This is a genomic window from Streptomyces sp. NPDC055966 (assembly GCF_042269865.1).
Classification (GTDB): domain Bacteria; phylum Actinomycetota; class Actinomycetes; order Streptomycetales; family Streptomycetaceae; genus Streptomyces.
This window is the reverse complement of record NZ_JBHJYK010000021.1, coordinates 111,559-167,882: the sequence shown is the minus strand read 5'-3', so window position 1 is coordinate 167,882 and position 56,324 is coordinate 111,559. Positions and strand designations below refer to the sequence as shown.

The following is a 56,324-nucleotide window of genomic DNA, read 5'->3' as shown; positions in this document are numbered from 1 at the left end:
TGACCGGCCTGGACACCGAGGAGAACCAGGCGCGGCGGCTGCTGGGCGACCTGGAGAGCTGGATGGCCACCCAGGACGACTACGCGCCCGGCGATCCCCTCGCCGCCCGTCCCGAGGTGCTCGCCCACCGCTGGGTGCGGGACGTGTTCCGGCCGACCGTGCGGGCCGTGCCGCCGGACCTGCGCGGCTCGATGGACCCGGCCCAGATCTACCACGAGCTCCTGGAACACCGCTGGTACCTGTCGGAGCGCGCACAGCACGACATCGGCCTCGGCACGGCCGTCGCGGACTACATCGAGAACGTCCTGCCCGGGGCGCGGGCGGCCCTGGGGCCCACCGGCCCCGAGTAGCTCAGTCGTGCGGGACGACGGCGACCGGGCACCCGGCGTGGTGCAGCACCCCGTGCGCGACCGACCCGATCCGGGCGCCCACGGCCGTACGCTGCGCGCGCCGGCCGACGACCATCAGCTGGGCCCGGCCGGCCGCCTCCAGCAGCACCTGGCCCGCGCTCCCCATCTCGACCTGCTCGGCCACCGGCACCCCGGGGAACCGCTCCCGCCAGGGCTTCAGCGCCTCGCTCAGGGCCTCCTTCTCGTACGGTTCGAGGCCGCCGGCGTCGTCCAGCAGCTTGAGCGAGCCGGGGCTGTAGGCGAAGACCGGCGGCAGCGTCCACGCCCGCACGGCCCGGACGGTCGCACGGCGCGCCGCCGCCGTCTCGAACGCGAACCGCAGCGCGGCCGCGCTGTCGTCGCCGTCGCCCTGCTGCCCGACCACGACGTCCCGCCCGGCGGCCTCGGCGGCCGGCTCGTCCCCGGCGCGCACGAGCACGACCGGCCTGCTCGCCTCGGCGATCACCTGCTGGCCGACGGAGCCGAGCAGGAACCCGACGACCGGGCCGTGCCCCCGCGAGCCCAGCACCAGCATCTCGGCCTCCGACGCCGCCCGGGCCAGCGCGTGCACGGGGTCGCCCTCGACGACGTCGACGGCCGGGTCGAGACCCCGATGCCGTTCGGCGGCGCCCCGCACGGCCCGTGTCACGCCGTCCGACACCCACCCGTGCTGGGCGCTCCGGTCGGCCGTGGCGAGCTGCTCGGTGTAGCGCCACGCGTGCACCACCCGCAGCGGCAGCCCCCTTCGTACCGCCTCGCGGGCGGCCCAGTCCAGTGCGGCCAGGCTCTCCTCGGAACCGTCCACCCCTGCCGTGATCGGGCGTGTCATGCGTGGGCCTCCTCGTCGTCGCGGCGCGTCCGCGGGGACGATCATCTCGCGGCCGCGCCACGGGCGCAGAAACACGGGTGCCGTCCCGGTGGCGCTCGGGCGCCGGAGTCGTACGTCGTGTCGGAAGAGGACTGCGAGCCGCCGTAGCTGTTGGAGACGGCAGTGGCGCCCGGGCTGACGGCTTCGTTCACGGCCGTGCCGAGGTCGTCCATCGAGGCGGAGTTGGCTTCGGCGAGCGTGATGTTGCAGTTGGGGCAGATGGCGGAGGGGCAGCGGCGCCACCGCAAGGACATGCTCGCCCGTCACACCGAGCGTCTCCCGGGTGGTCGCCAGGATCCCCAGCTCAGGGGCGGCCGACAGCAGCTGCTGCGCCAGCTGCGCGCAAGACCCCACCAGATGCTCGCAGTTGTCCAGAACCAGCAGCACCCGCCGCCCGGACAGGTACGCGGCGAGCAACTCCCCCAGCGGCCGGGTACCCACGTCCGCCACTGCCAGCGTGCCCGCGGCCACGTCGGCCACCGCCGACGGCTCGTGCACCGACGCCAGGTCCACCAGCCACACCCCGCCCGGGAACGCCTTCGCCGAGGCCGCGGCCACCTCCAGCGCCAGCCGCGTCTTACCCATTTCGCCCGCACCGGTCAGCGTCACCAACCGCGCCGCCCCCAGCAGACGGCGGACCTCGGCAACCTCCTCCCGCCGACCCACGAAGCTGGTGAACGTGGCGGGCAAATTTCCGACGATCATGCTGGTGACGTCTTCTCCTGGGTTACGAAGACGACGCGCTGGTGGGTCCGGTTACGGCGTGGTGTCGAGGGCTGTGTCGCGCCCGTGTTTGTCGTGGCGCGGCAGGCAAGGATGTGTTCGCCGACCGACGAGGGAGTCCAGGTGAGCGTGAAGCGCTGCCAGGCGTGCCCCGTGCGGGATGTCACCTCGGCCGACGTCCATCTCTGTCCGCCGTCGACGCTGACGTCGACGCGCGTCACGGGCTCGTGTGCCCAGGCCCAGCCCCAGATCTCTACGGGCCTGCCGACGTGGACGTCTGCGTCGACGGGAATGGCGGTGGAAACCGTCGCGATCAGGGCCCCGACGACTGCACTGACCAGCGTCATCCATGACATGGGCCGGACGGTAGGTCGGCCCACTGCGACACGACACAGTGGAGAACCAGGTTTTCTGGAGTGCGAAGAAATTCGAACACATGATTGGATTCGGTCGTGAGACCGATTCCTGACGACCTTGCCCTCATTCAGAAAGAGTGGCACGCCGCCTATCAGCAGCTTGCGACATGCCCGCGCACTGCGCTCCGACGGCGCCTGATGCATCTGTCCTCGGAAGCGCCGTTCCATCCGGACTGGCAGGGGCGGCGGTCGGCCGGTTGGACGGCGCTCCACGGTGCACGCCATGCCCAAACCGCCTCCTACGTAATCAACAAGCTCAAGGCATGGCCAGGCATCGCCACCCGCTACGGCAAGACCCCGGGCAGCTACCTCGCCGGCCTCCACTTACGCACATCGATGATCTGAATCAAAGAACTTTGCTTTCACCACTCATTGATCACGCCCCAGTGCCCACCCTGGTAAGGGCCTACAGCCAGCGGTCATACCAGGCGCGGATACGCCGGAGGGCATCGAGTTGATGGACGCGCTCATGAAGCCCGTGGCCCTCTCGGGGGTAGACGACGAACTCGTGCTCGGCGCCGAAGTGGCGCAGTGCGCGATGGAAGTGGACCGCCTGGCCGAGTGGGACGTTGGTGTCCTGCTCGCCGTGCAGGATCAGGATCGGGGTGCGGATCCGGGACACGTAGGAGATCGGGCTGTTCCGGTCGTGGATGTGCGGTTCCGGCCCGTTCCAGCCGGTGCTGCCGCCGAGCGCCGCGTCCATGAATCCCCACTCGCCGGTCCCGGCCTGCATGCCCCAGTCGCTGATGCCGGCGCCCATCATGGCGGCCTTGAATCGCTCGGTTTGGCCGATGGCCCAGGCCGCCATGAAACCGCCGTGGCTCCAGCCGGAAATGCCCAGGCGTTCGGGATCGGCGACTTCCTCGGCGACCAGCAGGTCGATCCCGGTGAGGATGTCGGTCCACTCGTCGCCGCCCACCGCGCCCGCCACCACGGCGGCGAATTCATGGCCGTGGCCCGACCCGCCCCGGGGATTGGGCAGGAAGACCGCGTATCCGGCGGTCGCCAGCCACTGGCCGCAGTCGACCGCATTGAGTGTGAACTCGTCGGCATGGCGGAAGTAAGGGCCGCCGTGGACCATGGTGACGAGCGGGAACGGACCCTCGTCCCGAGTCCGGCCTGCAGGCAGGATCAGCAGGCCGTCCAGCTGGAGTCCGTCGGACGCCCGGTAGCTGAGCCGTTCCTGGACACCCCAGCGGATCCTGCGCAGTTCGGGACTGGTGTCGCTGAGCCGGAGCAGTGGCCCGCCCGTGGGCCCCGCGTGGACGTTCTTGGGCTCGCGCGCGGTGCTCATCAGCACAGCGAGGCTCTCTCCCGAGTGACTCGCAGTGAGCCCGGCGAGCGTGCCGGGCGCGCAGGACAATCGGTGGAAGCGTAGCGACTGCGGATCGAGCCGGTACAGCGCGGTATCCAGCCCGTCGGCGAACAGCGCCAGCGGCGGCCCGTCAGCAACCTGCACCAGCTCAGTGGGGCAGGCGGACACGCCGACCGTGAGATTGCGCTGTTCGACGGTCGGGCCGGACGCCGGCGGGACCGTGTCGATCACCGCGAGCGCGCCTACCAAGTGCCCAGGTGTCACCGCCAGGTGGGCCAGATGCCATGCATCGTCGTGATTCCACCAGACCGGGGACTGGGCCTCGACTCCGACTGGGCCCAGGTCCTGGACGGCTCCCGTCTCCGGGGCGACCAGTTGCAGCCTTGCCGTCGTGACGCCGGGGTCGAGCTCGGGGGTGGCCCAGCTCAGCACGGCCAGCGGGCCGCCGTCCGGACGCTGGGTCACCTCCACGACATGGCGGTCTCCGAGGCCGTCCACGGTGCGGACCACGCCGGTCGCCAGGTCAAGCAGGCGCAGCCGGGTGACCGGGAGGTGCCGGCCCCAGACCTTCGCGTCGTCGCCCTCGGCCTCCCGGCGTTCGTCCTCCACGGTGGGCTCGTCCTCGGTGAGCAGCGCGACGGTGCGGCCGTCGGCGAGCGGGTAGTAGTCGCAGATGCCCCCGCGCCACCTGGCCAGGGACTCAGCCTTGGCGGTGTCCTCGCTGCCGTCCAGAAGGATCCGCTGGAGTTGACCGGTGTCCCGCTCCTCGCGGTCGGAGGTGAAGAACAGAAATGCCGAGTCCGGCGCCCACTTCGGGGTGGCGTCGCGGGCCGTGCCGTCGGTCAGCCTGCGCGGGGCTGCGCTGCCGTCGGCGGCGGCGACCCAGACAGAGCTGTGCGGACGTCCGTCCGTTCCGCTGTTCGCGACCACGCCGTAGGCGACCAGGCGACCGTCCGGCGAGATGGCCGGCGCCACGGGGGCGGCCATGTCCACCACCAGTTCCGCGGTGAGCAGGTCGGTCGGCTCGGGAATCGGTCGCGGTGCAGGGTGCGGCATGCGGACTGCCTTTCACTCGCCAGTACGACAAACGGACATCTTGTCGGACTGGCGAGCCTGTGTCAGTCGGGTTTCGGCACCCGCCTGTCCACCCTCACCCTCCGAGCCCCTGGCGGTCCTCCACGACACCGCCCCGGAGTCCTCGGTGTATCGAGCGCGCCTTGTGCGCTCGCGCGGCATCGCCGACGACAACCTGCCGGCCACCGTTCTCGTAGGTGGACCGCACCCGGACGGTGAGGGTTCGTTCGCCCGTGTGGCCCCTGTTCGTGCCGAGACAGCTCAGACCGTCGGACTGGCCCTCGCCCAACTGCGAGCCCCGGGCGAGTTCACCCTCGCCTCCGGTCCTGCATCTGTCGTCCACACCGTGGAGGACCCCGGCATCCTGGCTCTGTCCTTTAAGGGGTCCTTGCACTATGGGCGTCCGATGCAGTCCCCGTGGTCTGGGGCCGTGCATCGCAAGGCGCAGAGAGCCCTCGGTGGGGGTGCCCCCGCTCGGGCGAAATCAGCAGCCGTGCGAGCAGGTCAGCAAGTACTGCCGTCGAGACGCTCTCGGCCTTGACCTTGGCGCGGTCGATGGACAGTCGCCCGTTCTTCGCCGAGACGGACCTGTACTACTGTCGCAAAAGGGGCCACGACGTCGCCCGCTGCGGTGGACGAGGACATCGAGCTGGGTGCCGTAGGGCGTAAAGGGGGCGGGCACCCCTTGCGGACCAGCCCCGATCCGGCGAAATCCCAGGTTACGGCCGCTCATCCTTGGCTCAGGACGACTGCCTGGCCGCCCGCGGGGGCCATCGCGACGCGCAGCGTGGTCGACGAGGTCACGGTCCGTGTGCTCACTGCGACGGGGGTCTGGTACGGGCTGCTGCCCGGCGTTCCGTCGGCGTAGATCGTGGCGGTGTAGGTGCCGCTACCGAGGAAGGACAGCGGGATCGAGAGGGTCCGGGCGGTCTCGTTGGTCATCGCCCCCAGGTACCACGTGGTGCCGCTGCGCCGGGCGACGGCGATGTACTCGCCGATCGAACCGGCGAGGGTCCGGCTCTGGTCCCAGACGGTGGGGATGGCGTCGAACCAGGGCAGCCCGGGCCAGTTGGAGGGGGTGGAGTACTTCGAGGGGGCGTCGTACCAGTACAGGAAGTTCAGGGGCTGGTAGTACACGGCGGCCATCGCCATCTGGTGAGCGTTCGTCGTCCGGTCGCGGGACTGGCCGTAGCAGATGGTGTAGTCCATCGGGCCGCCGATGTTGCGGGCGAAGGGCAGGGTGACGTTGTGGGTGGCGGTCGGGAAGTGCTCGTTGCCCCGCACGCCCTCCATGCTGATCCAGTTGGGGCAGGTCCGCTCGTAGCCGAACGGCCGCACGTCGTCGTGCATGTCGATCAGCAGCTTGTGCGTCGCCGCCGTCCTGGCCCAGGCGAGGATCTGGTTCGTCATCACCTGGGTGCCGTCGTTGATGAAGCCCAGCTTGACGCCCGCCACGCCCCAGCTCCGGTACAGGGCGAACAGGCTGTCCGAGCTGCTCATGGCCATGGGGTTGACGTAGAGGATGACGCCGATTCCCTTGCCGGCGGCGTAGGAGATGACCTTGGGCATGTCGATGGCGGGGATCGGCTGCGTGGCGTCGGTCGAGGTGTGCTCGGGGCCGTACCACCCCGAGTCGTACTCGATGTACTGCAGGCCGCGGGCGACGGCGAAGTCGACGCCCGCCAGCCCGTCCGCGGTGGTCAGATTGCACCGGAAGACCTTGCCCGGCTTGATCCACGACGTGTCGGCGAGGGCACCGGCCGGGGCCAGGTTGAGCACCAGCTCCGCGTTGTCGACCAGTTCGGCGTGGGTGGAGCCGATCACCACGGCGCGCCAGGACGTGGCGAACGGTGTGGTGACGGTGGAGGTCGTCTGGACCGCTCCGGAGCCGCGGGCCGTGTGCCGCATCAGGTACGCCGCGAGGGTGTTGGGCTGTCCGGAGACCGAACTGAGCATCGTGCGGGGGTAGTCGGTGCGGGCCGACTCGCAGACGCAGGCGATGAGCCCGCTGCTGTAGGTCGCGGTGAGGGGGAGGTCGGTCAGGGGACCGGTGTCCGTGGAGGAGGTTCCGGTGGACGGGATGGAGCCGGGCGCGACCGGGTTGTAGTCGTCCTCGTCCCGCGCGCTGTAGACGAGTGTGCCGTCCGGGAAGACGAACGTCGTCAGTTCACCGGCGATGGTGGCGGTGCCCGAGTCCAGCAGGACGTAACGGAACGCGACGCCGGTCGCGTAGGCCCGGATCTGGACACCGAAGTTGATGGAGGTGCGGTTGTCCCGGAGGTTCCAGCGCATCTCCTGGTAGGCGTCGGAGACGGTCGCGTTGCGCCCGTACAACGGGTTCCAGGTGGTGTCGACGTGCCAGTGCTGATAGTTCGTCAGAACAGCGTCGGTGCCGAGGGCGGTTCCGTCGCTCAGCCGCAGCCCCATGGCCGAACTGGCCACGAATGCCGCGCCGTTACGCCGGGCCGACCACTGGAGCGAGCCGCCCGCCAGCGACATGGTGATGCTGGTGGTGCCGTCGAGCGACGTTGCGGTGACCGAGGCGTCTGCGGCCTCGGCCGGATACGCGCTGCCGATGCCCAGCGCGGCCGTTGCGGCGGTGACAGCCGCGCCCTTGAGCACCCTGCGGCGGGAAGGTCCCTGACGCCCTGGCATGTTCACAGTCGACCCACCTCGCTGGGACAGGTTTCCAACAATCTCAACCAACAAGTAACAGATTCTGACCGTCGCCAGGTTTCTACGCCTCCCGAGACCCAAAGGTCAACCCCTCGCATCCGCCCCCTTACATGTCCGAAATCCCGGACGTTCTTGGCGACTTGCGACCCCTGCGAGCCCCATTAGATGCCCCCAGAGCCGGCCACGAATTCAACAAACTCGAACGCGATCCTTGACGCCACGAACGTGCCACGACTCTCATTGGTCCCCGCGACATCAACGGATCGTCAAACCTCGACCGAGAGGGACGCACATGTTCCAGGGAGTTCCCCGGCCGCCCGCCGGCCGACGGTGGCGCGGGGCCGCAGCGTTCCTGACCCTCCTGGGAGGCCTTGCGGCGCTGCTGCTTCCGGCGACCGAGGCGCACGCGGCCACGGTGTCGTTCACCACGGGTGCCGCACGCACCGACCAGAACGGCAACACCCTGCAACTGCACGGCCTCGGCATCATCAAGGTGGGAGACACCTGGTACGGCTTCGGCGAGGACAAGACCGGCGAGACCTCGTCGGACACGTCCTTCCAGGACATCGCCTGCTACACCTCCACCAACCTCGCCAGCTGGGCCTACCAGGGCCAGGCGCTGAGCAGACAGAGCAGCGGCGACCTCGGCCCCAGCCGCATCGTGGAGCGGCCCAAGGTCATCTACAACAAGTCGACCAGCACATACGTGATGTACATGCACATCGACAGCAGGAACTACTCCGAGGCCAAGGTCGGCGTGGCGACCAGCAGCACCCCGTGCGGCCCCTACACCTACCGGGGAAGCTTCCGGCCGCTGGGCCAACTCAGCCGCGACCTCGGCCTGTTTCAGGACACCGACGGCACCGGCTACCTGCTGAGCGAGGACCGCAACAACGGCCTGCGCGTCGACAAACTGTCCGCCGACTACCTGTCCGTGGACAGCGCGGTGGCGGTGCTCGGCAGCAGCGGCAGCAGCGGCAGCGTCGAGGCCCCCGCCATGATCAAGAAGGACGGCACCTACTACGTCTTCGGCTCCCGCCTGACGGGCTGGAGCCTCAACGACAACATCTACGCCACCGCCACGTCACTGGGCGGCCCCTGGTCGTCCTTCCGGAACTTGGCCGCGCCCGGCACCCGCACCTACGGCAGCCAGACGGCGAACGTCATCACCGTCCAGGGCTCCTCCGGCACCACCTACATCTACGCCGGCGACCGCTGGAACACCTCCGACCTCGGCGCGTCGAAACTGATCTGGCTGCCCCTGACCGTCAGGGGCACCACGGTGAACCTCGGCCAGTACCCCACCTGGTCACTCGACACCTCAGCGGGAACCTGGACGGCCGACAGCGGGATCCCCGCTGAGGGCGTCCACACCCTGAAGAACGTCAACAGCTCCCTGTTGATGGACGTGCCGAGCGGCTCCACGGCGAACGGCGCCAGGATCATCCAGTGGCCGTCCAACGGCGGCACGAACCAGCAGTGGACGCTCACGCGGGTGGCGGACAACATCTACACGCTCAAGAGCGTGGAGAGCGGCCTGTGCCTGGACGTACCGAACCAATCGACCGACACCGGCGTCCAGTTGAAACAGTGGACCTGTAACGGCGGGACAAACCAGCAGTGGTTCCTCGACCTGGTCGGCAGCTACACCGACAGCACCTACATGCTCGCCGGCGTGGGCAGCGACCTGGAAATCAGTGTTGCGAACGCCTCGACCACCAGCCGGGCGGCCGTGGAGCAAGAAGCGGGCACAGGCGCGACGAGCCAGCGGTGGAGTCTTTCCTGACGGGGCGCCGGGACCGCTGACGCGGATCAACCACCATGTCGGTTGCGTGTACCTGACCCACAACGCTTCCACGCGGCGGAGGAGTTCTTCACCCGTCACACGGCGGCCAGATCATGACCGTCGAGCAGCACCTGCGCTACTCCGCCGCCCACCGTCTACCCCACTTGGAAGACCTTTGCCGGACCATCACCTGCGGCGTAGGAACCGGCGGACGGCGCGCGACTCCCTGCCGCTGATCGAACAGGCTCAGCTGGACCGCTGGGGCATCGGCGCCGGCGTTGAACTGGACCGCCGTGTCACGCGTGAGCTGGGACTTGAGCCCTGCCAACCGCGGCCGAAGAGATTCAGCCTCACCAGGGCAGCGGCCGGCCTGCGTATGACTCTGGAGATCAGAGGAGTCTGGTAATGGTCGTTGGTCGAGCGGTGTGCATCGTGGCCGGGCGGGACGACATCCTCCTCCAGGACCCGTCCCTGGAGACCGAACTCGCCAGGATCGTCGAACAGGGGCAGCAGCGCGGGGAGACCAGGGCGGGCGTCGACTGCGGCCAGGCGGGACAACTGCTGGCCACCTGCTACTTCACGGCCGTCCTGCGCTGGATCCGAGAGGAACCAGCCCCCTTCGACCTCCGCCAGCGGCTCGCCGACGCGCTCGACATCATCCTGCTGGGCCTCCTTGACGACGAAGCGACCTGACGCGGCACATCACCCCCCCAGCCGCACGCGCAGACGCAGGGCGCGTCACTTCGCCGCCCGGACGTGAACCACGCCGCCCCGGCGCCCCGAGCGGCCGCCAGTGCCGCGGCGGCCGCATGAGCGGAAATCGTCGACGACGACATCTGGAGGAAGACCTCGTAGCGGTGGGCTCCTGCTGTTCTTCGCGGTTCTGGAAGTGTCCCTGATCCTCGGCGGCAAGCTCTCCAGCGCCTGGGCGACCGGAGTGACCGTCCTCCACCTGGCGGTCCTGCTGACCTGTGTTCGAGGCCTCGTACATCGTGGGCGTCCTGGCCGGGGCTTCATCGCCCCCCGGCGACCGCCGCGCTGTCCCGCAGGAACCCCGCGAAGGCCTCGGCGGCCGGGGTCAGGGCGTGGTCGCTCATGCGTACCAGGAGGATGCGGCGCACCGGGGCCGGGGGCAGGAGCGGCAGGACGTGGACGCCGGGTCGGATGCCCTCCAGGGCCAGGGTGGGGGCGAGGGCGACGCCGATGCCGGCGGCGACCATGGCCTGGGCTTCTTGGTAGTCGTGGGCCTCGTAGGCGATGTGGGGCTCGAAGCCGACGGCGCGGCAGCCACGGACGAGGGCTTCGGCCACCGGATGCTGTTCGGCGCGGGTGATCCAGGAATCGTGTGCGAAGTCGGCCAGTGAGGCGGCGTCGCGGCCGACGAGTGGATGGTGGTCGCTGACGAGAAGGGCCGGCGGGTCATCGAGAAGGGGGGTGACCACGATGTCCTCCCGGTCGATCCGGCTCCAGTCGTAGTCCCACATCAGCGACATCTCGATCTCCCGGTTCTCCAGCATCGTCCAGAGCCCGGCGATGCGGGCGCTGCGGACGGTCAGCCGTACGTCGGGGTGGGCGTCCCGGAAGGCGATCACCGCCTGCGGGAGGAGCGAGGCGCCGACGGTAGGGAAAGTGCCGATGCGCAGCGTGCCCGCACGCAGGCCGGCGAAGTCGGCGAGTTCGTTCTCCGCGGCCTGCAGTTCGCGTGCGATCCGTTGCCCTCGCTCGGCCAGCGCCCGTCCGGCGTCGGTGAGGGTGACGCCTCGGGCGTGGCGTTCCAGCAGGGGCTGGCCTGCCTCCGTTTCCAGGCGGCTGATCTGCTGCGATACCGCTGACGGTGTGTAGTTGAGGGCGCGGGCTGTCGCGGTCACCGAGCCGCGCCGGGCGACCTCCGTGAACAGCAGGATGCGCCGGACGTCGAGCATGCCGCCACCTCCAGCGTTCACTTCACCTTAATAGCCATGCAGATTTCCGAGATTGTACTTCACGCTGCCGTAACCCACCGTGGAGGACACCACGCACGGCGAGACCGTCGGTGGACTTCCCCTTTCATGGCTGTGAGGAGTCGGTTGTGCTGCGTCTGCAGGGCGAGATGATCCGCGGAGGAACCAGCAAGTGCTGGATCTTCGACCACCGCGACGTGGCCGCCACGGGCGTGGACGTCGATGCCCTCCTGCTCGCCGCCTTCAACGCCGCCGACCCCCGCCAGATCGACGGCGTGGGCGGCGCCTCCTCCACCACCTCCAAGGCCGCCGTCGTACAGGCGTCGACCCAGCCCGGTGTGGATGTCGAGTACGCCTTCGCACAGGTCGGCATCGGCGACGAGCGGGTGGAGTGGGCCAGCAACTGCGGCAACTGCGCCACCGCCGTGGCCCTGTACGCCGTCCACCACGACCTCGTGCCGATCACGTCGGACACCACCACCGTCCGCATGCTCAACGTCAACACCGGGGCACGTCTCACCGGCACGATCCCCACCCCCGCGGGCGTGGCTCCGGAGGAGGGCACGGCCGTGGTCCCGGGTACCTCGGCACGGGGCGTGCCGGTCCTGCTCGGGTTTCAGGACCCGGCGGGCTCGACGACCGGCCACGCTCTGCCGACCGGCCGGGCCCTGGACGAGCTGACCGGCCCGGACGGCCCCGTCGAGGCATCCCTGGTGGACGCCGGCGCGCCGACCGCGCTCTTCGAGGCCAAGGCGTTCGGCCTCGACGGCACGGAATCCCTCACCGCGTTCGCCACCGCGGTGCCCGCGCTGACGCTGCTGCGGCGCCAGGCAGCGCTGGCCATGGGCCTGGCTCGCGACGGCGATCCGGTCAGCCATGCGGTGCCGAAGGTGGGCATCGTCGCCCGGCCTGCCCCCTATCGCACCACACAGGGCATGCTCATCAACCAGGACGAGTACGACCTGGCCGTGCGCATGGTCTCCATGCATGCCCCGCACCCGGCGATCGGCCTGACCTCCGCCGTGGCCCTGGCCACGGCCGCCGCCACCCCTGGCACCCTCGCCCACCGCGTCGCCCGGCAGACCGCCGACGGAACGCTGCGTCTGGGCACCCCCGCCGGCGTGGTCACCACCCAAGCCGTCCCCGCACCGGACGGCGCGTCCCCCACGGTGCTGCTGCACCGCGCCGCCCGGCGTATCGCCCGAGCCGAACTCCTCGTTCCCGTCCTGGAAGGACGCCCCGCATGAGCCGCAACGACGCCGCCCCGGGTACCGTCACCGCACCACCGGGCCGCATCCGCCGGATGCTGTCCCACCTCTACGTCCAGTGCCTGATCGCCGTCCTCCTCGGCGCCGCCGTGGGCGGGTTGTGGCCGTCCTTCGGCGCTGACCTCAAGCCGCTCGGCGACGGCTTCATCGCGCTGGTGAAGATGTTCATCGCACCGATCATCTTCTGCACGGTCGTCCACGGCATCGCCTCCATGGGCAACGCCCGCGCAGTCGGCCGCGTGAGCCTGAAGGCCCTGGTCTACTTCGAGGTGCTGACCACCGTGGCCATGGTGATCGGCCTGGTCGTCGTCAACGTCGTCAAGCCGGGCAGCGGTCTGCACATCGACCTCTCGACCCTGTCCGCCAAGGCCCTGCCGCCGGAAGCGACCACGGCCCACGAGGGCTTCGCCGCCTTCCTCCTCGCCACCATCCCGGCCACCCTGGTCAGCGCCCTGACCGGCAACGAGATCCTGCCCGTGCTGCTGGTGTCGGTGCTGTTCGGCTTCGGCCTGCACGCCAGCGGAGAGGCCGGCCTGAGCATCGCCCGGGGCGTCGAGAAGTTCTCCACGGTCCTGTTCACGCTCATCCGCTGGATCATGCGGCTCGCCCCCATCGGCGCGTTCGGCTCCATGGCCTTCACCATCGGCCACTACGGCCTGGGCACCCTGCGCCACCTGGCCCTGCTGGTCGGCTCGTTCTGGCTGACCGCCCTCCTCTTCGTCCTGGTCGTCCTCGGGACCGTGATGCGCCTGAACGGACTGCGGCTGCTGCCCTTCCTGCGCTACATCAAGGAAGAACTGCTGATCGTCCTGGGCACCTCCTCCACCGAGCCCGTCCTGCCGCGCATGATGGCCAAGCTCCAGCACGCCGGCGCCTCGAAACCCGTCGTCGGCATCACACTGCCCGCCGGGTACTCCTTCAACCTCGACGGCACCGCCATCTACCTGACCATGGGCTCGGTCTTCCTCGCCCAGGCCCTCGGCATCCACCTCAGCCTCACCCAGCAGCTGGCCATGCTCGCCGTCATGCTGCTCACCTCCAAGGGCGCCGCAGGCGTCACCGGCTCCGGCTTCATCGCCCTGGCCGCCACCCTCAGCGCCGTCCCCCACGTCCCCGTCGCCGCCCTCGCGCTGATCTTCGGCGTCGACCGGTTCATGTCCGAAGCCCGCGCCCTGACCAGCCTGGTCGGCAACGGCGTCGCCACCCTGGCCGTCGCCCGCTGGGAGGGCGAACTCGACGAGGACCGCGCCAAGGCCGTCCTGCGCGGCGACATTCCATACGCCCCTGCCCCCGCTCCTTCTGCGGAGACAGCCGAGCCCGGCCCGACGCCCGCACCAACCCGCGACCCCGTCCCCGCCGCAATCTGACGACGCACGGGAGGGCAGGTCCGGAGCACACGCTCAGGACCTGCCCTCCCACGTCTCAACAGGACGTCGCACTCGCCGTCCGGCCTGATCAGGAACGTCCGGCCCTCCGGTACGCCCAGTCCTCCAACCGCTGATCAAGTCCGGCGAACGCCGCGCAGAAGGTACATCAGGTGGCCAGGTATGCGGAACCGGACCTTCATGGAACTGCCGCCGAATCCTCCGTCGTGGCCCTGGCCCGTGAGCCCGCCGGTGAGCGTCTGGCCGCCTGGCACCAGCAGGAAGCCGCCTTCACCGCGGAACTCGTGGTGAGCGAACTGGTCAGCGACGCCAGCAGCACAGCCCCGCGTCTGCGACGCGCCCGCCTCTCCGACGAAGGCGGCCGGGGCCTCCTCATCGTCGCTCAGCTCTCCCAGCGGTGGGGTCGTCGGGCTGCGGACCTCTCGGCCAGGCGCCGGCGCCCACGCCGTAGACCGCTCGTCTACGCGCCGGCGCACCGCACCCGATCGCGATCACCGTGGATCAGGCAGGTCAGCGCTGCAGGGTGAGGAGACCCGGCCGCCAGGGCAGTCGGTCGTAGGGGCCGCTCGCCGTAGGGGTCTTGCCCTGGTAGAGGAGCTGCAGGTGGCAGGGGTCGATGGTCATGGTCTGGTCGGGGTTGTTGCGGACCAGGTCGCCGGGCCGCTGGTCACAGCGCAGGACCGCCAGCACGATCCCCCGCGATCTTTCCCGTGGGCCGGGCCCGCCGCCGCGAGCCGATCTTCTTCAGATGGCTGCGTATCAGGTCGGCGAGATGGTTCAGGGTGGCGCTCGACAGCGGCAGGCGGGCGGTGCAGACAAGACCGGACAGTCAGCGGAACAGGCGGAAGAACCCGCGCACCTGCTTGACCAGCGACTCCGGCTGCTCCAGCGCGGCGAAGTGGCCACCATGCGGCAGCTCCTCGAACCAGCGCAGGTCGGTGAACCGCAGCTCGGCCTCCCGCCTCGACGGGCGGGTTATGTCGCGCGGGTAGACCGACAGCCCGGATGGCGCGGTCACCTTGTCCCGGAAGTTGGCGAAGCTCTCCCAGTACAGGCGCGCCGACGAAGTGGCCGACGCGGTGAACCAATAGACCGAGATCTCGTCGAGGATCGTCTGCCGCGACAACGCGTCCTCGGGATGGCCGTCGTTGTCCGTCCACGCCCAGAACTTCTCGGCGATCCAGGCGGCCTGTCCCGCCGGGGAGTCGGTGAGGCCGTAGCCGAGCGTCTGCGGCCGGGTCGCCTGGATCGCCGAGTACCCCCGGCCGGTGCGCTGCATCTCCCTCTCGGCCTCGAGATTCGCCAGCTCCGCGGGCGTCGGGTCGTCGAACGTGCCCGCCGCCACGGATCCCAGGTTCAGGTGCACGCCGGCGACCCGCTCGGGCGCCACCTCGCCCAGCACCGCGGACACCGCCGAACCCCAGTCACCGCCCTGCGCGCCGTATCGTTCGTAACCCAGCGAGACCATCAACGTGTCCCAGGCGCGCGCGGTGCGAGTGATGCCCCACCCGGTTGTCGACGGCTTGTCGCTCCAGCCGTACCCGGGCAACGACGGCGCGACCACGTGGAACGCGTCCGCAGGGTCACCGCCGTGCGCGCGCGGGTCGCTCAGCGGGCCGAGGACCTCCAGGAACTCGAGCACCGAACCCGGCCACCCGTGCGTGAGCACGAGCGGGAACGCGTCCGGCTCCGGCGAGCGGACGTGCAGGAAGTGGATGCCCAGCCCGTCGATCGTGTCGCGGTACTGCGGGAACACGTTCAGCCGCTCGGCGAACCCGAAGTCGTAGTCCTCGGCCCAGCTGCGGCAAAGCTCTTGCGCATACGCCAGCGGCAAACCCTGTGACCAGTCGTCCACCGGCTCGCGCTCGGGCCACCGTGTCCGTCGCAATCGTTCACGCAGGTCCTCGATCTCTGCTTCGGTGATGCTGACCTCGAATGGCTCGGCGGACATGGCAAGGCTCCTTACTGGTCAGGGAGTTATCGGATCAGATGCAGGTGGACCGTCATCGCGGGCGCCCACGCGTGGCGTCGGGTTCGGGGCGGCGGTCGGCGGTAGGGCGCCGGGTCAGGCTGAGGACGAGTCCGGCCAGGGGGAGTGCCGCGAGGCGTTCATGAAGTTGAGCAGGCTATGTGCGGTGTCGCGGTCGTCCGCGGCGACCAGGTCCGGTGCGAGGCTCACCAGTACGGCTTGGGCGCCGGCGAACCCGCACACGGTCAACGCCGTGCCGACGACGATCGGGACCGGCCCGGTGAAGATCGCGACCACGAGCACGCCGACGACGGTGAGTGCCGCAAGCCGGGCCGACACCTGCCAGCCGGTGAACCGGTCGGTCAAGGTGCCGACCAGCCGCCCGGCCAGCACCGAGCAGGCGGCGCGGCCGTACAAGAGACGCTTATCGTCAGCTGAGCTCGCGCGTTGGCGTCAGGATCGAAGGGTGCGCAGGCCGGTGCGGATTTCGCTGACCAGGATCTCGGGCTGTTCCAAGGCCGCGAAGTGCCCGCCCTTGTCGGCCTCGCCGTAGTGGATCAGATTGCTGTAGGTGTCTTCGATCCAGCTACGTGGCAGGCGTGGGATGTCCCTCGGGAAGACGGTCACCGCGACCGGCAGCGTCACCTTCGGGCCGGCGAAAGTGAGCGATCTGTTCTCCCAGTAGATGCGGCCGGACGACGCTGCACTGTTGGTGAACCAGTAGAGGGATATCGCGTCAAGCATGTCGTCGATGCTGAGAGCGTCCTCGGCGAGCCCGTGGTTGTCGGTCTTGGACTGGAACTTCTCGTAGATCCAGGCTGCCTGGCCGGCGGGAGAGTCCGCCAGGGCGAATCCGACCGTCTCCGGCTTCGTGCCCTGAAGGTGGTTCGACCCACCGAGATCGCCGGTATAGAGGGCGAGGGTCTCCACGGCGTAGCGCTGTTCGGGCGACAAGGTGTCGGGTATCCGAGCGGGGAAGGCGTACTGGGTGTTCAGATGAATTCCGAGAAGCCCCTCAGGTTGCATGGCCCCGAGGGCGGTGGTGACGACGGCACCCCAATCGCCGCCTTGCGCGGCCCATCTCGTGTAGCCGAGACGTTTCATCAGCTCCGCCCATGCGCTGGCGATGCGCGAGACGGTCCACCCGGTCTCCGTGGGCTTCTGGGAGAACCCGAACCCGGGGAGCGACGGGACGACGACGTCGAATGAGTCGGCGGCGTCTCCCCCGAACGAAACCGGATCGGTCAGCGGGCCGATCAGCTTCAGGAACTCGACGATCGAGCCTGGCCATCCATGCGTGAGTATCAGCGGCATCGCGTGGGGATTCTTGGACCTGACGTGGATGAAGTGGATGTCCAGCCCATCAATCTCGGTCAGGAACTGGGGGAAGCGATTGAGCTCGGACTCGAAGCGCCGCCAGTCGTAGCCGCGCTCCCAGTAGTCGACCAGAGACCTGGCGTTCTCTACACGAACCCCTTGCGACCAGTCGCCCACCGTTTCCGGATCCGGCCACCGGGTTCTGGCCAGTCGCTGCTTGAGGTCGTCAATCTCCGATTCCGGGATCGACACGGTGAACGGGCGGACGAGGGTCGACGCAGGTGGCGTCGGTGCGGTCATGGCCTTCTTCTCTTCTCCTGAGCTTTGAAGCGCAGCACAACTCTCGCTGCACACTGCTGTACAGTCAATCTCACTGTACACCGGTGTGCAATACTGGTGCCGTGCCCACCGAGTCCTCCCGTGCGCGCTCGATGAACGAGACACGCGAACGCATCCTCGACGTCGCCCTCGATCTGCTGGGAGAGAACCCCGACGCCGGAATGGGCGAGATCGCCTCCACCGCCGGCGTCGTCCGTCGCACGGTCTATGACCATTTCCCCTCGCGCCTCGACCTGGTCCGGACACTCACGGAACGGGCCGTCGCCGAGATGACAGCCGTGCTCGCCGATGTCAACGCCTCCGGCGCGGAAGCGGACGCGGCGTGGGTCGAATTCATCGCCCGCCTCTGGCCGGTGGCGCACCGGTACCGAGTGCTGCTGGCGCTGCGCCGAGGCGAGTACGGCGAGGCGATCCACGCCCTGCTCGGGCCAGTCGACGAACTCCTCGCCGACCTCGTGAAACGGGGCCAGGACACCGAGGTGTTCGCACAGCACCTGCCGGCGGGCATTCTGAGCCAGGTCGCCTACGGCGTCGTGTTCGCCATCGCGGACAGCGACCTGCCGAACGGGACCCTCGGCGCCCGAGCAGCGACGATCACGAGCCTGCTGATGCTGGGAGTTCCCGAGACGCGCGCCATCGCTCTCGTAGGCGACCAGCCCTGACCTCATGAAAGATTTCGCCGACCGCACCGACCCCGGATGAACGAGGCCGCGTGGCGCGCCCTCGACCTGACGCGCGCCCCGCCCGGCGCAAGGTCTTCGGCCTCGCCACCGCAGATGTCCGCCTCGCTTGACCTCTTGCGCGTCAGTCCGGCAGCCAGTGCAGCTCGTGCGCCAGAGATTTGGCGACGGTACGGATGCGGCGGTGCAGTGGTGACGGCACGCGCGGGAGGACCAGGTGGATCGTCAAGGTGGGTGCGCCCTGCAGCGGTCGCCACGTGAGACCGGCCGGTGATGTCGTGGCCGCGGCTTCACCGGCCGGGGCGAGGGTGAGCCCGTCGCGTAGGTCGCGCTGTGACATGTCGAAGGAGACTGCGGGCGTGTGGAATCGGGGGTTTGGCCGGATGTCACGGAACAGTGCGGACAGCTGATCGTGGATCACGGGGTTGGCCGTACGGTCGGGAAGTCGCAGCGGATACGCGGCCGCATCGGCGATCTCGATCTCCGGGTGTTCGGCCAGCGGATGATGCTGTGCCAATTGGACCCCAACGCGCTGACGCCGCAGCAGGAACCGGCGCACGCCACGACCCGGCTGTTCACCGCGGGTGATCCCCGCGTCGATGCGGCCGTCAGCGACCGCGGGGGAGATCTCCGGTGTCGCCATCGGGACCGCGCCTACCTCAAGTCCCGGGCTGCTGCGAATGAGCCTGTCCACCAGGGCCGGTGCCGTCTCGGCCCCCGTGCTGAGGCTGTATCCGATGCGCAGCGTGCCCAGTTCACCGGCCCCTGCATTCCGGGCGGTGTCCCATGCCCGGTCCAGCGCCGCCAGCGCGGGCGGCGCGGACTCCGCCAAAGCCGCACCGGCCGTGGTCAATACGACGCTTCGCGTGTTGCGAACCAGCAGGCTCGTACCGAGTTCCGCCTCCAATCGGCGCATCCGGGCACTGAGTGCGGGCTGGGCGATACCGATCCGTGCGGCGGCGCGGGTGAAGTTCAACTCCTGCGCCAGCACCAGGAAGTACCGCAGGCTCACCGTGTCCGGCGCCACATGCCCTCCCTGCCGATTGATAACAATCCGTTCTGAGCCTATCCCGTACCGGTCTTTCCCTCGACCGCACATCAAGCCCTAGCCTGCGCATATGGCGATCCAACTGACCGCGGGTCCGGACATCGCACGCACGCACACCGCCGATTTCGAGTCCGCCATCACCGCTCTCGCGAAGGCCGCGGCCACCGAGCCCGGTGTACTCGACCACGGATTCCGGCGCGACCCGACGCACCCGGGCCGCTGCCTGATCCGCGAACGCCACGCGGATCAGGCAGCGGTCGACACCCACCTGGCCCTCCCTGACGTCGCAGCCTTCATCGGCATCCCGCGCTGACTGGCCACCGACTCCCGCGCACGCCTCGAAACCTCCTCCGTCCTCACCCGAATCCCGATGTCCCGCACCCAGCTACAGGAGGCAGTCATGCATAAGTTGGTAGTCCTGTATTCCAAGCCCGCAGACCCAGACCACTTCCGCGACTACTACGTGACCAACCACCTTCCACTGGTCGTGAATTGGCCCGGCCTGCTTGCGTGGCGCTACAGCTTCGACGTGGCGGCGCCCCAGGGAGAAGCGCCGTATTTCGCGGTCTTCGAAGGCGACTTCGCCGACGCCGCCGCCATGGCCGCGGCGCGGGCGTCGGAGCACGGCCGGCGGGTGACCGCCGATGTCGCCAACTACGCCACCGGCGGTGCGGTCGTCATCCACTATCCGGTACAGGACGGCACCGGCTGAGGCAGAACGGTACGCTCCGGGACGCCCTCGGTCGGCCGCCTCGGCCAGGTCCGGCCATCGGCGGAACGCCGTTCGCGGTTGCCGGTTCGTCCAGGGTCAAGGGGGGCCGATGTCCTGGCCGGATGTCACGGTGGTTGATGCGTGCGTGCGGCGCGACGGCCGGGGCGGCAGCCCCACGTCCGTCACCGACGACGACCCGGCGGCGACGGACGCGGACCGGCGTGCGGTCGCTGCTGCGGCCGGCACCTCGCACGCGGCGTTCCTCGGCCCGGGGCGGACGCCGGACGGTGGCCGGCCGGTCCGGTTCTTCACCGCCACCGCCGAACTGTCCGGCTGCGGCCACGGCACCGTTGCCGCGCAGGCCATCCGGTTGACCCGCACCGCGCTGGGCGAGCTGAACGACCGCCAGCACACCGGCGGGCGCACGTTCGACACCGTCGCGATCCGCCGCCCCGCCGGCATCGAGGTGTGGTTCGACCAGGGCCTCGTCGCGCTGCGCCACCCGGCACCGGACGAGCGCGCCGCGATCGTCGCCGCGCTCGGGCTCACCGCGGACGACCTGCATCCGACCGACGCGCCACGGATCGCCGCGCCCGGCGCACCACGCATGCTGGTACCGGTCCACGACCGGTCGGCCCTGCTCCGAGTCCGCCCACACCTCGGCAGGCTGGCAGAGGTGCGCCGGCGGTACGGGCTCCTCGGCTGTTTCGTGTACGTACCGCCGGTGGGCGACCGGCCGGGTGCGGCGCGGATGTTCGCGCCGGCGATCGGTGTCGACGAGGATGTCGCCAACGCCAACAGCACCGGCTGCCTGGCCGCCCACCTGCTCGACACGACAGGGGCACAGACGGTCGCGATCGAGGTGGAGCAGGGTGACACCCTCGGTCGACCGGCCAGCGTGCTCGCTTCGGCCCGACGCGGGCCGGCGGGCATCACGACCCGGGCCGGCGGGTTGGCGGTGGTCCGAGACGGACACCGAGGCGACGACTAGACCGCCCTCTTCTGCGATCCGCGCATGGGACTGGGGCTGTCCGCCGCGGTCAAGCGTTGGCAGCCGGTGGCGGCCGTCAGCGGGACGCTGTGTCGAAGGCGCGGCTCGTCATCTCCAAGGGCGCGAAGAAGGGTCAGCACCTCTCGCCCGCCACCGTCCTGCCCATGCTGCGCGAACATGATGAACAAGTCGCCGATGTCATCCATCTGCTGGACGACCGCACCTGCCTGGTCGTCGCCACCAGCCACCCGCTCGCCGCCCGGCACTCCGCCGGTTTTGAGGAGCTGGCCGAGGAGAACTGGATCGTCCGGGGCGATCACCCGGCCGCCGAGCTGCTCACCCGTAGCTGCCGTGCCGCCGGCTTCGAGCCGAAGATCGCCTACCGGGCACACGACTACCAGGAGGCCCAGGCCATGGCGGCGGTCGGCCTGGGCATCACGCTCGCCCCCAGGTTCGCCCTGGCCAGCCTGCGGGATGACGTCACCACCATCGACCTGGGCCCCGCGGCCCCGGTTCGCCGCATCCTGCTCACCCGGCTGCGCGACAATCCACCGACACCGTCAGCCAAGGCCATCGCGGAACTGTTCATCGAGACCGCCGGGACCCTGTGTTCATAGACAGGCGTTCCGCGGTGTGACGACCGGTCTCGGCTCGGGCCGGGGCCGATGACCTGCGCCACGCACCCCGCGACCACCCCATCGGGGGGCCTGTCGAGCCCGGCGTCTCGCAGGCCCCGGACGTCGGCGCGGGCCCACCTCGGCCCTCAGGGGGAAGGGAAGGCCGGTGTGCGATGGTGACCCGCTCGCAGAGGACACGCGTCAGCCGATGGCTGCTGCCGCGTGCGTCACAGCGATGAGGGCCAGTACGGCGGCCGGGACGGCCCGGACCGGCGGGTCGCCGTGGCGCAGGTGGACCACCGCCGCGGCGGCCATCAGCAGCGCAAGGCCTGTCGCGGCGGCCACGCCCAGCGGCGTCCAGGTCAGCCCCAGCAGCAGACCGGCGACGCCGACCACCTCCGTCGCGCCGACAACGCGATAGAGGCCGGTCGACATGCCGAGGTGGGCCGCTGCTTGCCGCATGACCGGTGCCGCTGCGATCTTGGCCAGGCCCAGCGGGAGGAATACCAGGGACAGGACGATGGCGAGCACGGCGGTCATGCGGTGGTCCTGCCTTCGCGGCGCTCGGCGCCCAGACGCGCGTAGTAGTCGATGAGGTCGGGGCTGTCCACGGTGGCGGGGTTGACGACCTGCTCGACGGGGGCGCCCTGGAGCAGGCGTTTGACCGGGACCTCCAGCTTTTTGCCGGTGCGGGTGTGCGGGATGCCCGGCGCTTCGAGGATTTCGTCGGGGACGTGGCGTGGTGAGGCACCCGTACGAACGGCGTCGCGGATCTTCTCGCGCAGGTCGTCGTCCAGGGTCGTCCCGGGGGCCGGGACCACGAACAGCGGCATCCAGTAGCCGCCGTCGGGTTCCTCCGCGCCGATGACGAGGGCCTCGGTGATCTCGGGGAGGCGTTCGACGACGTCGTGGATGTCGGCGCTGCCGAGGCGTACGCCGTTGCGGTTCAGCGTGCTGTCCGAGCGGCCGTGGACGATCACCGAGCCGTGCCCGGTGAGCGTGATCCAGTCGCCGTGCCGCCAGACGCCGGGGTAGGAGGAGAAGTAGGCGTCGTGGTAGCGGGTGCCGTCGGGGTCGTTCCAGAAGTACAGCGGCATCGACGGCATGGGCTGGGTGATCACCAGCTCGCCGACCTGGTCGGTGACCCGGGTGCCCTCGGTGTCGTACGCGGCCAGCGCCACGCCCAGGTGCGGTGCGGACAACTCTCCCGACCAGACGGGCGTATTGGGCGCGCTGCCCGCGAAGCCGGACACCACGTCGGTGCCGCCGCTGATGGAGGCCAGCAGGGCGTGGTCGCCGACGTGGTCGCGGACCCAGGGGTAGGCGGAGGCCGGCAGGGCGGAGCCGGTGCAGCCGACCACGCGGATCGACGACAGGTCGTGCGCGGACGGGTCGATGCCGTACTTGGCCATGCCCAGGAGGTACTGCGGGCTGGTGCCGAAGACGGTCACCCGGTGGCGCGCGGCCAACTCCCACAGGACGTCGAGCTTGGCGAAGGGCGCCGGGCTGCCGTCGTAGGTACAGGTCGTGGCACCGGTCAGCAGGGTGGAGGCGACCAGGTTCCACATCATCCAGTGCGTGGTGGTGTACCACAGCAGGCAGTCACCGGGGCCGAGGTCGGAGTGCAGCGCCAGGGTCTTCAGGTGCTCCAGCAGGACGCCGCCGTGGCCGTGGACGATGCCCTTGGGCAGGCCGGTGGTGCCGGAGGAGAACACGACCCACAAAGGGTGGTCGAACGGCACCGGAGCGAAGGTGAGTTCCTCGGTCCGGGTGCAGGCGTCCTCCCATGGAATGATCAGTGCGTGGTGGTTCTCCGAGGGCCGCTGCAGGCCCACATGGTCCACCAGCAGCGTCGCTTTCAACGTTGGCAGGCCGCGGGCGAGTTCCAGTGCGGCGTCGCGACGGTCGTGGGTGGTGCCGTTGAAGAGGTAGCCGTCGGCGGCGATGAGGACGGTGGGTTCGAGCTGGGCGAACCGGTCGGCGGCGGCCTTGGGCGCATAGTCCTGCCCGCACACCGACCACACCGCCCCGAGGCTCGCCGCGGCGAGGAACGCGACGATCGCGTGCGGGGTGTTGGGCAGGTAGCCGACCACCCGGTCGCCCTGTCCCACCCCGAGGTCGCGCAGGGTCGCGGCCACCGAGGCGACCTGGGAGCGCAGCTGCTTCCCGGTGACTTCGTAGCCGGCGCCGGTCTCGTCGAGGGCGATGATCGCCACGCCGTCGTCGGTGATGTTGCGCAGGGCGTGGTGGGCGTAGTTGAGGGTGGCGCCGGGAAACCATCGGGCGCCGGGCATCCGTTCCTCGGCCAGGACCTGCTCGTACGGGGTGTCCGCGTCGATGTCGAAGTACTCCCACACCGCACCCCAGAAGCCTTCGAGGTCGGTGACCGACCAGCGGTGCAGGGCGGCGTAGTCGGAACCGTCCAGCCCGGCGTGACGGGCGAAGTCCGCGATGCGGCTGGCGGCCGTGTCCTCCGGATCGGGGGTGAAGAAGGGGGCCGGGTACGGCGTGTTCATCGCGTCGTGCTCCTCAGCAGGCTTTTCCGTGGGGAAGGGTGGGGGCTGCGCGTGGTGTGCAGCAGGGACGCCCAGGCGGCGGTGTCCGTGAAGTCCCGCCGACCGGCCGGGACGACGTCCATGACGACGCGATCCGGGCGCAGCAGTACGGCGTCCGCCCGGCCGGCGTGCAGCCAGGCGGCGAGCGTGCCGTCGTCGCGCAGGTCGGCTACGGGGATCGCTCTGACGCCGAGCCCGTGGGCGAGCGCGGTCAGCGAGGGCCACGGGTCGGTGGCGGTCAGGACGGTGAAGTCGTCCCCGAGCACCTCGTCCAGGCGGGTGGGCCGACCGTCGGCCCTCACCCAGGGCTGCGGGCAGTGGGTGCCCGCAAGACCCCGGCGGGCACGACGCCGTACCAAAGGCCCTGCGGTCAGGGACGGGCTGAGGTCACGGCCGGCCAGTTCGGTCAGGCCGGGGATGCGGCACGCGGCGGCCAGAAGATTGCGGCGCAGTGCGGCGGCGCCGTCCTGGCCGCCGGTCATGGCCCAGCCCATGGCGACCGCGAGCCGGATCACATGCCGTGCGTGCGGCTTGCGCTCGCTTTCGTAGGTCTCCAACATCCGCTCATTTGCGCCCTGTTGGAGAACGCGAGCGAGCTTCCAGGTGAGGTTGTACGCGTCCCGCAGGCCGGAGCACAGCCCCTGTCCGATGAAGGGCGGGGTGAGGTGGGCGGCGTCGCCCAGGAGGAAGACGCGTCCGCCGCTCCACCGGTCGGCGACGCGTGCCCGGAAGGTGTACTGCGTCTTGCGGACTACTTCGAAGTCCCCGTCGTACGAGGGCGGCAGCCACGGGGCGACCAGCTCGCGGACCGGCTCGTCCCCGTCCCGCAGGCGGAACTCCCAGCGGTAACGGTCCTCGCCGACGCGCATGAACGTCGCGGGCCGGTCCGGGTCGCAGACCTGGTCGACGCCCTCCCAGCAGCGGACGTCGGCGTTCGTCCGGACGTCGACGACCGTCCAGTGTTCCTCGAAACGCAGGTCCTCCCAGACGGCTCCGATGGCGTCGCGGGTAAGGCTGTTGGCGCCGTCGCAGCCGAGGACCGCCTGTGCCCACAGGTGATGCTCACCGTCGTCGTCGCGGTAGGTCACGCGCACGGGGCCCGCGGGGTCCGGGCCGACGCCGGTGACCTCCACGCCGCCTCGCAGTTCGCACTCCGGGCGTCGGACCAGGGCGTCGCGCAGCAGGACTTCCAGCTCGGGCTGGTCGAACATACTGGTCTGCGGGTAGCCGTGATGGCCGTGTCGGGAGCGTCGGAACTCGGCCATCACCCGGTGCTGGGCGTCCAGCAGCCGCAGCCCCTTGGCGGGACGGGAGATGGCGGCGAACTCCTTCTCCACGCCCGCGGCCTGGAGGATCCTGCACACCTCGTCGTCGGTGGCGACCGCGCGCGGGAGCGGGTAGACGTCCCGGTGCCGTTCCAGGACGACGCTGCGGACCCCGCGCCGGGCGAGGAGAAGGGCGGCGGTCACGCCCACCGGTCCGGCGCCGATGATCACGACGGGTGCATGCTGTGCGGAGTGCGGGGGTGGGGGCTGGTCGGCGGTCATGTGCGGCTCACCTCGGGTCCCTACTTGGCGTCCGTGACGGGCGTACGCTGCTCGCCGAGGTCGATCCGGCCGTCCGGGGTCGAGATCGTCGCCGTGATCACGTCACCCGAGCGGAGGTAGTGCGGGTTGCGGGCCTGGCTCTTGAAGAACGCCTTCCACTTCGCCGCGGGCGGCAGCAGCGAGCCGATCTTCTCCACCGCCTTGGGCGGAGCCTTCAGCGCCGTGCCACCGGGAGTGCCGGTCAGCAGCAGGTCCCCGGGGTCGAGGGCCTGGAAGCGGGCCAGCAGGGTCAGCGCGCGTGCTGGTCGGACGATCATGTCGGCGAGGGTGCGGTCCTGGCGCAGCTCGCCGTTGACGGACAACGTCAGCCGCAGGTCGAGGAGATGGGCGAAGTCCTCCGGCTCCAGCAGGGCCAGGTAGGGGCCGGTCGGCGTGAAGGTCGGGTAGGACTTGCTCTCGTAGAACTGCGTCTTGGTCAGCTGGACGTCGCGGGCGCTGACGTCGTTGGTGATCACGAGCCCGGCGACGTACGGCGGCAGGTCCCGCTCCTCGACCACGGTACCGACAGGCAGCGGCGCCCCCATGACGAGGCCCAGCTCGACCTCGTAGTCGAGGAACTTCACGTGGGAGGGCCGGACCACGGCCTGAGCGGGTCCGCTGACCGAGCCGGACGCCTTGCGGAAGAAGGCCGGCGGGATGTCGCCGGTGAAGCCCGAATCACGGGCGTGACTGCGGTAGTTGACCATCTGGGCGACCACCCGGCAGGGGGTGGTGACCGGCGAGAGGGCGGCCAGGTCGGCGACGGGCGTGCCCGCGTCGTCCGAGCGGCCCGCCTCATGCACGGCGGCTCGGTCGGCGATCAGTTCCGCGGTGGTCGCGGCCTTGGTGTCGACGAGGACGGCGCGGTGGCCGCGCACGGCCCACCAGCCGTCGGCGGTGCGCAGGACGTTGGTGCTCATGTCAGTGCCTTTGTGAGAGGTCGGAGGTTTCAGGAGTTCGCGGCCTTGAGCAGGCCGAACAGGCGTGCGCGGTCCATCTCGTTGTCGCCGCGCAGGGCCTCGATCACGTCGCGGATCCGCTGTGGTGAGGGGCTGGCTCCGAGGAAGTCGCGGGTGGCCGGCGGGCCCCACTGGGCCAGTCCGCTCGTGGACATGGGCGCCCAGCCGGGTTCGACGTCGCAGGTGAACAGGTCGCCGTCGGCGAAGTGCTCCAGCATGAAGTGGTCCGGGTCGCGCCAGTAGTCGAAGAGCTGGCTGCCCTGGATGTGCCGTCCGATCCCCCAGCTGCGCTTATAGCCACGCTCGTTGAGGTACTCACCACCGGCCGCGATCGAGTCCAGGTCGGTCACCTGGTAGGCCGAGTGGACATAGCCGGTGCCCGGCCCCAAGTGCATGGCCAGCGTGTGGTGGTCGGCCGGCACGCTGCCCAGATCGCAGCGGATGAACGCCATCGTCGGGCCACGGTCGCGCTGCCCGTCCAGGAAGAGGAAGTCGGACACGATCATCCCGAGGGTGTCCAGATACCAGTCCAGGGCGCGGGCGAACACCCGGGTCTCCAGGACCACGTGACCCAGGCGCTGGATCCGCGACGGCTCGCGCGGCGGACGCTGGGTGGCGTTCGTACGGCGGTGATCCGTGCCGAAGTTGAGCAGCAGCGGTCGCTGCTCGGGCAGCGCCGGCAACTCCACGCCGCAGTGCACGACCCGCACCGGGAAGCCGGACGGGTCGAGCAGGTCGACGACCTTGCCGCCGCCGGGCACATCGGCGTCCCGCACGGATGATCCGGTGGCGCGCGCCAGCCGGTCGAGGTCGGCTCGCTCGGCGGCACGGAACGCCGGGCCGATGAACCGGGACGTCCGACCCCGTCGGATCACCATGCAGGGCGAGCCGGCGAAGGTGCCGCGCAGCCACAGCTCCCGCTCGGTGTGTGCGGCGATCTGGAAGCCGAAGTCGCGGGCGAAGACCTCGGCCTGGTCCAGGTCGGGCTTCTCGAACTCCAGCCAGGCCAGGTCGGCGACCTTGATCACGGGATTTCGGGACCGGCCCGGATGCTCCCCGCGCAGGGCGCCCTGCTCGCTGTGGAGGTCCTGGTGGGCCGTCTTGACGTCGGCCCCCTTGACGCGGGTTTCAGACATGGTGCCCTCCGAGCAACATCGCCGTAATGAGAAAATCATCAACTGTGACAGTTCTGTCGTCAAGCTGTTCACGCCAGGAAATGATGGATTCATCAGGTCTGCGGTCGCCGTTGTGTAACCGTTAGACTTTGCGCATGTCTACGTCAGCCCCGCCCAGCAACCGGTTCGAGCGGCGTCGTGCGGAGACCCGTGGGGCTCTCGTGCGAGCGGCCCGGCAGATACTCGCCGAGAGCGGTGACACCAGCGCGAGCATCCAGGCGATCGCCGAGCGCGCGGACGTGGGCTTCGGCTCCTTCTACAACCACTTCGACTCCAAGGCGGAGTTGTTCGAGACGGCGGTGGTCGACGCCCTGGAGGAGTTCGGGCAGGCCTTCGACGAGCACCTGACGGGGATCGACGACCCGGCGGAGCTGCTCGCGGCCGGCTTCCGGCTCAGTGCCCGCATGGCCGACTCCCACCCGGAGCTGATGCAGGTCCTGCGCCGCCGTGGCCTCGGGCACATCCACTCGGACAACGGTCTGGCCCGACGTGCCCTGCGTGATCTCCAGGTCGGCATCGCCTCCGGCCGCTTCACCACTCTCGACCCCGTGGTCGCCCTGTCCGCGCTGGGCGGAACCCTGCTGTCCCTGGTGGAGCTGCGCTTCGCCCGCCCCGACGTGGACGGCGACGAGGCGGCGGTCAACCTCGCCGAGATGGTGCTGCGCATGCTGGGCCTGTCGGCGGACGACGCTCACGAGGTGGCCCGGCGTCCGCTGCCCGACCTCGACTGACCGCCCTGCCTCTAGGCACTCGACGACGAGTCCGGGCGGAACGTGACCGAGCGGCCGGTGAAGCGGGCGTCGATCCCGTCCTCGGTGGTGGTCACCGACCGCAGACGCAGCCCCTCGGGGATGTTCCGCAGCGGAATGGGCTGGTCCAGGGCCTTGTCGAGCAGTGATTTCAGCGGGGGGAGCAGTTCACCCTGCTCTGCGCGTACGTCCGAGAAGGCGATGCGGTTGCCACTGGCCGCCGAGACAGCCGCGCTCACGGTCACGTCCCCGGCGAGCGGCAGACTCGCGGTCGCATCGACCCGGCCCGCCTCGTCCCCCTGCGAGATCCGCACGCCGAGGGCGCTCGACAGGTCGTCGTACGACAGGAAGGCGGTCGCCTCGACGCTGCGCGCATGGGCCTCCTCGGCGCTCCCCGAGGTCTTGAGACCATCCAGGCCGACGGTCAGCTTCGTCACCGGCAGCGGCCGGGTCGCTCCCCGGGTCGGTATGTCGTTCGCGGTGATGTCGACGTGATGCAGGCTGCCCCGGGCCAGCTGTGTCAGCACGGGAAAGCCGCTGACGTGCACCGAAGGCCGGTCGAGTGTGCCCATACCCTCCTGGAACGCCTTGGCCGTACGGCTCTCCGCGTTGGCCGCGGCGGCGCGGTCGACCACGACGGCACTGACCAGCAGCGCCACCAGGGACGCGGCGATGACGATCCCGCGCCGCCTCCGGGGAGGAGGCGGGCTCGCGTAGACGGCGGCGTCGCCGTAGTGGGACTCACCGTAGTAGGACTCGTTGACGAACTCGCCCTCGGGCTGCGACTGGTACATGGTGTCCTGTCCCTCTCCGTGAGGTGCTGGGGAACTTCTTGGGATATGTGGTCGGGGCCTATGGGTGGACTCAGGCGCCGGCGCGATCCGGCCGGCCGAGGCTTCGGACAAAGGTGACGGCGAGGTCGCCGTCCACGCCCATCGCGATCAGGGCGGCAGCCGCGGTGCGCGTGCCGTCGTCGCTCCAGGTGTCGGCGTTCACGCATTCCAGGAGCCCGAGCAGATGGCCCTCCAGTGCCCGGCTCAGCGGGCCGGCCGGGACGCTGGTCTGGAAGACCCCCTGCCGCTGCCCCCGGGCGATGATCGCCGCCGCCGTCTCGCGCGCGGGAGCCAGGACCTCGGTGACCCGCTCGGCCCCGAGGTCCTGGGGGGCCAGGCGGAGCAGCATGCGGTACCGGTCACCGACGGGCCACACGGCGAGCACGAAGCGTGCCAGCGCCGTGACAGCGTCCGGCTCGCGAACACCCCGGGTCGCCAGCGCCTGCCACAGCGCCTGCGCAGCATCCTCCACCAGACCCTCCACGAGCGCGGCCCGGCCGTTGAAGTGGCCGTAGACCGTACGACGCACCACCCCCGCGGCCACGGCGATGTCACCGAGGCTGCTGTCGGGATCACGGCCGAGTTCCTGCCTGGCCGCTTCGAGGATGCGGGCCCGGGTGAGGAGGGCACGGCTTCGTCCCGGGGTGTCTGTGACGGGTGCGCTGGTCATGCAGGGTCCTCCGGTCGACGGTGGGAGGGCAGCTCGATATTTGCACATCGACGAGCAACAAACTAGTCTGCACATCGATGGGCAATTAACTGCCACGGTGCCTCGCAGGCGACAAGGCCGCACCGCTCACCCCGATCCGCGAATCCCCGAAGCCTCCGCTTCCCCTCCTGCCGAGGAGCTTTCGATGCCGCTCTTTGCCAACACACCCGCCGAGAAGATGACCGGGCCCTATCCCCGGCGCTGGTGGGCCCTGCTGGTGCTCTGCCTGAGCCTGCTGATCGTCGTCATGGCGAACACCTCGCTGATCGTGGCGGCGCCGGACATGACGAAAGACCTGGGCCTGTCCAGCAGCGACCTGCAGTGGGTCATCGACGGCTACACCGTCCCCTACGCCGCGCTGATGCTGGTGCTGGGTGCGATAGGCGACAAGTACAGCCGCCGCGGTGCCCTGGTCCTGGGCCTGCTGATCTTCGCGGGCGGCTCGGTGATGGGCAGCCAGGTCCACCACACCGACCTGGTCATCACTGCACGCGCCATCATGGGCGTCGGCGCCGCCGTCGTCATGCCAGCCACCCTGTCCCTGCTCGTCGCCATCTTCCCGAAGGCCGAGCGCGCCAAGGCCATCACCGCCTGGTCCGCCACCTCCGGCCTCGCGATCGCCGCGGGCCCGCTCGCCGCCGGCTGGCTGCTGCAGCACCACGCCTGGGGCTCCACCTTCCTGATGAACGTCCCCATCGCCGCCCTCGGCGTCGTGGGCGCGCTGCTCCTCGTGCCGCCGTCCAGGGCCGAGGGCATGGGCCGCATCGACTACGTGGGCGGTCTGCTGTCGATCGTCTCCATCGGCTCCCTGGTCTACGCGACCATCGAGGGCCCGCACTTCGGCTGGGGCGCCGGCCCGATCACCGCGGCTGTCGTCGCCGGCGTGGGCCTGCTGGCCTTCGTCGCCTGGGAGTTGCGCCACCCGAACCCGATGCTGAACGTGCGCAAGTTCACCGAGCGCCCGTTCTCCGGATCGATGATGGCGGTGCTGTTCTTCTTCTTCGGCACCTTCGGCTCGATCTACTACTCCACCCAGTTCCTGCAGTTCGTCCTCGGCTACGACGCCCTGGGGACCGGCGTACGACTGCTGCCGCTGGCCGGAGCCGTGTTCGTCGGCGCCGCGGTGACCGCGAAGCTGACGCCGAAGCTGGGTGTGAAGGCGGTCGTGGGCGTCGGCATGGTGCTCGGGACGGCGGGCGTCATCCTGCTCACTCGCATCGCGTCGGGGTCGACGTACACCGACTTCCTGCCGTCCCTGCTGGTGCTGGGCTTCGCGATCGGCCTGAGCCTGTCCCCGGCCACCGACACCATCATGGGCTCCTTCCCGGAGGACGAGCTGGGCGTCGGCGGCGGGGCGAACGACACCGCACTGGAACTCGGCTGCTCCCTCGGCATCGCGATCCTCGGCTCGCTCCTCGCCACGACCTACAAGCACAAGCTGACCGACCTGGTCGGCGGCCACCTCCCGGCCGCCGCGCTGGACACCGCCAAGGACTCGGTCGGCGGCGGCCTCGCCGTCGCCGAACAGGTCGCCAGGAACCCCCAGGGCGGACCCCAGCAGGCCCAGACCTTGGTCGCGGCGGTGCACGAGTCCTTCGCCCACGCCATCGCCCACACCAGCCTCGTCGGCGGCATCATCATGGCCGTCGGAGCCGTGATCGTCATCGCGGTCCTCCCCGGCCGGGGGCACACCGGCACGCACCGTCAGCAGGACACGCCGGTGCCGGCGCAGGAGACCGAGTCCGTGGGCGCCGCCTGAGCCCCACGAGGTAGCGGGCCGGACACCTGTTCCGGCCCCCACCACCCCAGGACGGACCGTGCCTGAGCGGCGCACGGTCCCGGACGGTGCCGGGAGGGGACGCCCGGCACCGTCCCTTTTTTGCTGTCCGCGCCGGGGAGCCGACCACCGCTCGCGCCCGTGCTGCGCAGCAGCCCGGAGGACGACAGCCAAGAGCCCTCGACCGCACTCGTCGGTCGAGGGCTCGGTGTTGTCCTGCGCCAATGAGGTCCTGCTGACCACCGGTCGTCGAGGCCGGCGTGGTGGCCACGCCGGCGGTCTGTGTCCCGCCACCCGACGACTGGCCGCTCATGTCGTGGCTGATGAGAACCACGGTGCTGGCCGCCTCCATCACGGGCGTCGGTCTCCCGCCCCAGCGCCTGCTCCGGCGAGAGATGTTGGGCCGTCCCGATCACGACCGACGTCTGCGTCATGCCGACGTCCCGTGCGTCCCGTGCGATCCCGAAGCCCATGCCCTCGACCGGACCGCTTGATGTCCCGGTGCACGATGCCCTGCCGGTGGGAGTGGGTAAACGCCCGCAGGCCGCCGGCCGTCACTTCCAGGGCACGGTCCCCACGGTGAACGGCGGCCCGAAGTACAGGGCGCCGCGCACTTCACGCCGGGGTCTGTCCTGACCACTGCCTCAACGGGGCGCACCGGGGCTCAGTCGTCGGCAACATGCTCCGCCGCTGCCGTGGCAGCGGCGTCGTCGACCACGGTGAGCGCCCGCTCCTCCGGGACACCGGCTGCGATGAGCGTGGCGACGGCCACCCGGGTGCCGTCGTCCTCGAACGCCCCCGTGTTGACCTCTTCCAGCAGGGCGACCGTCATCGCCTCCAGACCGGCGCTGAGCACGGCGGGCGGCAGATGAGGGTGGAAGACGCCGTCGCGCTGGCCCTGCTCCAGGATGCCGGTGACCCTGACACGGGCGGGCTTGAGGATCTCGTCGACACGTTCCACGCCAAGATCCCGACGGGCCAGCGACAGGAGCATCCGGTAGCGGTCACCCACGGGCCACATCGACAGGGTGAAGTGCGCGAGCGCCCGGTCCGCCGGCTCCGCCACCGGCGCTTCGACCGCCACGGCCGTCTGCAGAGCCTCGGCGGCCTCCTCGGCCAGCGCCGCGAGAAGCGCCGCCCGCCCGGGAAAGTGCCCGAACAGAGTGCGCCGGACGACACCAGAGGCGCGAGCCAGCTCCTCCAGGGTGATGTCGGGGTTGCGTCCGAGTTCCTGACGTGCGGTGGCCAGGATGCGCGCCCGGTTGGACCGCGCGTTGCGTCGCTGTGGCACGCGGCCGACGGACTGGGACACGGAACAACCTCGCTGCAGGCGGGCGGAAGAACAGGCGCCTTCATTCTGACACGCGAGCTTCGGCCCGATCCGTGGCCGCATCCACGGATCGGGCAGTCCTGATCAGGCGGGGAGCTCCTTGATGTCGGACGGCTCCTGCGGCTCGATCCCGTTGAAGCGGTGGCGGAAGTCGCTGGAGGCGGGGTAGGCGGCCCGGCGCGAGCGCATGATGGAACCCAGCGGGCGGTGGGCCTCCAGGGCGTGCCAGGGGCTGAACGAGAGGACGTCGTCAGCGTAGCGGCGGCGGGCGTCGCTGTAGGCGTCCTGGGCGGGCAGATGCAGCACGGCCACGGTCCGGTGCGGTGACAGTTCCTCGGGCCACAGGACCGAGGCGTCCTCCACCGGCATCCGGTCGATGTCCGTGCACAGCTGGGCACGGATGTCGTACTCGGCGCTGTCGTGCGCGAAGAAGTCGATGACGAGGTCGCGCAGAGCCGACTCGCCGGCCTTCTTGTCGACGTGGCTGCCGGTGAGGGCCCTGACGTTCGCCGAGCGGGGCGCGGCGGACATCTTCGCCACGTGATCGCCGTAGCGCAGCGCGGCCATGGAGTGGAAGGTCTCGCCGAGGATGTGGCCGTTGGCGGCGGCCAGGGTCTCGACGGCGGGCGGAAGCGGACGTCCGACGCGCGTGAGGGCCTTGGCGGCCACCCGGGCGGCCGCGCCGGTGAGCTGGAGCTGCTGGTCGCTCTGGCGGGGCTGTTTCTCCAGCAGGTCCTGGAGTTTGGCGTACTCGGCGATGTTGCCGAAGGGCAGGGTGGGGTGGTTGACGAGGAGGAAGTCCTGGGTGGTGAAGCCGTCGTCGAGGGCACGGGGCCCGGGGGCGCCGATCACCTTCATCGCGAGGCCACGCTGGACGGGCACCTGGTCGGAGCGCAGGTCGCCGGGGGCCGAGGAGAAGCGGACGATCACCGGGTAAGCAGCCGGTTCGGCGAAGAGGCCCTGGGCGAGGTGGGCGGGCAGGTCGGGCTGGATGTGCAGCTCACCGGCGAGGACGCCGTGGCTCTTGGCGTGAGCGTCGCGCAGGCCGTGGCGGTGTTTGTCGGCGACCTGCTGATTGGCCTTGCCCATGGCCGCGACGACCTGGCGGACGAGTTCGTCCTCGTTCGGAAAGGGCTGTTCGAGGTCGGGGCTGTGTCGGACGTACGAGGTCATGGGGAGGGCCTCCGCGCGAGGTGGGGGTTCAGTTGCTACCGAGCCAGCGGATGGCCGACAGGCTGGGCATGAAGAAGTACTCGCCGCCGAGCAGGGTGTTGAAGGACTGGATGTTCTGCACCCGGCGCGGCGGGGTCCCGGGCACGGTGAAGTAGGCGCCCTTGTCCTGGAGCGAGATCATGGGATCCTTCTCCTTGCCCAGGCCCATGAAGTTGCCGGAGCCGACCCATTCGCTCTGCAGGAACTCGACGTTGTCGATGGCCCGGGCGCCAAGGGCGATGAAGTCCAGGCCGCGCGGTGTGCCGTCGTCCTTGAGGCGGTCCGGGGGGAGCGGGGTGCCGTAAGAGGTGCCGCGCCGGATGATCCGGCGGATGTTGACGTCGGTGAGGACCGTGAGCTCGGTGTCGCGCGGGTTCATCCGGCGGATGTGGGAGCCGAGCGGGGTGCGCAGTCCGCGCGGGTCGGCGGAGTAGTCGAAGTCGTTGATCCGGTTCGGGTCCTCGCCGATCGCGGGCGTGTCGCGTTCCGGGGTCAGGGCGAGGGGCGCGCCACTGCGCCAGCGGCCGACGAGTTTGGCGGCCAGCAGCTCGCGTTCGGCCTCGGTGGAGGCGTTGTCGCGCAGCCACTTGTTGAAGGCGGCGACGTGGGAGTGGTACTTGCGGAAGACGACGTACGTGCCGTTGCGGCCCAGGACATCCGGAGCCGGCACGGGCAGCGGCACACCGGTCTCGCTCGGGTAGCCGAGGACGAACTCACCGGCCTTGATGGGCCGTCCGTCGCCGGGCAGAGGTTCGGCGCCGCTGCCCTCGACCACCGGCTGGCTGAAGCCGTCCCGGTAGCCGAAGACGTTGAACCCGTCGGCCGCGAAGTCCTGGTGCGACAGCAGCCGCACACCCGGGACCTCGCCCAATTCCTTTTCGTAGGCGGCGACTTCGGCCCGCCAGTCGTCCTCGCTCGCGGCGTAGACCGTGACGGCGACATGCACGCGCGGGGTGCCGAAGGGGAACTCCCAACGGTCCGGCGCGTTCACGCCCGTGTCCCGCAGCCGCTCGGCGCGGGCCGCCATCCCCGCACGGAAGTTGGCCGGAAAGGAGGCCAATGAGGTCTCCGGCAGACCCAGCGCGACCAGTCCCTGGTAGCTGAGGGCGAGGGCCAGCCAGGACGGCCGCGGTTCGTCCCAGCGAGCCGCCGAGGTCACCCGAGGGGCCAGCCGGCGCAGCAGTTCCCTGCCCGCGGCCGGTTCGGTGATCTCCAGGATCGCGTGGGTGCCGAAGTAGGGCTCGGGCCGGGCCCGCAGCAGGGTCGCCTGGATGTCGTCGAGGTCAAGGGTGGGAGGGCGGCGCAGCCGCCGGAACAGCGGGGAAGGCATGGTGCGCCTGCCTTCAGTTGAGGTCCGAAAGGAAACGCTGCACGGCGGCCTCCTGCCGCTTGAGCCGGTGGCCTTCAGCGACCGTGAGGTTGGGGTGGGCGACGAACCACGCCTCGGCCGGGATCTGGTACTTGACGATGAAGTCCTTCACGTCCGGCGAGGTGATGCCGGGCCAGCCCTCGACGTTGCTGAACAGGTAGTCCATGAACTCGGGGATCTTGGTGGCGAAGTCGTCGATGTAGGGGTCCCACTCGCCGTCGAAGGCGGTCGCGAACAGCAGCTTCGTGTCGTTGTCGAGGAACACGAACCGCATGTTGTGAAGGGTGCCGACCTGACCGGCGCCCGCCAGGTTCCCGCCGACCAGGCCGAAGAATTTCCGCAGCCGCGCGGCGCCGTTCGGCTTCAGCGGCAGGATCGTCGTCAGCTCGGACACCTCGCCGCTCTTGGCGCCGATCCGGCCGGCGGTGGTGACGGCGTGTTCGGCCATCTCCTCCTTGTCGGCGAGGATCTCGGCGGCCTTGAGCTTGAGGGCGATCTTGGCGTCCGAGAGCGCAGCGTCCACCTTCTCGCGGACGGCCTCGGGGAACTGCTGGAACTTCGCATGCAGGACGTGTTCGCTCATGGCGTCTCCCCTTGGGGTCATGCGGCAATACTCTAGATACCGCTACAAAAAGGCCTTCGCGAGATGGTGTGCAAGCGGGGAGGGATCCACCTTCTGACCATCTCCGCATTAGTGATTATATCATCAGTTCACTGCTCCCGGCTTGTCAGTGGGTTTGCCCGCGGTGCCGGCACGAGGCACACCTGAACACGGACGGGCTGTGCAAGCCGTGCCTCATGGCGATCCGAGTTGAGGAAGACGCCGAGTGGGCCCTGGGCCTGAAGGAGGCGCGACCTCGGCCGGTCCAGCTCACGGTAGGCGGCACATACGGCGACCGGTCGGCGTCGGCCGGCCGCTGCCCCGGCCCACCAAGAACGGACTGAGTGTGGGGGTCGAGTACTGGAGGCGCAGGTACACGGTCAGGTCCCACTCTTCACCATGCCCCGCGTGCTGGGCGACGCCACGGTCAGTGCAATCGTCGGCCGTCCCGTCGCCGGATGGGAGAAGGCCCAGCCGGTGATCGAGGCGATGGAGGCCGAGCACGGGTTGATCGCGGGCTGGCGCTACAAGGTCGCCGAGATGGTCCGCTTGGCCCTGGCTGTGCGTGCGGCCGAGGGTGCTGAACGGCTGCCCGAGGCTATGCTGCGGGACCTTCCCACCAACGGGGACGCTGTTCGCCTGATCCTGCTGCTGGCCGGGCCTCCTTCTCCGCGTCGTTGATGCCGCTGATCAGGCTGTGCCGGTCGCCGTAGTTGCGCGGGTCGAAGGTGCGGTCCAGGCTGGTCACGTGGATGAGGTAGCCGCCCGCCTCCGCCGCGTCGATCAGGGCCACGCCCCGACCGGTCTCGCGGGCGAGTCGGCTGACCCCCCACAGCACGAGGACGTCGCCCGGGTCGCCGAACGCGCCGGACGTCAGGTCGGCCAGCAGCTTCTCGAAGTCGTCGCGGGTCTTGGTCGCGTACGTGCTGGCACTGCCGGTGTCCTTGTACGGCTCGCCCCACGTCCACGGGCCGTGGTCGGCCTCGGCCGCGATGTTGTCCCGGTGCTGGTCGGTGATGCTGCGAGCGGTCTTCCCCTTGCCCTTGGACACCCGCAGGTACTCCCGCGCCGTCCGTGTCCCGATTACCGTCGCCATGCCCCTCCCCCATCCCTTACGGTCGCGCTATGTCTCCTGCCCAATCAACCGTAGGTGTAATTCTGACCGTGGACGACGACCCGGGCGTGTCCCGTGCCGTCGCCCGCGATCTGCGGCGGCGCTACGGCGAGTCGTACCGGATCGTACGGGCGGAATCCGGCCAGTCCGCGCTGGAGGCGCTGCGTGAGCTGAAGCTGCGCGGCGACCTGGTGGCGGTGATCCTGGCCGACTACCGCATGCCGCAGATGAACGGCATCGAGTTCCTGGAGCTGGCGCTCGACGTGTATCCGGGGGCGCGGCGGGTGCTGCTGACCGCGTACGCGGACACCAACGCGGCGATCGACGCGATCAACGTGGTCGACCTCGACCACTATCTGCTCAAGCCGTGGGATCCGCCGGAGGAGAAGCTCTATCCGGTGCTCGACGATCTGCTGCAGGCCTGGCGGTGCAGCGACTACCGGCCCGTGCCCAGCACCAAGGTGGTCGGGCACCGCTGGTCGGCCCGGTCGTCCGACGTGCGCGAGTTCCTGGCCCGCAACCAGGTGCCGTACCGCTGGTACTCGGTGGACGAGCCGGAGGGGCACCGGCTGCTGGCCGCGGCCGGTCAGGACGGGCAGCGGCTGCCGCTGGTGATCACCCCGGACGGCACCGTCCTCGTCGAGCCGGAGGCCCCCGAGCTGGCGGCGAAGGTGGGCCTGGCGACGACGCCCACGGCCGACTTCTACGACCTCGTCGTGATCGGCGGCGGGCCCGCCGGGCTCGGCGCCGCCGTGTACGGCGCCTCCGAGGGGCTTCGGACCGTGCTGGTGGAGCGCTCGGCGACCGGCGGACAGGCCGGGCAGAGCTCCCGGATCGAGAACTACCTGGGCTTCCCCGACGGGGTCTCCGGCGCCCAGCTCGCCGAGCGCGCGCGGCGGCAGGCGGCCCGGTTCGGCGCCGAGATCCTGACCGCGCGGGAGGTGACCGGGCTGGAGGTCAACGGCGCCGCCCGCATCGTCCGGTTCGCCGACGGCACGGCGATCGCGGCGCACAGCGTGATCCTCGCGACCGGGGTGCAGTACCGGCAGCTGGACGCCGCCGGCTGCACCGACCTGACCGGCTGCGGGGTCTTCTACGGCTCGGCGCTGACCGAGGCGGCGGCCTGCCAGGGGCAGGACATCTACATCGTCGGCGGCGCCAACTCGGCGGGCCAGGCGGCGATGTACCTGTCCCGGCGCGCGAAGTCGGTGACGCTGCTGGTGCGCGGCCCGGATCTGTCGGCGTCGATGTCGTACTACCTGATCCAGCAGATCAACGAGGCGCCGAACATCTCGGTGCGCCCGCACACGGTCGTGGACGCGGCGCACGGCACGGACCACCTGGAGCAGGTGACGCTGCGGGACACGGTGACCGGGGAGAGCGAACGGGTCGACGCCCAGTGGTTGTTCGTGTTCATCGGTGCCGCCCCGCTGACGGACTGGCTGGGCGACTCCGTGCTGCGCGACGAGCGCGGGTTCATCCTGGCCGGGCCCGACCTGAGCCCCGACGGGCGTCCGCCGGCCGGCTGGGAGCTGGACCGGCCGCCGTACCATCTGGAGACCAGCGTGCCCGGTGTCTTCGTGGCGGGTGACGCGCGCGCCGAGTCCGCGAAGCGCGTGGCGTCCGCCGTCGGCGAGGGAGCCATGGCCGTGATGCTCGTCCATCGCTATCTCGAACAGTCATGAACGGTCTGAAGCAGCCATGAGCGGTCTGGAGAGGTCATGAGCGGTCGGATCATGCCGTGCAGTCCGAAGGAGATCAGCTCGCTGTTCCTCTTCGAGAAGCTGAGCCCCGAGCAGCTCGGGCGGCTGTGCAGCGACGGGCGGGTGGAGCTGTTCGAACCCGGCCCGGTGTACACCGAGGGCGACGCCGCCACCTGCTTCTTCGTGATGATCGAGGGCACGGTGGTGCTGTCCCGCCGGGTCGGCGGCGACGACGTGGAGGTCACCCGCACCTCCCAGTCCGGGGTGTACGCGGGCGCGATGCAGGCCTACATCGGCGACCGGGTGCAGCAGGTCTACAACAACTCGATGCGGGTGACGGTGCCGACCCGCTTCTTCGTGCTGCCGGCGGACGTCTTCGCGGAGGTCATGAACGACTGGTTCCCGATGGCCGTGCATCTGCTGGAGGGGCTGTTCTTCGGGTCGAAGAGCGCCCAGGCGGCGATCGGGCAGCGGGAGCGGCTGCTGGCGCTCGGCTCGCTGTCGGCGGGGCTCACGCACGAGCTGAACAACCCCGCGGCGGCGGCCGTGCGGGCCACGGCCACGCTGCGCGAGCGGGTCGCGAAGATGCGGCACAAGCTGGCTGTGATCGCCGAAGGCCCCTTCTCCCGCGAGGCGTTGGCGAGCCTCATCGAGGTCCAGGAGCGCACCGCCGAGCGGGTCGCCAAGGCCCCGGTGCTCAGCCCGATGGAGGCCGCCGACCGCGAGGACCTGCTGACCGACTGGCTGGACGACCACGGCATCGACAACGGCTGGCAGCTGGCGCCGGCCTTCGTGCAGGCCGGGCTCGACGTCGACTGGCTGGAGCAGGTCGCGGCGGCCGTGGACACGGAGATCCTGCCCGGGGCGGTCGGCTGGCTCAACTACACCATCGAGACCGAGCTGTTGATGAACGAGATCGAGGACTCCACCACCCGGATCTCGCATCTCGTGGACGCCGCCAAGCAGTACTCCCAGCTGGACCGGGCACCGTACCGGGTGGTCGACGTGCACGAACTCCTCGACAGCACCCTGCTGATGCTCTCCGGCAAGATCGGCGCGGGCATCGAGGTCGTCAAGGAGTACGACCGTACGCTGCCACCGGTGCCCGCCTATCCGGCGGAGCTCAACCAGGTGTGGACCAACCTGATCGACAACGCGGTCTCCGCCGTCAACAGCGCGGGCGGCACGGGCACGTTGACCGTGCGCACGGCGCTCGACCACGAGCGGCTGCTGGTGGAGTTCCGGGACACCGGGCCGGGCGTGCCGCCGGAGAACAAGGACCGGATCTTCGACCCGTTCTTCACCACGAAACCGGTCGGCGAGGGCACCGGGCTGGGTCTGGACATCTCCTGGCGGATCGTCGTCAACAAGCACCACGGCACGCTGCGCGTCGAGTCGGTGCCCGGCGACACCCGGTTCCAGGTGCTGCTGCCGCTGACCGCCGAGACACCTGACAAGGAGGACACGGTATGAGCGCGACCGACGGAACCGAGGCGATCGACCCGGCCGTCCCGCCCAGCGGCGCCGGGTGCGTGGAGTGCGAGAAGGCCGGCGGCTGGTGGTTCCATCTGCGCCGGTGCGCGCAGTGCGGGCACATCGGCTGCTGCGACGACTCCCCCGAGAAGCACGCCACCGCCCACTACCACGCCACGGGTCACCCGGTGATCCAGAGCTTCGAGCCGGGCGAGGAGTGGTTCTGGGACTACACCAAGGACGAGTTGTACGTCTCGGGCCCCGAACTCGCCCCGCCGGCCAGCCACCCCGCCGACCAGCCGGTACCCGGCCCGGCGGGACGGGTACCGGCGAACTGGGCCGAGACGCTGCGCTGAACCGCCGGCGGGCCCGGCGGGTTCAGCGGGCGCAGTTCAGGCGGCCCAGGTCGACGGCGTCGGCCATGGCCTGCATCCCCTTGTCGTTGGGGTGGAGATGGTCGCCGCCGTCGAAGAACGGCAGGATCCGTTCCGGGTCGTAGGGGCTGCGCAGCACCCGGTCGAAGTCGGTGAGGGCGTCGACGTCACGGGTGGTGCGCAGGTACCGGTTGACCTCCTGGCGTACGGTCTCGGCGGCCGGGTCCCATTCGGGCCAGCCCTTGAACGGGCCGACGGTGGCGGCGACGACGCACTTCCCGGCCGCGTGCGCCCGCCGGGCGATCTCCCGGTAGCCGGCGACGAGCCGGGCCGCGGTGACACCGGTGTGCGCCTTGAGGTCGTTCACGCCCTCGAAGAGGAACACGGTGCGCACGCCCGGCAGGGACAGCACGTCCCGGTCCAGTCGGTGCAGGGCGCTCTGGCCGGCTCCGTCCGTGAGGACCTGGTTGCCGGAGATCCCCTCGTTCGCGACACCCTTGAGGTCGGTGCGGGCGGTGTTCAGGCGCCGGGCGAGGTAGTCGGGCCAGCGGCGGTTCAGGTCGGTGGTGGAATGCCAGCCGTCGGTGATGGAGTCGCCGAGCGCGGCGACGGCCCGTACGGCGGCGCGGGACGGCCGTACGGACACGGCGTCGAGGTACCACCAGGAGCCGGTCGCCCGTGTCCAGTTGGCGCCGCTCTCCTCGGCGGTGTGGTTGCCCGGCCCTGTGTACGAGGTCTGCATCGCCATCCCGTGGCCGGTCGCGGGGCCGGCCGCGGCCGGGGTGTGCAGGCTGACGGCGAGGTCCGTGCCGGGCGGCAGCGTGCCGGGCAGCGGATCGCTCCAGGCGACGGCGCCCGGCGCCACGGTGACCGTGCGGGCGCCGCCGAAGGTCAGCCGCCGGTTGCTGCCGCGGCGCAGGGCGGCGCCGTGGTCGCGCCGGCCGGCCCAGACGCTGTCCAGGGTCAGCGGGCGGTCGCCGAAGGCGTTGGTCACACGGACGCGCAGACCGCTTCCGCCGACGCTGGTGTGCACGATCATCCGGTAGCCCTCGTCCGCCGCGCCCTCGCTCATGCGGTCGGCGCTGGCGGCCCAGGTGACGACTCCGGTGGCGCGGGTGACGGACGCGGGCAGCGGGGCGGCTGCCTGGGCGGGCAGGGACTGGCAGACGGCGGCCGTGAGCAGCGCTGCGACGACGCGGCAGCCGCGTCCGATCCTGCCGCTCATCGCGCGAGGTCCCGGAGTGTGACGGACTCGCCGGGCCGTACGCGGACGGTCCGGGACGTGCCTGCGTACCCCACGGAGGTCATCGTCCCGCCGACGCTGCGGATGCGCACCTCGGTGGGTCTGCCCTCCCGCCAGGCGAGGTCGACGACGAACCCGCCGCGGGCCCCGGCCCCGGTCACCGAGCCGGCCGCCGCCCAGGCGTCCGGCAGGGCGGGGAGCAGTTCGAGGTGTCCCGGGCGGGAGTACAGCAGCATCTCGGCGACGGCGGCCGGGGTGCCGAAGTTGGCGTCGATCTGGAAGATCCCCCGGCCCTGGGAGACCTCGTAGATGTCGAAGAGGTTGGGGGCGGTGCCGTTGCCGCCGTTCTCGGAGGGGCGCAGGTTGGTGACGACGAGCTGGTAGGCGTTCGCGGCGTTCTTCAGCCGGGCCCAGCACAGGGCCCGCCAGGCGTTGGCCCAGCCGAAGCTGTTCATGCCGCGCGCGGTGAGCAGGGCGGTGGCACCGGCGACGATCTCGGCGGGGGTGGAGCCGTCGGGCCGGATGCGGTCGCCGGGGAAGAGGCCGATCAGCGGGGACAGATGCCGGTGCGTGGTCTCGCCGAGGTTGTCCGGGGACATCCACTCCTCCAGCCACCCGGTCTTCGGGCTGACCACCGGCAGGTACAGCCGCTCGCGCAGGCCGCCTATGGTGGCCGCGTAGTCGGCGTCGCGTCCCAACTGGGCGGCGGCATACCGGTAGTTGCCGAACAGCGCCCATACCAGTTCCTGTGCGTAGGTGATGCCCTTGGCGTCGAGCGGGCCCTGTTCCGGGGACCAGTCGCTGTCGGCGATCAGGACCTCCTGGCCGGTGCCGGGCAGGGTGGTGGGGAGCAGCCGGGCCTCCCAGAACTCGCAGGCGCCCTTCAACAGCGGGTAGATCTTCGCCAGATGGGTGCGGGAGTTGGTGAACTCGTAGTGCTCGAACAGGGTGTTGGCGAGCCAGGCGTTCCCGGCCGGGTGCCACCACCAGCCGCCCCCGCCATGGGGGTTGGTGGAGATGGCCAGGGTCCAGCCGGCGTTTCTTCCGCTGGAGTTGCGGTAGCGGTTGCGCGGGTCGTCGAACAGGCGCCGGGTGAGGTCGGTCCAGGACGGGAGCTGGGCGAGACAGTAGTCGGTGAGGGCGTCGAAGCACGGGGCGAGGCCCGCCCGGTCGGCCATCCAGTAGTTCATCTGGAGGTTGATGTCGGTATGGTAGTCGCCCATCCAGTCCGGGTCGTTGCCGTCGAGCCAGAGTCCCTGGAGGCCGAGCGGCAGGCTGCCCCGGGAGCCGGAGATCATCAGATACCGGCCGAACTGGACGTAGGCCGCCTCCAGTTCGGGATCCGGTTCGCCGTCCCGGGCGCGGGCCCGGATCCGCTCCCAGGTGTCGAGTGCGCGCTGCTCGGCGGTCGAGGTGCCGAGGGAGAGGCCGAACCGGTCGAAGAGGGCACGGTGGTCGGCGGTGTGCGTGCGCAGCAGGGTGCCGGCGGAGTGGCGGGCGGCGGCGCGGACCTTGGTGCGGGCCAGCGTCAGGGGGTCGAGGGACGGGGCGCGGTAGTGGGCGGCGGGGTCGGGCGCGTAGTTCGTGCCGCCGCTGAGGACCACGGTGAGCTCCCGGCAGCCGGAGAAGGCGATGCGGGAGCCGTCGACGCGGACGCTGCCGCCGCTGCCGCGGGCGGCGACGGCGGCGCCGTACTTCAGCCCGTTGGGGAACGCCCCGGCGAAGGAGCCGGCCGCTCCCGCGGTCTCTCCGTGGGTGCCGTCGAGGGTGAGGGTGCCGGTGTACTGTCCGCCGCCGCTCTGGGTGAAGTGCAGGACGAGGACGTCGTCGGGGCGGCTGGCGAACAGCTGCCGCCGGTAGGTGACTCCGGCGCGGACGTACGACGTCGTCACCACACCCTGGGCGAGGTCGAGGGTGCGGCGGTAGCCGGAGACGGCGGACAGGTCGTGGTCCGGCAGGTCGACGGTGAGCCGGGCGAGGAGGGTGAGGGAGCCGAAGTCGTCGCGGCCGTAGGGGAACTGGCCGTCGGAGTCGAGGGTGTCGTTGCGGCCGCCGGTCCACATCGTGGCGTCGGTGACGAGCAGCAGTTCCCGGCCGGGGTCGTTGGTCGCGAGTGCGCCGAGCCGGCCGTTGCCGACGGGCAGGCCCTGGGTGATCAGCGACTGCTCGTCGGCCGGTGCCTGCCACCAGAGCTGGTGCCGGGGATCCGGCACGGGCCCCTCGGCAGGGCGCTGCGGCGCGGCGGTGGCGGTGAAGGCGGGCAGCGTGACGAGCGCTCCGGTGGCGGCGGCGAGGGCGAGGAAGCCGCGTCTGCTGGGTGGGGTGTCCATGGCGGGCTCCGATCTCACTGGCGCGGGGATACGGGGACGTCGATGCGGTCGATGTCCGGTGCGTAGTCCGAACCGCTGTCGAACGTCACGGTGTTGGCGCCTGCTTTGAGGGTGAGGGGGACGCTCACGGTCTCGACGGTGCTCCAGTCGCCGGTCGAGGGGAAGCGATGGGACACCGCGGCACCGGAGTTGGCCGAGATGTTGACCGACCGGGCGTCCCCGCTGACGTACGCGACCTTGACGAGATACGTGCCGGGTCGGTCCACGACGATGTCGTTGAAGCGGAGGGCGCCGCCGAGGTAGAGGTTGCCGACCTTCTTGCCGCCGGAGCAGGCGGAGCAGTCGGCGACGGAGGCGTTGCCGGTCAGGGTGTTGGCGGCGGACTCGGCCTCGCGGCCGGTGGTCCTCACCGCGCTGCCGTGCGCGGTGACGGTGAACAGGCGGGAGCCATGGGCGGGCAGCGCCTCGGTGATCCTGTTCTTGTACGAGCCCAGGTTCTCGTGGTTCCACAGGTCCCGTACGGCCGCCCTGCCGGTGAAGCCGAGGGCCGAGAAGTCGGCGGTGACGGCGGCGGGGCGGTCGGCGAGGTTGAACAGGGCGACGGTGTAGGTGCCGTCGGGGTTCTTCGCGGACCAGACCTGCTGCGGGTCGGAGGGCGTGACCGGCCGGGCGGGCGGGGTGTCGCCCTGGTCGACGGCGATGACCTCGCGGTTGGTGAGGAGCTTGACGCCGTAGTCGTCCAGCTTGGTGAGGTCGTCGCCGGTGTAGAGGGGGGACTTGGCGATGGCCCACAGCGTGGCGTAGCTCTGCCGCTCGGCCTTGGTCAGGCCGTCCATGGCGCCGTTGCCGACGTCGAGGGAGTCGAGGTCGTTCCAGCCGCCGGGGCCCGCGTGCCGCGTCCAGCCGGGGGCGTCGTCGAAGCGGTCGTCGACGGAGTTCTCCCAGGTGACGAGGGTGTTGCAGTAGCACTCGACATCGGTGTCGATGCGCCAGCCGTTGGAGTACTTCTTCCAGTCGGCGGCGTGGCCGATGTCCAGGGACCAGGAGAGCTCCAGATGGACGGGGCGGCCGGTGGCGGCGAGGGCCTGCTGCCAGGCGGCCACGTCGGCGACGTTGTCGTAGTTGTCCCCGCTCTTGAAGGAGCCGGGGCCGACGCCGTCGAGCTTGAGGAAGTCGTAGCCCCAGGAGGTCAGCAACTGGGCTTGTGAGTCTATGTACTTCTGGGCGCAGGGCTTGGCCAGGTCGAGTTTGTAGGCGCTGTCCCAGCCGTTGGTCGTGCGCAGGTCGTCGTAGACGACGTCGGCGGTGGTGCAGCCGTCGGCGTGCCAGACGGGCACCTTGCCGTCGCCGTAGGCCTCCTTCTCCAGGCCGACGGGCAGATAGATCCCGGCTTTCAGGCCGAGCGCGTGGATGCGGTCGGCGACGGTCTTCATGCCGTGCGGGAAGCGGACCGGGTCGGCCCGCTGGCGTGCGTAGCCGTCGTACTCGGGCTTCCAGCTGTCGTTCCGCCACCAGCCGGAGTCGATGTCGACGTACTCGTAGCCGTACGGCTTCAGTTTGCCGGCCAGGGCGCCGGCCTGCTTCAGGACGTTGGCCTCGGTGAGGTAGCTGTAGTCGCCGTCCGGGTTGAGGCCGGGGTACTTGGAGGACTGCATGCTCCAACTGGACCAGCCCATATAGGGCTTGGCCGCCATCACCGGCTCGGGCGCCGCGTGTGCGGTGGCCGGGACGGCGGTCGCGAGGCCCGCGGCGAGGGCCAGGACGACGGCGGCTCTGAGCCCGCGGGCGGGCAGGACGGAGTACGAGGGTGACCGCATGGGCCGTACCTCCAGAGTGGGTTCGGGTCGGGGCGGTTCAGCCCTTTCCGGTGCCGGGGGTCTGCGTGATGAAGGACTGGATCGCGGCGGCCGCGGCGCCGCGCGCCCACTCCTCGAAGGGCAGCGGGCGGGTCAGGACGTCGCACCGGGCGGCGGAGCCGAAGGCGGCCGTGGTGAACGCCCGGCGGATCTGGTCCGCGAAGAGGTCGTAGGCGGCGAGCCCCTCGCCGGAGATGATCACGCGCTCGGGGCCGAGCAGGTTGGCCACGGTGGCGATGCCCCGGCCGATGGCCTCCCCGGCGCGCTCGTACACCTCTCTGGCACCGGGCACGCCCTCGTGCGCGAGCACCAACGCCTGTGCGCTGTCGGGGATATGACGGTTCGTCACCTCGCGCATGCGGGCGACGATCGCGGACTCGCCCGCGATCGCCTCGACACAGCCGCGGTTTCCGCAGTGGCACTCGGGTCCGGCCGGGTCCACGACGACGTGGCCGATCTCCCCGGCCACACCATGGGCGCCGGCGACCACCCGCCCGTGCACGACGAGCCCGCAGCCGATGCCGGCGCCGACGGTCACGAGGGCGAAGTCCGCGAGCCCGGCGCCGGCGCCGAACCACTGCTCGGCGACGGTGAGCGCGCGCACGTCGTGGTCGACGGTGACCGGCAGTCCGGTGGTGGTCGCGGCGAGTTCGGCGAGCGGCACGTCCCGCCAGTCCAGGAACGGCGAGTAGCGTACGACGCCCTCGGCCCGGTCGACGTCGCCGGAGACGGCGATGCCGAGCCCGGCCACCGGCGCGTCCGACTCGGCCGCGTGCGCGAGGAGTTCCTGGACGAGGTCCGCGATCGAGGTCAGCACGGATCCGGGCGCCCGGTCGGGCAGGGGGCGGCGGCGGGCGACGCGGATGCGGCAGCACAGGTCCGTCAGGACCGCGATCAGCTCGCCGCCGGTGACCTTCACCCCGAGGAACAGGGCCCGTTCGCCGTTGACCCGGACCAGCGTGGCGGGACGGCCGGGGGTGGGCCGGGCCTCGTCGTCGGCGTCCTCGGCGAGGTATCCGGCGGCCAGCAGGGGGCGTACGGCCTTGGTGACGGCGGCCGCGGACAGCCCGGCCCGGCGGCCCGCCTCCAGCCGGGTCAGCGGACCGTGGGACAGCACCGCCGTGAAGACCTGTGCGGCGGCCGGCGTGTGGGCGGGGAACGTCTCGGCGTGCGGGGTCGAGCGCATGGCCGGGAACCTAGGGCCGTTATTTTCCGCTGTCAATAAAAGAAACAGGGGCTGTTACGGAGGCAGTTGGGGCAGTCGCGGGCGGCGGCCGGCCGCCGCGCGGCCCGGACCTGCGGATGCCCCGCACGAGGCGGGGCATCCGGGGGTACTTCGGCCGCGTCAGTGACGGGCGGCCGGGGTGTTGGCGGCGGTGACGTTGACCGCGGCCCACGCCTTGTCCACCGTCTTGTACTCGGTGCTGTTCGCGCCGTACAGGTCCTTGGCCGCCTGCAGCGTCGCGACACGCGCGCTGTGGAAGTCGGTCGTGGAGACCATGTAGCGGGTCAGCGCACGGTAGAAGATGGCGGTGGCCTTGGCGCGGCCGATGCCCTTGACCGTGGAGTGGTTGGAGGTCGGCGAGTCGTAGGCGACGCCGTTGATCGTCTTCTTGCCGCTGCCCTCGGCGAGGAGGTAGTAGGCGTGCGAGGAGACACCGGAGCCGGCGTGCACCTCGGTGTAGTAGGTGTCCGTCGACCAGGAGTCGATCGTGCCCTCGAGCTTGTCGAGCGAGGGGTGGTCCAGGCGGCGCAGGAACTTCTGCGCGAGGCCCAGCTTCTCGCCGATGAGGTAGTCCGGCGTGTCGTTCTTGTTGTTGGCGTAGAACTCGACGTTCGAGCCGAAGATGTCCGCGAGGGACTCGTTCAGCGCACCGGGCTCACCGTACTGGTTGCCGTCGGAGTCGACGTAGGTCGGCTCCAGCTTGGCGGTCGCGTCGACGACGCCGTGGGTCAGCTCGTGGCCGGTGACGTCGAGGACGACGAGCGGCTTCTTGAAGGTCTTGCCGTCGCCGTCGCCGTACAGCATGCAGTTGCAGGTCGGGTCCCAGAAGGCGTTGGCGACCTTGCTGCCCCAGTGGACCATGCCCTGGGCGGCCTTGCTGTTGTCGGCTATGCCCTTGCGGCCGAAGGTGGACCGGTAGAAGTCCAGCGTCTTCGTGATGCCGTACTGGGCGTCCGCGGCGGCGCTGGCCCGGTTGCTCGTCGTGCCGTTGCCCCACACGTCGGTGGTGCTGGTGAACGGCGCGCCCGCGCTGAACTTCTCGGTGGTCGAGCCCTTGGCGTCGCGCGTCTCGGTGCCGTACCGGGTCGGGTCCTTGAGCAGGTAGTGACCCTTGGAGGTGGCCGTGGTGGTCAGGCCGACGCTGCCCACGAAGAGGGTCTTGCCGGTGCCCTTGCCCGCCGTGGGGTACGGGGCGACGCCGGAGGCGGCCAGGGCGGAGTCGGGCGCGGCGGCTGTGCCGGTGGCCGGGTCCAGCGTCTGGCCGTGCTTGCGCAGGTCGGCGAGCAGCTTCGGGGACAGGAACTCGTCGCTGTCCGGGGTGTTGCTGCGCACCTTGCCGGTGACGGCGTCGACGACGACCGTGTTGGTGCCCTGCTGGTCGGTCACCGTCACCTGGTAGGCGAGGGCGGAGGCGCCGGCGCGGGCGTCGACCACGAGCTGGGCGCTGCCCGCGTCGCCCTGGGCGGCCTGGGCGGCCTGGGCGGCGGCCTGCTCCGCGGTCAGCTTGGCCCGGGTGGTGGCCGGCGCGACGGCGTGGGCGGCCGCGCGGGTCACGCCCGTGTAGGCCAGCTTGGCGTCGAGGTGGACGACGAGGTCGCCGCCGAGCACCGGCATGCCGTTGTGGGTGCGCTCGAAGCGGACGTGCCGCGCGCCCTCGGGGTCGATCATCACGTCCTGGGCGTGCAGTTCGTCGCCCTGCGCGACGCCGGTCGCAAAGGCGTGGGCGAAGGCCGCGGTCTGCGCCGCCTTCACCACCGCCGCCGAGGTGTTCGTGCCGGCGGACGCGGCGGACCGCTCCACCCCCGTGTCGGGGCCCGCGAAAGCCGTACCGGCCAGGCCCGTGGCAGCGGTCGTCACCGCGATGGCGACGGCGACGCTGCGTATGTGCGGTCTACGCACTGATCAGGGTTCCTTCGTTCGAAGGCGGCCGGGATCGCCAACCGCCTTGCGGCGTGGCACGGTTCGGCGCCACGGGGGCCGGACCGGCCCCGAGGAGCAACCCTTACGGATCAGTCATGTGCACGTAAAGACGGAATGATCGATTTCTCTATCTTCCATGACAATCCTTTACGAACATGCGCCACAGAGTGATCACAAGATGACCAACTGTGTGTCGGCTGTGGAGACGGCTCCCCAATCCCCTAGGTTCCAGGGCCGGAATGTGATCGATGTCGCATCACATGTCGTACGGAGGGAAGTGGGTGCCGGATGGTCTCAGCAACGGTGGGGCGGGGCGCGGTCCTCGGTGTGGTCGCGCTCTCGCTCCTCGCGGTTCCGGCGCGGGCCGCGACGGCGGAGCCGGACACCCCGGCGCGGGCGGCGGCGCTCCCGGCGCCCGACACCGCGGGCGTGGCCGCGGCGCTGCGGTCGGCGGTGGACGCGGGCGCGCCGGGCGCCATGGCGCGGATCGACGACCACGGCAAGGCGTACGGCGTGACGCGCGGCCTCGCCGACCGGAGCACCCGGCGGGCCCTGAGCGCCGACGACCGGTTCCGCATCGGCAGCGTCACCAAGACCTTCTCGGCCGTGGTCCTGCTCCAGCTCGTCGACGAACACCGGCTGTCGCTCGACGCGCCGGTCAACCGCTATCTGCCGAAGCTGCTGCCGGACGACCGGATCACCGTCCGCCATCTGCTGAGCCACCGCAGCGGCCTGTACGACTACACCAACGACATGTTCGCGGACAGCGAGTCCGGCTTCGAGGCGGTGCGGAACAAGGTCTTCACCTACCGCCAGCTGGTCGCCCTCTCCCTGAAGAAGCCCCGCACCAACGCGCCCGGCGCCGCGTACGCGTACTCCAACACCAACTTCGTCGTCGCCGGGATGCTCATCGAGAAGATCACGGGGCAGTCCGTGCGGACGGCGTACGAGGACCGCGTCTTCAAGCCGCTCAAGCTGCGCGACACGTTCTACGTCCACCCGAGGACCACGATCCCGGGCCGCTACGCCCGCGGCTACCTCACCCCCGGCCGGGCCGGCGCCCCGCTGGTCGACGCCACCGAACAGACGGTGTCGTGGGCGCAGAGCGCGGGCGCGATCATCTCCACCACGCGGGACCTCGACACCTTCTACTCCGCCCTGCTGCGCGGCGCGTTGCTGTCCCCCGCGCGGCTCGGCGAGATGGAGCGGTTCAGCCGGGTCGACAGCACCACGGCGTACGGGCTGGGGCTGCGCAGGCGCTCGCTGCCGTGCGGTGTGTCCGTGTACGGGCACACCGGGATCGTGCAGGGGTACTACACCTACGCCTTCGCCACGAAGGACGGCTCGCGCAGTCTCGCGGCCGTCGCCAACACGTCGAACAACGGGAAGGTGCAGGAGGCGATGGGGGCGGTGCTGGATTCGGCGTTCTGCGGGAAGACCGCGAAGACGAATGAGAGGAGCGGGAGGAAGTAGGAAGAAGGAGCAAGAGGCAGAAAGGAGCTGGGGGCCCGTCCGGGATGCGGGAACCTCCTCGTGGGCGCGCGGCGTTCTCCCAGGCATGACGTCCGAGTTGGTTCCCGGCGGGAATCTGGTCCTGCCCGACGGTCCGGTCCGGCTTCGGGTGGCCGGTGCGTTCGATGTGTCCGCGCTGGTCACCGGGGCCGACGGGAAGGTCGGGTCCGACGCGGACCTCGTGTTCTACAACCAGCCGCAGGCGCCCGGGGTTCGGCTGCTCGGTGACACCCTGACCGTCGAGCCGGGGCGGCTGCGCGGCGGTGCGTGCCGGGTCACCGTCGTCGTCAGCGCGGCCGAGCCCGGTACGGCGCTCGGCCGGCTGCCCGCTCCGCGGCTCGACGTCAGCGACGGCGCCGGGCGGGCGGTGGCCCGGTTCGCCCCGCCCCGCCCCGGACCGGAGACCGTACTGCTGCTCGCCGAGTTGTATCCGCGGGCCGGCACCGGCTGGAAGCTGCGGGCGATCGGGCAGGGGTACGCGGACGGGCTGGCCGGGCTCGCCCGGGACTTCGGGGTGGACGTCACCGATGACGGCGGCACCGGCACCGGCACCGGCACCGGCACCGGGGCGGCCGTACCGGCACCGCGCTCGCCCGGTCCCCGTCCCGCCGCGGTCTCCGTCTCCCCCGCCGACGACCGCTTCCTCCAGTCGGTCAACTCGGCCCGTGCACAGGCCGGTTCGCCCCAGGTCGCCCTCGATCCACGGCTCCTCACCGCCGCGCGCTCGCACGCCAGGGCCATGGCGGAGGCCGGGCGGCTCGGGGCCGAGGGGCGGGACGGGGTGTCCGTGCACCAGCGGATCACCGGCGCCGGGTACGCGTACATCGGCGTCGGCGAGCACCTGGTCTCCGGGCCGCGTTCACCGGCGGAGTTCGTGGAGTACTGCCTGGGGTCCGAGCGGGCCCGGCGGACGCTCCTCGATCCCCGGTTCCGGCATGCCGCCCTCGCCCACACCGATGCCGGCGACCGGTACTGGACGGCGCTCTGGGCGGTTCCGCTGACGCCGGACGCGCTGTCCCGTACGGCGGCCGAGGTGCTCGCGCTCACCAATGCCGAGCGGGGCCGGGCCGGGTTGCCGCCGCTGGCCGTCGATCCGCTGCTCACGGCGGCCGCGCAGGCACACTGCGCGGACATGATCGCCCGCGACTTCTACGACCACGTCTGTCCCGACGGCACCCGGCCCTGGGACCGGGCCGCCGCCGCGGGCTCCCGGCTGCGCACGATCGGCGAGAACATCGCCTGCGGCCAGCGCTCGCCCGCCGAGGTCGTGGAGGGGTGGATGAACAGCCCGGGGCATCGCGCCAACATCCTCAAGCGGGACTTCGGTCACCTGGGCATCGGATTCGCGGGCGGCGGGCGGGCGGGCACCTACTGGGCCCAGTTGTTCGGTGGCTGACCGGGCACTTTCCGTCATCTTGGCGGAATGATGGCTTCCGGGACACGATGCCCGGCATGAAGGGTGACCTCTTTTCCAGTGAGCGCGTGGTGCAGCCCGCCGCGCAGCCGGGCATGTCCGTCGAGAACGCCAAGTGCGTCCGGTACACGGTGAACGGCGAGATGTACGCCCGCCAGGGCGCGATGGTCGCCTACCGGGGCGATCTGAGGTTCGAGCGCAAGGGCCAGGGCGTGGGCGGCATGCTGAAGCGCGCGGTCACCGGTGAGGGGCTGCCGCTCATGGCGGTGCGCGGGCAGGGCGAGGCCTGGTTCGCGCACGAGGCGCAGAACTGCTTCATCGTCGAGATCGAGCCGGGCGACCGGTTCACCGTCAACGGGCGCAACGTGCTGTGCTTCGACCCCTCGCTGTCGTACGAGATCAAGACGGTGAAGGGGTCCGGCATCGCCGGCGGCGGGCTGTTCAACAGCGTGTTCGCCGGGCAGGGCCGGCTCGGGCTGGTCTGCGAGGGCAATCCGCTGGTCATCCCCGTTTCCGCGCAGTCCCCGGTGTTCGTCGACACGGACGCGGTGGTCGGCTGGACCGCCCACCTGGAGACCTCGCTGCACCGCTCCCAGTCCATCGGCTCGATGCTCCGCGGCGGTTCGGGCGAAGCCGTGCAGCTGATGCTCCGGGGCGAGGGCTTCGTCGTGGTGCGGCCGAGCGAGGCGACCCCGCAGAAGGCACAGCAACACTGAACCTTCACAACGTGATCCGCGTCGCACGGGCAACCCCCGCCGCCGTACCCGCGTCTTGATCGACAACAGACCGATGGCGCCCCGGCCTCCGGGCCGGGGCTCTTTTCCCAACCCCTATGCACGGGATGTATACCCGGGGGGTATACACGGTGCGTATACATGCCGTGTATAGAAAGGTGCGTATGTACGGCAAGGCTTTCGCCCCGGAGTACCAGGGCGCCCTGACCTCCCTTTCCGTGAACTCCTCGCTGGTCGACGTGCTGGCCGAGGGCACCGAGCGGCTGCGCGCGGCCGAGCGCTCCGGGCAGCCCGCCGAGGCGGCCCGCTGCGGGCTGGCCGTCGCCGAGGCACAGCGACGGCTCGGCCGGATCGAGGACGCCGACCGGACCTGGAAGGCGAGCTACCGCGCCGCACGCGAGGCCGGCGACACCGGCGCGATGGCCTGGGCGCTGTGGAGCGGCGGCACCCTCGCGCGCCAGCGCGGGGCGTTCCCGCTGGCCTGGCGGCTGCTCGGGCTCGCGGCCGAACTCGGCGAGCGCGGCGGGGACATCGTGGTCCGCGGCTACTCGCTGGCGGGCCTCGCGGAGACCGGCCGCATCCAGGGCGACTACGACGCGGTGGGCCGGCTGCACGAACAACTGCTGGCCGAGGCCCGCAAGCGCGGAGAGGCCCGGCACACGGTGTGGGCGCTGGAGGGCATCGCGCAGATGCACCGCAACACCGGCGACCACGACCGGGCGTACGCGCTGTTCGAGGAGGCGGCGGAGATAGCCGAGCGGGCCGAGGACCGGCGCGGGCACGCGTGGGCGCTGCGCGGCCTGGCCGACATCCTCTCGGTCCGCGACCAGGACACCGAGCGGGCGCTGGAGCTGCTGTCCCGCGCGGAGGCCGGGTGCCGGGCGATGAACCTGTCCTCCGCGCTCGCCTACAACCACAAGATGCGCGGCAACGTCCTGTACCGCGCCGGGCGTTACGGCGAGGCCCGGGACCTGTACGAGCTGGCGCTGGAGGAGTTCCGCGCGATGAGCGAACCCCGCGGCGAGGCGCTGGCCCGGCTGGGCCTGGCCAAGTCGCTGGCCCGGCTCGGCCGGGACCACGCCGAGACGGCCGCCGAACTCGCCGACCTGGCCCGGACGTTGGAGCGCAGCGGACTCAAGCACGCGCGGGAGATGGTGGCCCGGGCGCAGCAGGAGTTCCGCCTCGACGCGGCGGCCGTACGGTGAGCGCGTGGCCCGTGGCGGTGCAGGCGCCGCCCTCCGCTCCCGAAGTCCTCTCCCGCTGCCGCGAGTTGGTCCTCCCGGCGCTCCGGGAGGCGGTGGCCGGGCTGCATCCGTGGGTGGCCGAGATGGCCGCGTACTCCTTCGGCTGGTGCGAGGTCGGCGGGGCACCCGCGGCCGCGTCCGGCGGCAAGGGTGTACGGCAGGCGCTCGCGGTGCTCGGCGCCGAGGCGGCCGGCGCCGACGGCCGGGCCGGTGTCCCGGCGGCGGTCGCGGTCGAGCTGGTCCACGCCTTCTCGCTGCTGCACGACGACATCATGGACGGCGACGGGACCCGGCGGCGCCGCCCGGCCGTGTGGAAGGCGTACGGCACGGGACCGGCGGTGCTGGCCGGGGACGCCCTGTTCGCCCTCGCCGTGGAGAGCCTGGCACGCGCTCCCCAGGGTCCGGGCGCGGTGCGGCTGCTGTCGGCGGCCCTCGCCGATCTGGTGCGCGGGCAGGCGGACGACCTGCTGTTCGCAACCCGGCCCCCGACCGGCCCCGAGCGGGTGACCCCCGCGGAGTACCGGGCGATGGCGGAGGGCAAGACGGGCGCGCTGCTGGGCTGCGCCGTCGCGCTGGGCGCCGCGCTCGGCGGGGCACCCGAGGCCGCGGTCGGCGCGCTGGAACAAGCCGGACGGCAGCTCGGCATCGCCTTCCAGCTGGTCGACGACGTCCTGGGCATCTGGGGCGATCCCGCCGTCACCGGCAAGCCCGCGGGCGGTGACCTGCGCGAGCGCAAGATGACGTACCCGGTGCTGGCGGCGCTCGCCTCCCCCGTGGCCCGCGGGCTGCCCGAGCTGCTCGGCCGCCCGGAGCGGGCCGAGGAGGCCGCCGCGCTGATCGAGGCGGCGGGCGGCCGTACGGCGGCGCTGGCCCAGGCCCGGAGACACACGGGCGCCGCGCGGGCGATCCTCGCGGACGTGCCCCTGGCCGCCAAGGCCGCCGGGGAGCTGCGCACACTGCTGGACCATCTGGCGGGCCGCGAGCTGTGAGACCCCGCGGGCCGGCCCTGAAACGGTGTTGACCTGGGCTGTCCACGCGGGAAAGGGTGCGAGGGACGCGGGTTCCCACCCCCGCGTCGGAAGGGTGAAGCACCGTGATCGGCATCTCGGACATCGAAGCGGCGGCGGAGCGGATCGCCGGACACGTCGTACGGACGCCGACCGTACCGAGCCCGGGGCTGACCGAGCTGCTCGGTGTCCCGGTCACCGCCAAGCTCGAACTGCTCCAGCGCACCGGCTCGTTCAAGGCGCGCGGCGCGACCGCGAAGCTGCTGTCGCTGAGCGGGGCCGAGCGGGCGGCGGGCGTGGTCGCGGTCAGCGGCGGCAACCATGGCATCGCGCTCGCGGTGATGGCGGCGGCCCTCGACGTGAAGGCGACCGTGGTGATGCCACGGACCGCACCCGCCCGGTCCCTCGCGCTCGCCGAGGCCGCCGGGGCGTCGGTGCGGCTGACCGACGGCATGGACAGCGCGTTCGAGCTGGTGACGCGGCTGCGGGACGAGGGGCTGACCCTGGTCCATCCGTTCGACGACCCGGTCGTGATCGCGGGGCAGGGCACGGTCGGACTGGAGCTGGGGCAGGACGCGCGCGACACCGCCGGGCTGACGGACGTGATCGTCAGCATCGGCGGGGGCGGGCTGATCGCCGGCGTCGCGGCGGCCCTCGCCGCCCTGCGCCCCGGGGTGCGGGTGTGGGGTGTGGAGACCGAGGGCGCCGAGGCGATGTCCGGCGCGCTGAAGGCGGGCAAGCCGGTGCCGGTACCGCTGTCGTCGCTGGTCACCACGCTCAGCGCGCCCTCCGTGTCCCAGCTGACGT

General features: G+C 70.8%; 48 protein-coding genes and 3 pseudogenes (2 of these 51 only partly in view). 22 read left to right on the top strand and 29 right to left on the bottom strand.

What is annotated here, in order from left to right; genetic code table 11:
• A protein-coding gene (locus ACFC8N_RS36545) for a DUF4032 domain-containing protein (protein WP_356036502.1) crosses the window boundary here: on the top strand, window positions 1–350 show its 3' portion. The gene continues 886 nt to the left of window position 1, outside the view; 350 of the gene's 1,236 nt are visible here — the last part of the coding sequence; its start codon lies beyond the left edge, outside the window; the stop codon is at window positions 348–350.
• Window position 351: 1 nt separating this feature from the next.
• Here the strand turns inward: ACFC8N_RS36545 and ACFC8N_RS36540 are convergent, their stop codons facing one another.
• The 3 genes and pseudogenes from ACFC8N_RS36540 to ACFC8N_RS36530 all read right to left on the bottom strand — a co-directional run bounded on the left by ACFC8N_RS36540 (window position 352) and on the right by ACFC8N_RS36530 (window position 2,327).
• On the bottom strand, window positions 352–1,218 hold the full coding sequence (locus tag ACFC8N_RS36540) for a universal stress protein (protein ID WP_376293276.1): 867 nt from the start codon (window positions 1,216–1,218) through the stop codon (window positions 352–354).
• An 83-nt stretch (window positions 1,219–1,301) separates the two neighbouring features.
• Window positions 1,302–1,484, bottom strand: a pseudogene (locus ACFC8N_RS36535) (peptidase S8); the annotation flags it as partial.
• 474 nt (window positions 1,485–1,958) lie between these two features.
• Window positions 1,959–2,327 (bottom strand): hypothetical protein, encoded by a 369-nt coding sequence (locus ACFC8N_RS36530; protein ID WP_376293274.1) that lies wholly within the window; start codon window positions 2,325–2,327, stop codon window positions 1,959–1,961.
• Window positions 2,328–2,432: 105 nt separating this feature from the next.
• Here ACFC8N_RS36530 and ACFC8N_RS36525 point away from each other — a divergent pair, with 105 nt between their 5' ends.
• Window positions 2,433–2,741, top strand: coding sequence for a hypothetical protein (locus ACFC8N_RS36525; protein ID WP_376293273.1), 309 nt, complete (start codon window positions 2,433–2,435; stop codon window positions 2,739–2,741).
• 61 nt (window positions 2,742–2,802) lie between these two features.
• Here the strand turns inward: ACFC8N_RS36525 and ACFC8N_RS36520 are convergent, their stop codons facing one another.
• Both ACFC8N_RS36520 and ACFC8N_RS36515 read right to left on the bottom strand, forming a co-directional pair.
• Window positions 2,803–4,767 carry a S9 family peptidase gene (locus ACFC8N_RS36520; RefSeq protein ID WP_376293271.1) on the bottom strand — a complete coding sequence of 655 codons (1,965 nt, stop codon included), beginning with the start codon at window positions 4,765–4,767 and terminating at the stop codon, window positions 2,803–2,805.
• Between the two features lie 747 nt (window positions 4,768–5,514).
• Window positions 5,515–7,440, bottom strand: coding sequence for a glycoside hydrolase family 97 catalytic domain-containing protein (locus tag ACFC8N_RS36515; RefSeq protein WP_376293268.1), 1,926 nt, complete (start codon window positions 7,438–7,440; stop codon window positions 5,515–5,517).
• Between the two features lie 313 nt (window positions 7,441–7,753).
• Here ACFC8N_RS36515 and ACFC8N_RS36510 point away from each other — a divergent pair, with 313 nt between their 5' ends.
• Together ACFC8N_RS36510 and ACFC8N_RS36505 are read left to right on the top strand one after the other, a co-directional pair.
• Window positions 7,754–9,247 carry an RICIN domain-containing protein gene (locus ACFC8N_RS36510; RefSeq protein ID WP_376293266.1) on the top strand — a complete coding sequence of 498 codons (1,494 nt, stop codon included), beginning with the start codon at window positions 7,754–7,756 and terminating at the stop codon, window positions 9,245–9,247.
• 405 nt (window positions 9,248–9,652) lie between these two features.
• Window positions 9,653–9,940 carry a hypothetical protein gene (locus ACFC8N_RS36505; protein WP_356036488.1) on the top strand — a complete coding sequence of 96 codons (288 nt, stop codon included), beginning with the start codon at window positions 9,653–9,655 and terminating at the stop codon, window positions 9,938–9,940.
• Between the two features lie 320 nt (window positions 9,941–10,260).
• Here ACFC8N_RS36505 and ACFC8N_RS36500 read toward each other — a convergent pair whose 3' ends face one another.
• Window positions 10,261–11,169, bottom strand: coding sequence for a LysR family transcriptional regulator (locus tag ACFC8N_RS36500; protein ID WP_356036486.1), 909 nt, complete (start codon window positions 11,167–11,169; stop codon window positions 10,261–10,263).
• Window positions 11,170–11,315: 146 nt separating this feature from the next.
• On the opposite strand from ACFC8N_RS36500, the gene ACFC8N_RS36495 reads away from it, so the two are divergent.
• A complete protein-coding gene (locus tag ACFC8N_RS36495; RefSeq protein ID WP_376293263.1) occupies window positions 11,316–12,434 on the top strand; it encodes a PrpF domain-containing protein in 1,119 nt (372 codons plus the stop codon).
• Window positions 12,431–13,822, top strand: a complete 1,392-nt coding sequence (gene dctA / locus ACFC8N_RS36490; protein ID WP_376293261.1) for a C4-dicarboxylate transporter DctA — start codon at window positions 12,431–12,433, stop codon at window positions 13,820–13,822. Before ACFC8N_RS36495 ends, dctA begins: the two co-directional genes overlap by 4 nt.
• A 528-nt stretch (window positions 13,823–14,350) precedes the next feature.
• On the opposite strand, the pseudogene ACFC8N_RS36485 reads toward dctA, so the two are convergent.
• The 4 genes and pseudogenes from ACFC8N_RS36485 to ACFC8N_RS36470 all read right to left on the bottom strand — a co-directional run.
• Window positions 14,351–14,497, bottom strand: a pseudogene (locus ACFC8N_RS36485) (non-reducing end alpha-L-arabinofuranosidase family hydrolase); the annotation flags it as partial.
• Between the two features lie 172 nt (window positions 14,498–14,669).
• On the bottom strand, window positions 14,670–15,791 hold the full coding sequence (locus ACFC8N_RS36480) for an epoxide hydrolase family protein (RefSeq protein WP_376293259.1): 1,122 nt from the start codon (window positions 15,789–15,791) through the stop codon (window positions 14,670–14,672).
• Between the two features lie 114 nt (window positions 15,792–15,905).
• Complete coding sequence (locus ACFC8N_RS36475) at window positions 15,906–16,226, bottom strand: hypothetical protein (RefSeq protein ID WP_356037124.1); 321 nt, start codon at window positions 16,224–16,226, stop codon at window positions 15,906–15,908.
• A 36-nt stretch (window positions 16,227–16,262) separates the two neighbouring features.
• Window positions 16,263–17,426 (bottom strand): epoxide hydrolase family protein, encoded by a 1,164-nt coding sequence (locus tag ACFC8N_RS36470; protein WP_376293257.1) that lies wholly within the window; start codon window positions 17,424–17,426, stop codon window positions 16,263–16,265.
• Between the two features lie 101 nt (window positions 17,427–17,527).
• On the opposite strand from ACFC8N_RS36470, the gene ACFC8N_RS36465 reads away from it, so the two are divergent.
• Complete coding sequence (locus ACFC8N_RS36465) at window positions 17,528–18,127, top strand: TetR/AcrR family transcriptional regulator (RefSeq protein WP_376293254.1); 600 nt, start codon at window positions 17,528–17,530, stop codon at window positions 18,125–18,127.
• A gap of 142 nt (window positions 18,128–18,269) precedes the next feature.
• Here ACFC8N_RS36465 and ACFC8N_RS36460 read toward each other — a convergent pair whose 3' ends face one another.
• Window positions 18,270–19,172, bottom strand: coding sequence for a LysR substrate-binding domain-containing protein (locus ACFC8N_RS36460; RefSeq protein WP_376293251.1), 903 nt, complete (start codon window positions 19,170–19,172; stop codon window positions 18,270–18,272).
• A 91-nt stretch (window positions 19,173–19,263) separates the two neighbouring features.
• Between ACFC8N_RS36460 and ACFC8N_RS36455 the strand changes: the two genes are divergently transcribed.
• The 4 genes from ACFC8N_RS36455 to ACFC8N_RS36440 all read left to right on the top strand — a co-directional run bounded on the left by ACFC8N_RS36455 (window position 19,264) and on the right by ACFC8N_RS36440 (window position 21,513).
• Window positions 19,264–19,506, top strand: a complete 243-nt coding sequence (locus ACFC8N_RS36455; protein ID WP_356037114.1) for an antibiotic biosynthesis monooxygenase — start codon at window positions 19,264–19,266, stop codon at window positions 19,504–19,506.
• A gap of 87 nt (window positions 19,507–19,593) precedes the next feature.
• Window positions 19,594–19,905, top strand: coding sequence for an EthD family reductase (locus ACFC8N_RS36450; protein ID WP_376293248.1), 312 nt, complete (start codon window positions 19,594–19,596; stop codon window positions 19,903–19,905).
• A gap of 109 nt (window positions 19,906–20,014) precedes the next feature.
• The gene (locus ACFC8N_RS36445) at window positions 20,015–20,896 is read left to right on the top strand and encodes a PhzF family phenazine biosynthesis protein (protein ID WP_376293246.1); all 882 of its coding nucleotides are present in this window, start codon (window positions 20,015–20,017) and stop codon (window positions 20,894–20,896) included.
• A gap of 89 nt (window positions 20,897–20,985) precedes the next feature.
• Window positions 20,986–21,513: a LysR substrate-binding domain-containing protein gene (locus tag ACFC8N_RS36440; protein WP_376293244.1), complete on the top strand. Its 528-nt coding sequence runs from the start codon at window positions 20,986–20,988 to the stop codon at window positions 21,511–21,513.
• A gap of 201 nt (window positions 21,514–21,714) precedes the next feature.
• Here ACFC8N_RS36440 and ACFC8N_RS36435 read toward each other — a convergent pair whose 3' ends face one another.
• From ACFC8N_RS36435 to ACFC8N_RS36415, 5 genes are read right to left on the bottom strand one after another with little or no spacing between them, the layout of a single operon-like run.
• Complete coding sequence (locus tag ACFC8N_RS36435) at window positions 21,715–22,053, bottom strand: DoxX family protein (protein WP_376293242.1); 339 nt, start codon at window positions 22,051–22,053, stop codon at window positions 21,715–21,717.
• Window positions 22,050–24,029 (bottom strand): acetoacetate--CoA ligase, encoded by a 1,980-nt coding sequence (locus ACFC8N_RS36430; protein WP_376293240.1) that lies wholly within the window; start codon window positions 24,027–24,029, stop codon window positions 22,050–22,052. Before ACFC8N_RS36430 ends, ACFC8N_RS36435 begins: the two co-directional genes overlap by 4 nt.
• On the bottom strand, window positions 24,026–25,615 hold the full coding sequence (locus tag ACFC8N_RS36425; protein WP_356037101.1) for a bifunctional 3-(3-hydroxy-phenyl)propionate/3-hydroxycinnamic acid hydroxylase: 1,590 nt from the start codon (window positions 25,613–25,615) through the stop codon (window positions 24,026–24,028). The genes ACFC8N_RS36430 and ACFC8N_RS36425 overlap by 4 nt, the downstream gene beginning before the upstream one ends.
• 20 nt (window positions 25,616–25,635) lie before the next feature.
• A complete protein-coding gene (locus tag ACFC8N_RS36420) occupies window positions 25,636–26,574 on the bottom strand; it encodes a fumarylacetoacetate hydrolase family protein (RefSeq protein WP_376293238.1) in 939 nt (312 codons plus the stop codon).
• Window positions 26,575–26,603: 29 nt separating this feature from the next.
• Window positions 26,604–27,749 carry a VOC family protein gene (locus tag ACFC8N_RS36415; RefSeq protein WP_356037096.1) on the bottom strand — a complete coding sequence of 382 codons (1,146 nt, stop codon included), beginning with the start codon at window positions 27,747–27,749 and terminating at the stop codon, window positions 26,604–26,606.
• A 134-nt stretch (window positions 27,750–27,883) separates the two neighbouring features.
• On the opposite strand from ACFC8N_RS36415, the gene ACFC8N_RS36410 reads away from it, so the two are divergent.
• Window positions 27,884–28,519, top strand: coding sequence for a TetR/AcrR family transcriptional regulator (locus ACFC8N_RS36410; RefSeq protein WP_356037093.1), 636 nt, complete (start codon window positions 27,884–27,886; stop codon window positions 28,517–28,519).
• 11 nt (window positions 28,520–28,530) lie between these two features.
• On the opposite strand, the gene ACFC8N_RS36405 is transcribed toward ACFC8N_RS36410, so the two are convergent.
• Both ACFC8N_RS36405 and ACFC8N_RS36400 read right to left on the bottom strand, forming a co-directional pair.
• Window positions 28,531–29,331 (bottom strand): DUF2993 domain-containing protein, encoded by an 801-nt coding sequence (locus tag ACFC8N_RS36405; protein ID WP_376293236.1) that lies wholly within the window; start codon window positions 29,329–29,331, stop codon window positions 28,531–28,533.
• Between the two features lie 70 nt (window positions 29,332–29,401).
• A complete protein-coding gene (locus tag ACFC8N_RS36400) occupies window positions 29,402–30,040 on the bottom strand; it encodes a TetR/AcrR family transcriptional regulator (RefSeq protein ID WP_376293233.1) in 639 nt (212 codons plus the stop codon).
• 184 nt (window positions 30,041–30,224) lie between these two features.
• Here ACFC8N_RS36400 and ACFC8N_RS36395 point away from each other — a divergent pair, with 184 nt between their 5' ends.
• Window positions 30,225–31,838 carry an MFS transporter gene (locus ACFC8N_RS36395; RefSeq protein WP_376293230.1) on the top strand — a complete coding sequence of 538 codons (1,614 nt, stop codon included), beginning with the start codon at window positions 30,225–30,227 and terminating at the stop codon, window positions 31,836–31,838.
• 371 nt (window positions 31,839–32,209) lie between these two features.
• Here the strand turns inward: ACFC8N_RS36395 and ACFC8N_RS36390 are convergent.
• The 6 genes and pseudogenes from ACFC8N_RS36390 to ACFC8N_RS36365 form a co-directional block, all read right to left on the bottom strand.
• Window positions 32,210–32,453 (bottom strand): annotated as a pseudogene (locus ACFC8N_RS36390) (serine/threonine protein kinase); the annotation flags it as partial.
• 67 nt (window positions 32,454–32,520) lie between these two features.
• Complete coding sequence (locus ACFC8N_RS36385; RefSeq protein WP_376293227.1) at window positions 32,521–33,168, bottom strand: TetR/AcrR family transcriptional regulator; 648 nt, start codon at window positions 33,166–33,168, stop codon at window positions 32,521–32,523.
• A gap of 102 nt (window positions 33,169–33,270) precedes the next feature.
• A complete protein-coding gene (locus ACFC8N_RS36380; RefSeq protein WP_376293225.1) occupies window positions 33,271–34,359 on the bottom strand; it encodes a catalase family protein in 1,089 nt (362 codons plus the stop codon).
• A 28-nt stretch (window positions 34,360–34,387) separates the two neighbouring features.
• Entirely contained in the window at window positions 34,388–35,728 is a 1,341-nt protein-coding gene (locus tag ACFC8N_RS36375) for a peroxidase (protein ID WP_356037078.1), read from the bottom strand.
• Between the two features lie 13 nt (window positions 35,729–35,741).
• Window positions 35,742–36,350 carry a hypothetical protein gene (locus ACFC8N_RS36370; RefSeq protein ID WP_362820851.1) on the bottom strand — a complete coding sequence of 203 codons (609 nt, stop codon included), beginning with the start codon at window positions 36,348–36,350 and terminating at the stop codon, window positions 35,742–35,744.
• Window positions 36,351–36,966: 616 nt separating this feature from the next.
• Window positions 36,967–37,464 carry a recombinase family protein gene (locus ACFC8N_RS36365; RefSeq protein WP_376293222.1) on the bottom strand — a complete coding sequence of 166 codons (498 nt, stop codon included), beginning with the start codon at window positions 37,462–37,464 and terminating at the stop codon, window positions 36,967–36,969.
• Between the two features lie 29 nt (window positions 37,465–37,493).
• Between ACFC8N_RS36365 and ACFC8N_RS36360 the strand changes: the two genes are divergently transcribed.
• From ACFC8N_RS36360 to ACFC8N_RS36350, 3 genes are read left to right on the top strand one after another with little or no spacing between them, the layout of a single operon-like run.
• On the top strand, window positions 37,494–39,167 hold the full coding sequence (locus tag ACFC8N_RS36360; RefSeq protein WP_356037070.1) for an FAD-dependent oxidoreductase: 1,674 nt from the start codon (window positions 37,494–37,496) through the stop codon (window positions 39,165–39,167).
• A 36-nt stretch (window positions 39,168–39,203) separates the two neighbouring features.
• Window positions 39,204–40,658 carry an ATP-binding protein gene (locus tag ACFC8N_RS36355; RefSeq protein ID WP_376293219.1) on the top strand — a complete coding sequence of 485 codons (1,455 nt, stop codon included), beginning with the start codon at window positions 39,204–39,206 and terminating at the stop codon, window positions 40,656–40,658.
• A complete protein-coding gene (locus ACFC8N_RS36350) occupies window positions 40,655–41,014 on the top strand; it encodes a UBP-type zinc finger domain-containing protein (protein WP_356037065.1) in 360 nt (119 codons plus the stop codon). The genes ACFC8N_RS36355 and ACFC8N_RS36350 overlap by 4 nt, the downstream gene beginning before the upstream one ends.
• Window positions 41,015–41,036: 22 nt before the next feature.
• Here ACFC8N_RS36350 and ACFC8N_RS36345 read toward each other — a convergent pair whose 3' ends face one another.
• The 5 genes from ACFC8N_RS36345 to ACFC8N_RS36325 all read right to left on the bottom strand — a co-directional run bounded on the left by ACFC8N_RS36345 (window position 41,037) and on the right by ACFC8N_RS36325 (window position 49,585).
• Window positions 41,037–42,257, bottom strand: coding sequence for an SGNH/GDSL hydrolase family protein (locus ACFC8N_RS36345; protein ID WP_376293217.1), 1,221 nt, complete (start codon window positions 42,255–42,257; stop codon window positions 41,037–41,039).
• Entirely contained in the window at window positions 42,254–44,605 is a 2,352-nt protein-coding gene (locus tag ACFC8N_RS36340; protein WP_376293215.1) for a glycoside hydrolase N-terminal domain-containing protein, read from the bottom strand. Before ACFC8N_RS36340 ends, ACFC8N_RS36345 begins: the two co-directional genes overlap by 4 nt.
• Window positions 44,606–44,619: 14 nt before the next feature.
• The gene (locus ACFC8N_RS36335) at window positions 44,620–46,422 is read right to left on the bottom strand and encodes a carbohydrate-binding protein (protein WP_376293213.1); all 1,803 of its coding nucleotides are present in this window, start codon (window positions 46,420–46,422) and stop codon (window positions 44,620–44,622) included.
• 37 nt (window positions 46,423–46,459) lie between these two features.
• Window positions 46,460–47,647 (bottom strand): ROK family protein, encoded by a 1,188-nt coding sequence (locus tag ACFC8N_RS36330; RefSeq protein ID WP_376293210.1) that lies wholly within the window; start codon window positions 47,645–47,647, stop codon window positions 46,460–46,462.
• 159 nt (window positions 47,648–47,806) lie between these two features.
• Window positions 47,807–49,585: a M4 family metallopeptidase gene (locus ACFC8N_RS36325; protein ID WP_376293207.1), complete on the bottom strand. Its 1,779-nt coding sequence runs from the start codon at window positions 49,583–49,585 to the stop codon at window positions 47,807–47,809.
• A gap of 309 nt (window positions 49,586–49,894) precedes the next feature.
• Here ACFC8N_RS36325 and ACFC8N_RS36320 point away from each other — a divergent pair, with 309 nt between their 5' ends.
• The 6 genes from ACFC8N_RS36320 to ACFC8N_RS36295 all read left to right on the top strand — a co-directional run.
• A complete protein-coding gene (locus ACFC8N_RS36320) occupies window positions 49,895–51,079 on the top strand; it encodes a serine hydrolase domain-containing protein (protein ID WP_356032142.1) in 1,185 nt (394 codons plus the stop codon).
• A gap of 85 nt (window positions 51,080–51,164) precedes the next feature.
• Window positions 51,165–52,514, top strand: coding sequence for a CAP domain-containing protein (locus tag ACFC8N_RS36315; protein ID WP_376293205.1), 1,350 nt, complete (start codon window positions 51,165–51,167; stop codon window positions 52,512–52,514).
• 56 nt (window positions 52,515–52,570) lie between these two features.
• Window positions 52,571–53,248 carry an AIM24 family protein gene (locus ACFC8N_RS36310; protein WP_356032148.1) on the top strand — a complete coding sequence of 226 codons (678 nt, stop codon included), beginning with the start codon at window positions 52,571–52,573 and terminating at the stop codon, window positions 53,246–53,248.
• A gap of 182 nt (window positions 53,249–53,430) precedes the next feature.
• Window positions 53,431–54,471, top strand: coding sequence for a tetratricopeptide repeat protein (locus tag ACFC8N_RS36305; RefSeq protein ID WP_376293203.1), 1,041 nt, complete (start codon window positions 53,431–53,433; stop codon window positions 54,469–54,471).
• Entirely contained in the window at window positions 54,468–55,499 is a 1,032-nt protein-coding gene (locus ACFC8N_RS36300; protein WP_376293200.1) for a polyprenyl synthetase family protein, read from the top strand. Before ACFC8N_RS36305 ends, ACFC8N_RS36300 begins: the two co-directional genes overlap by 4 nt.
• A 104-nt stretch (window positions 55,500–55,603) precedes the next feature.
• On the top strand, window positions 55,604–56,324 hold the 5' portion of the coding sequence (locus tag ACFC8N_RS36295) for a threonine/serine dehydratase (RefSeq protein WP_376293198.1). It continues 248 nt past the right edge of the window; the window shows 721 of its 969 coding nt (coding positions 1–721); its start codon is at window positions 55,604–55,606; the stop codon falls past the right edge of the window.

Coding starts and splice junctions, on each gene's coding strand:
- ACFC8N_RS36420 (WP_376293238.1), bottom strand. CDS start 26,574: ATGAGCACCAACGTCCTGCGCACCGCCGACGGCTGGTGGGCCGTGCGC.
- ACFC8N_RS36350 (WP_356037065.1), top strand. CDS start 40,655: ATGAGCGCGACCGACGGAACCGAGGCGATCGACCCGGCCGTCCCGCCC.
- ACFC8N_RS36520 (WP_376293271.1), bottom strand. CDS start 4,767: ATGCCGCACCCTGCACCGCGACCGATTCCCGAGCCGACCGACCTGCTC.
- ACFC8N_RS36330 (WP_376293210.1), bottom strand. CDS start 47,647: ATGCGCTCGACCCCGCACGCCGAGACGTTCCCCGCCCACACGCCGGCC.
- ACFC8N_RS36515 (WP_376293268.1), bottom strand. CDS start 7,440: ATGCCAGGGCGTCAGGGACCTTCCCGCCGCAGGGTGCTCAAGGGCGCG.
- ACFC8N_RS36360 (WP_356037070.1), top strand. CDS start 37,494: ATGTCTCCTGCCCAATCAACCGTAGGTGTAATTCTGACCGTGGACGAC.
- ACFC8N_RS36455 (WP_356037114.1), top strand. CDS start 19,264: ATGGCGATCCAACTGACCGCGGGTCCGGACATCGCACGCACGCACACC.
- ACFC8N_RS36500 (WP_356036486.1), bottom strand. CDS start 11,169: ATGCTCGACGTCCGGCGCATCCTGCTGTTCACGGAGGTCGCCCGGCGC.
- ACFC8N_RS36405 (WP_376293236.1), bottom strand. CDS start 29,331: ATGTACCAGTCGCAGCCCGAGGGCGAGTTCGTCAACGAGTCCTACTAC.
- ACFC8N_RS36355 (WP_376293219.1), top strand. CDS start 39,204: ATGAGCGGTCGGATCATGCCGTGCAGTCCGAAGGAGATCAGCTCGCTG.
- ACFC8N_RS36410 (WP_356037093.1), top strand. CDS start 27,884: ATGTCTACGTCAGCCCCGCCCAGCAACCGGTTCGAGCGGCGTCGTGCG.
- ACFC8N_RS36310 (WP_356032148.1), top strand. CDS start 52,571: ATGAAGGGTGACCTCTTTTCCAGTGAGCGCGTGGTGCAGCCCGCCGCG.
- ACFC8N_RS36305 (WP_376293203.1), top strand. CDS start 53,431: ATGTACGGCAAGGCTTTCGCCCCGGAGTACCAGGGCGCCCTGACCTCC.
- ACFC8N_RS36395 (WP_376293230.1), top strand. CDS start 30,225: ATGCCGCTCTTTGCCAACACACCCGCCGAGAAGATGACCGGGCCCTAT.
- ACFC8N_RS36335 (WP_376293213.1), bottom strand. CDS start 46,422: ATGCGGTCACCCTCGTACTCCGTCCTGCCCGCCCGCGGGCTCAGAGCC.
- dctA (WP_376293261.1), top strand. CDS start 12,431: ATGAGCCGCAACGACGCCGCCCCGGGTACCGTCACCGCACCACCGGGC.
- ACFC8N_RS36380 (WP_376293225.1), bottom strand. CDS start 34,359: ATGACCTCGTACGTCCGACACAGCCCCGACCTCGAACAGCCCTTTCCG.
- ACFC8N_RS36445 (WP_376293246.1), top strand. CDS start 20,015: ATGTCCTGGCCGGATGTCACGGTGGTTGATGCGTGCGTGCGGCGCGAC.
- ACFC8N_RS36510 (WP_376293266.1), top strand. CDS start 7,754: ATGTTCCAGGGAGTTCCCCGGCCGCCCGCCGGCCGACGGTGGCGCGGG.
- ACFC8N_RS36415 (WP_356037096.1), bottom strand. CDS start 27,749: ATGTCTGAAACCCGCGTCAAGGGGGCCGACGTCAAGACGGCCCACCAG.
- ACFC8N_RS36345 (WP_376293217.1), bottom strand. CDS start 42,257: ATGAGCGGCAGGATCGGACGCGGCTGCCGCGTCGTCGCAGCGCTGCTC.
- ACFC8N_RS36320 (WP_356032142.1), top strand. CDS start 49,895: ATGGTCTCAGCAACGGTGGGGCGGGGCGCGGTCCTCGGTGTGGTCGCG.
- ACFC8N_RS36435 (WP_376293242.1), bottom strand. CDS start 22,053: ATGACCGCCGTGCTCGCCATCGTCCTGTCCCTGGTATTCCTCCCGCTG.
- ACFC8N_RS36370 (WP_362820851.1), bottom strand. CDS start 36,350: ATGAGCGAACACGTCCTGCATGCGAAGTTCCAGCAGTTCCCCGAGGCC.
- ACFC8N_RS36505 (WP_356036488.1), top strand. CDS start 9,653: ATGGTCGTTGGTCGAGCGGTGTGCATCGTGGCCGGGCGGGACGACATC.
- ACFC8N_RS36540 (WP_376293276.1), bottom strand. CDS start 1,218: ATGACACGCCCGATCACGGCAGGGGTGGACGGTTCCGAGGAGAGCCTG.
- ACFC8N_RS36365 (WP_376293222.1), bottom strand. CDS start 37,464: ATGGCGACGGTAATCGGGACACGGACGGCGCGGGAGTACCTGCGGGTG.
- ACFC8N_RS36470 (WP_376293257.1), bottom strand. CDS start 17,426: ATGACCGCACCGACGCCACCTGCGTCGACCCTCGTCCGCCCGTTCACC.
- ACFC8N_RS36480 (WP_376293259.1), bottom strand. CDS start 15,791: ATGTCCGCCGAGCCATTCGAGGTCAGCATCACCGAAGCAGAGATCGAG.
- ACFC8N_RS36340 (WP_376293215.1), bottom strand. CDS start 44,605: ATGGACACCCCACCCAGCAGACGCGGCTTCCTCGCCCTCGCCGCCGCC.
- ACFC8N_RS36450 (WP_376293248.1), top strand. CDS start 19,594: ATGCATAAGTTGGTAGTCCTGTATTCCAAGCCCGCAGACCCAGACCAC.
- ACFC8N_RS36400 (WP_376293233.1), bottom strand. CDS start 30,040: ATGACCAGCGCACCCGTCACAGACACCCCGGGACGAAGCCGTGCCCTC.
- ACFC8N_RS36375 (WP_356037078.1), bottom strand. CDS start 35,728: ATGCCTTCCCCGCTGTTCCGGCGGCTGCGCCGCCCTCCCACCCTTGAC.
- ACFC8N_RS36530 (WP_376293274.1), bottom strand. CDS start 2,327: ATGACGCTGGTCAGTGCAGTCGTCGGGGCCCTGATCGCGACGGTTTCC.
- ACFC8N_RS36425 (WP_356037101.1), bottom strand. CDS start 25,615: ATGACCGCCGACCAGCCCCCACCCCCGCACTCCGCACAGCATGCACCC.
- ACFC8N_RS36430 (WP_376293240.1), bottom strand. CDS start 24,029: ATGAACACGCCGTACCCGGCCCCCTTCTTCACCCCCGATCCGGAGGAC.
- ACFC8N_RS36315 (WP_376293205.1), top strand. CDS start 51,165: ATGACGTCCGAGTTGGTTCCCGGCGGGAATCTGGTCCTGCCCGACGGT.